Annotated in this window: 51 protein-coding genes, 1 tRNA gene and 2 pseudogenes (2 of these 54 only partly in view); 41 read left to right on the top strand and 13 right to left on the bottom strand. The window is 30.1% G+C overall.

Going from position 1 to position 57,671, the window contains the following annotated elements; all coding sequences use genetic code 11:
- Nucleotides 1-168 carry the 3' portion of a hypothetical protein gene (locus K4897_RS01920; RefSeq protein ID WP_019264198.1) on the top strand. The gene continues 51 nt to the left of window position 1, outside the view, so 168 of the gene's 219 nt are visible here — the last part of the coding sequence; its start codon lies beyond the left edge, outside the window; its stop codon occupies nt 166-168.
- Nucleotides 169-221: 53 nt separating this feature from the next.
- On the opposite strand, the pseudogene K4897_RS09145 reads toward K4897_RS01920, so the two are convergent.
- Nucleotides 222-962: pseudogene (locus tag K4897_RS09145) on the bottom strand (adhesin); the annotation flags it as partial.
- 414 nt (nt 963-1,376) lie between these two features.
- Nucleotides 1,377-2,906: pseudogene (locus K4897_RS09140) on the bottom strand (right-handed parallel beta-helix repeat-containing protein); the annotation flags it as partial.
- Nucleotides 2,907-3,613: 707 nt separating this feature from the next.
- On the opposite strand from K4897_RS09140, the gene K4897_RS01910 reads away from it, so the two are divergent.
- From K4897_RS01910 to K4897_RS01895, 4 genes are all read left to right on the top strand, one after another.
- A complete protein-coding gene (locus tag K4897_RS01910; RefSeq protein ID WP_250416389.1) occupies nt 3,614-5,440 on the top strand; it encodes a right-handed parallel beta-helix repeat-containing protein in 1,827 nt (608 codons plus the stop codon).
- Between the two features lie 247 nt (nt 5,441-5,687).
- Nucleotides 5,688-7,142: an ATP-binding protein gene (locus tag K4897_RS01905; protein ID WP_019264195.1), complete on the top strand. Its 1,455-nt coding sequence runs from the start codon at nt 5,688-5,690 to the stop codon at nt 7,140-7,142.
- Between the two features lie 325 nt (nt 7,143-7,467).
- Nucleotides 7,468-7,881, top strand: coding sequence for a secondary thiamine-phosphate synthase enzyme YjbQ (locus K4897_RS01900; protein ID WP_019264194.1), 414 nt, complete (start codon nt 7,468-7,470; stop codon nt 7,879-7,881).
- 2 nt (nt 7,882-7,883) lie between these two features.
- On the top strand, nt 7,884-8,066 hold the full coding sequence (locus tag K4897_RS01895; protein ID WP_019264193.1) for a hypothetical protein: 183 nt from the start codon (nt 7,884-7,886) through the stop codon (nt 8,064-8,066).
- Nucleotides 8,067-8,178: 112 nt separating this feature from the next.
- Here the strand turns inward: K4897_RS01895 and pheT are convergent, their stop codons facing one another.
- Nucleotides 8,179-9,840, bottom strand: coding sequence for a phenylalanine--tRNA ligase subunit beta (gene pheT / locus K4897_RS01890; protein ID WP_250416387.1), 1,662 nt, complete (start codon nt 9,838-9,840; stop codon nt 8,179-8,181).
- A 25-nt stretch (nt 9,841-9,865) separates the two neighbouring features.
- Nucleotides 9,866-10,225, bottom strand: coding sequence for a hypothetical protein (locus K4897_RS01885; protein ID WP_094516145.1), 360 nt, complete (start codon nt 10,223-10,225; stop codon nt 9,866-9,868).
- Nucleotides 10,226-10,697: 472 nt separating this feature from the next.
- Between K4897_RS01885 and K4897_RS01880 the strand changes: the two genes are divergently transcribed.
- From K4897_RS01880 to cysS, 9 genes are all read left to right on the top strand, one after another.
- A complete protein-coding gene (locus K4897_RS01880) occupies nt 10,698-13,415 on the top strand; it encodes a valine--tRNA ligase (RefSeq protein WP_094516144.1) in 2,718 nt (905 codons plus the stop codon).
- A gap of 103 nt (nt 13,416-13,518) precedes the next feature.
- A complete protein-coding gene (locus tag K4897_RS01875) occupies nt 13,519-14,238 on the top strand; it encodes a cyclopropane-fatty-acyl-phospholipid synthase family protein (RefSeq protein WP_094516143.1) in 720 nt (239 codons plus the stop codon).
- Between the two features lie 68 nt (nt 14,239-14,306).
- Complete coding sequence (aroA, locus tag K4897_RS01870; RefSeq protein ID WP_019264189.1) at nt 14,307-15,623, top strand: 3-phosphoshikimate 1-carboxyvinyltransferase; 1,317 nt, start codon at nt 14,307-14,309, stop codon at nt 15,621-15,623.
- An 8-nt stretch (nt 15,624-15,631) separates the two neighbouring features.
- Nucleotides 15,632-16,261, top strand: coding sequence for an endonuclease III (gene nth / locus K4897_RS01865; RefSeq protein ID WP_019264188.1), 630 nt, complete (start codon nt 15,632-15,634; stop codon nt 16,259-16,261).
- A 146-nt stretch (nt 16,262-16,407) separates the two neighbouring features.
- Nucleotides 16,408-17,355 carry a cysteine synthase A gene (gene cysK / locus K4897_RS01860; protein ID WP_019264187.1) on the top strand — a complete coding sequence of 316 codons (948 nt, stop codon included), beginning with the start codon at nt 16,408-16,410 and terminating at the stop codon, nt 17,353-17,355.
- A 90-nt stretch (nt 17,356-17,445) separates the two neighbouring features.
- A complete protein-coding gene (gene cysE / locus K4897_RS01855; RefSeq protein ID WP_019264186.1) occupies nt 17,446-18,159 on the top strand; it encodes a serine O-acetyltransferase in 714 nt (237 codons plus the stop codon).
- Between the two features lie 9 nt (nt 18,160-18,168).
- Entirely contained in the window at nt 18,169-18,555 is a 387-nt protein-coding gene (locus K4897_RS01850; RefSeq protein ID WP_019264185.1) for a transcriptional regulator, read from the top strand.
- A 50-nt stretch (nt 18,556-18,605) separates the two neighbouring features.
- Nucleotides 18,606-18,677: transfer RNA gene (locus tag K4897_RS01845), tRNA-Cys, on the top strand.
- A gap of 37 nt (nt 18,678-18,714) precedes the next feature.
- A complete protein-coding gene (cysS, locus tag K4897_RS01840; RefSeq protein WP_019266229.1) occupies nt 18,715-20,061 on the top strand; it encodes a cysteine--tRNA ligase in 1,347 nt (448 codons plus the stop codon).
- A 7-nt stretch (nt 20,062-20,068) separates the two neighbouring features.
- Here the strand turns inward: cysS and K4897_RS01835 are convergent, their stop codons facing one another.
- The gene (locus K4897_RS01835) at nt 20,069-20,593 is read right to left on the bottom strand and encodes a flavodoxin family protein (protein WP_011953792.1); all 525 of its coding nucleotides are present in this window, start codon (nt 20,591-20,593) and stop codon (nt 20,069-20,071) included.
- Between the two features lie 217 nt (nt 20,594-20,810).
- Between K4897_RS01835 and K4897_RS01830 the strand changes: the two genes are divergently transcribed.
- From K4897_RS01830 to nifU, 4 genes are all read left to right on the top strand, one after another.
- Nucleotides 20,811-27,005, top strand: a complete 6,195-nt coding sequence (locus K4897_RS01830; protein ID WP_250416382.1) for an Ig-like domain repeat protein — start codon at nt 20,811-20,813, stop codon at nt 27,003-27,005.
- Nucleotides 27,006-27,318: 313 nt separating this feature from the next.
- On the top strand, nt 27,319-28,617 hold the full coding sequence (locus tag K4897_RS01825) for an O-acetylhomoserine aminocarboxypropyltransferase/cysteine synthase family protein (RefSeq protein WP_019266227.1): 1,299 nt from the start codon (nt 27,319-27,321) through the stop codon (nt 28,615-28,617).
- 31 nt (nt 28,618-28,648) lie between these two features.
- Complete coding sequence (locus K4897_RS01820; protein ID WP_250416381.1) at nt 28,649-29,836, top strand: cysteine desulfurase family protein; 1,188 nt, start codon at nt 28,649-28,651, stop codon at nt 29,834-29,836.
- A gap of 15 nt (nt 29,837-29,851) precedes the next feature.
- Nucleotides 29,852-30,220, top strand: coding sequence for a Fe-S cluster assembly scaffold protein NifU (gene nifU / locus K4897_RS01815; RefSeq protein ID WP_250416379.1), 369 nt, complete (start codon nt 29,852-29,854; stop codon nt 30,218-30,220).
- 380 nt (nt 30,221-30,600) lie between these two features.
- Here the strand turns inward: nifU and K4897_RS01810 are convergent, their stop codons facing one another.
- Nucleotides 30,601-31,641 (bottom strand): hypothetical protein, encoded by a 1,041-nt coding sequence (locus tag K4897_RS01810; protein ID WP_250416377.1) that lies wholly within the window; start codon nt 31,639-31,641, stop codon nt 30,601-30,603.
- Nucleotides 31,642-31,996: 355 nt separating this feature from the next.
- Here K4897_RS01810 and K4897_RS01805 point away from each other — a divergent pair, with 355 nt between their 5' ends.
- The 4 genes from K4897_RS01805 (at nt 31,997) to K4897_RS01790 (ending at nt 35,889) form a co-directional block, all read left to right on the top strand.
- The gene (locus K4897_RS01805) at nt 31,997-32,764 is read left to right on the top strand and encodes a pseudomurein-binding repeat-containing protein (RefSeq protein WP_250416375.1); all 768 of its coding nucleotides are present in this window, start codon (nt 31,997-31,999) and stop codon (nt 32,762-32,764) included.
- 184 nt (nt 32,765-32,948) lie between these two features.
- Nucleotides 32,949-34,742, top strand: a complete 1,794-nt coding sequence (locus K4897_RS01800; protein ID WP_250416373.1) for a TOPRIM nucleotidyl transferase/hydrolase domain-containing protein — start codon at nt 32,949-32,951, stop codon at nt 34,740-34,742.
- 122 nt (nt 34,743-34,864) lie between these two features.
- A complete protein-coding gene (locus K4897_RS01795; protein ID WP_250416371.1) occupies nt 34,865-35,056 on the top strand; it encodes a hypothetical protein in 192 nt (63 codons plus the stop codon).
- 440 nt (nt 35,057-35,496) lie between these two features.
- Nucleotides 35,497-35,889 (top strand): desulfoferrodoxin family protein, encoded by a 393-nt coding sequence (locus K4897_RS01790; RefSeq protein ID WP_004034361.1) that lies wholly within the window; start codon nt 35,497-35,499, stop codon nt 35,887-35,889.
- An 88-nt stretch (nt 35,890-35,977) separates the two neighbouring features.
- Here the strand turns inward: K4897_RS01790 and K4897_RS01785 are convergent, their stop codons facing one another.
- A complete protein-coding gene (locus tag K4897_RS01785; RefSeq protein ID WP_250415666.1) occupies nt 35,978-37,474 on the bottom strand; it encodes a transposase in 1,497 nt (498 codons plus the stop codon).
- A gap of 484 nt (nt 37,475-37,958) precedes the next feature.
- Between K4897_RS01785 and K4897_RS01780 the strand changes: the two genes are divergently transcribed.
- From K4897_RS01780 to K4897_RS01760, 5 genes are read left to right on the top strand one after another with little or no spacing between them, the layout of a single operon-like run.
- Complete coding sequence (locus K4897_RS01780) at nt 37,959-38,408, top strand: hypothetical protein (RefSeq protein WP_019264176.1); 450 nt, start codon at nt 37,959-37,961, stop codon at nt 38,406-38,408.
- A 29-nt stretch (nt 38,409-38,437) separates the two neighbouring features.
- Nucleotides 38,438-40,696 (top strand): DHH family phosphoesterase, encoded by a 2,259-nt coding sequence (locus K4897_RS01775; RefSeq protein WP_019266223.1) that lies wholly within the window; start codon nt 38,438-38,440, stop codon nt 40,694-40,696.
- Nucleotides 40,697-41,206 carry a zinc ribbon domain-containing protein gene (locus K4897_RS01770; protein WP_019264174.1) on the top strand — a complete coding sequence of 170 codons (510 nt, stop codon included), beginning with the start codon at nt 40,697-40,699 and terminating at the stop codon, nt 41,204-41,206.
- A complete protein-coding gene (locus tag K4897_RS01765; RefSeq protein ID WP_019266222.1) occupies nt 41,206-42,108 on the top strand; it encodes a zinc ribbon domain-containing protein in 903 nt (300 codons plus the stop codon). Before K4897_RS01770 ends, K4897_RS01765 begins: the two co-directional genes overlap by 1 nt.
- A gap of 9 nt (nt 42,109-42,117) precedes the next feature.
- The gene (locus K4897_RS01760; protein WP_019268361.1) at nt 42,118-43,092 is read left to right on the top strand and encodes a zinc ribbon domain-containing protein; all 975 of its coding nucleotides are present in this window, start codon (nt 42,118-42,120) and stop codon (nt 43,090-43,092) included.
- Nucleotides 43,093-43,161: 69 nt separating this feature from the next.
- On the opposite strand, the gene K4897_RS01755 is transcribed toward K4897_RS01760, so the two are convergent.
- Nucleotides 43,162-43,449: a winged helix-turn-helix domain-containing protein gene (locus tag K4897_RS01755; protein ID WP_004034351.1), complete on the bottom strand. Its 288-nt coding sequence runs from the start codon at nt 43,447-43,449 to the stop codon at nt 43,162-43,164.
- 523 nt (nt 43,450-43,972) lie between these two features.
- On the opposite strand from K4897_RS01755, the gene K4897_RS01750 reads away from it, so the two are divergent.
- The 14 genes from K4897_RS01750 (at nt 43,973) to rrp42 (ending at nt 54,842) form a co-directional block, all read left to right on the top strand.
- The gene (locus K4897_RS01750) at nt 43,973-44,422 is read left to right on the top strand and encodes a MarR family winged helix-turn-helix transcriptional regulator (RefSeq protein ID WP_371921666.1); all 450 of its coding nucleotides are present in this window, start codon (nt 43,973-43,975) and stop codon (nt 44,420-44,422) included.
- A gap of 10 nt (nt 44,423-44,432) precedes the next feature.
- Complete coding sequence (locus K4897_RS01745) at nt 44,433-44,726, top strand: 2TM domain-containing protein (RefSeq protein ID WP_019264170.1); 294 nt, start codon at nt 44,433-44,435, stop codon at nt 44,724-44,726.
- 7 nt (nt 44,727-44,733) lie between these two features.
- Nucleotides 44,734-46,098, top strand: a complete 1,365-nt coding sequence (locus tag K4897_RS01740) for an MATE family efflux transporter (protein ID WP_019267548.1) — start codon at nt 44,734-44,736, stop codon at nt 46,096-46,098.
- A 507-nt stretch (nt 46,099-46,605) separates the two neighbouring features.
- Entirely contained in the window at nt 46,606-46,806 is a 201-nt protein-coding gene (locus tag K4897_RS01735; protein ID WP_250416368.1) for a hypothetical protein, read from the top strand.
- A 120-nt stretch (nt 46,807-46,926) separates the two neighbouring features.
- Nucleotides 46,927-47,535: a zinc ribbon domain-containing protein gene (locus K4897_RS01730; protein ID WP_019266216.1), complete on the top strand. Its 609-nt coding sequence runs from the start codon at nt 46,927-46,929 to the stop codon at nt 47,533-47,535.
- Nucleotides 47,536-47,544: 9 nt separating this feature from the next.
- On the top strand, nt 47,545-48,264 hold the full coding sequence (locus tag K4897_RS01725; RefSeq protein ID WP_019266215.1) for a zinc-ribbon domain-containing protein: 720 nt from the start codon (nt 47,545-47,547) through the stop codon (nt 48,262-48,264).
- A 221-nt stretch (nt 48,265-48,485) separates the two neighbouring features.
- Nucleotides 48,486-48,761, top strand: coding sequence for a hypothetical protein (locus tag K4897_RS01720; protein WP_019266214.1), 276 nt, complete (start codon nt 48,486-48,488; stop codon nt 48,759-48,761).
- Nucleotides 48,762-48,876: 115 nt separating this feature from the next.
- Nucleotides 48,877-49,581, top strand: a complete 705-nt coding sequence (gene rnp3, locus K4897_RS01715) for a ribonuclease P protein component 3 (RefSeq protein ID WP_019267192.1) — start codon at nt 48,877-48,879, stop codon at nt 49,579-49,581.
- Complete coding sequence (locus K4897_RS01710; protein WP_019266212.1) at nt 49,571-49,933, top strand: Rpp14/Pop5 family protein; 363 nt, start codon at nt 49,571-49,573, stop codon at nt 49,931-49,933. The genes rnp3 and K4897_RS01710 overlap by 11 nt, the downstream gene beginning before the upstream one ends.
- Nucleotides 49,934-50,926: 993 nt before the next feature.
- Nucleotides 50,927-51,667, top strand: a complete 741-nt coding sequence (gene psmA, locus K4897_RS01705; RefSeq protein WP_094516136.1) for an archaeal proteasome endopeptidase complex subunit alpha — start codon at nt 50,927-50,929, stop codon at nt 51,665-51,667.
- A 27-nt stretch (nt 51,668-51,694) separates the two neighbouring features.
- On the top strand, nt 51,695-52,396 hold the full coding sequence (locus tag K4897_RS01700) for a ribosome assembly factor SBDS (RefSeq protein WP_019266210.1): 702 nt from the start codon (nt 51,695-51,697) through the stop codon (nt 52,394-52,396).
- A 30-nt stretch (nt 52,397-52,426) separates the two neighbouring features.
- Entirely contained in the window at nt 52,427-53,323 is an 897-nt protein-coding gene (rrp4, locus tag K4897_RS01695) for an exosome complex RNA-binding protein Rrp4 (protein ID WP_250416365.1), read from the top strand.
- A gap of 24 nt (nt 53,324-53,347) precedes the next feature.
- Nucleotides 53,348-54,052: an exosome complex exonuclease Rrp41 gene (gene rrp41 / locus K4897_RS01690; RefSeq protein ID WP_019264163.1), complete on the top strand. Its 705-nt coding sequence runs from the start codon at nt 53,348-53,350 to the stop codon at nt 54,050-54,052.
- 1 nt (nt 54,053) lies between these two features.
- Entirely contained in the window at nt 54,054-54,842 is a 789-nt protein-coding gene (rrp42, locus tag K4897_RS01685; RefSeq protein WP_019264162.1) for an exosome complex protein Rrp42, read from the top strand.
- Here rrp42 and K4897_RS01680 read toward each other — a convergent pair.
- The 5 genes in view from K4897_RS01680 to K4897_RS01660 are tightly spaced (at most 23 nt apart) and all read right to left on the bottom strand, a layout consistent with a single transcriptional unit that may run on beyond the window.
- Nucleotides 54,839-55,453, bottom strand: a complete 615-nt coding sequence (locus tag K4897_RS01680) for a molybdenum cofactor guanylyltransferase (protein WP_250416363.1) — start codon at nt 55,451-55,453, stop codon at nt 54,839-54,841. The two genes, rrp42 and K4897_RS01680, sit on opposite strands and share 4 nt — an antisense overlap.
- Before the next feature lie 11 nt (nt 55,454-55,464).
- Nucleotides 55,465-56,220 carry a hypothetical protein gene (locus tag K4897_RS01675; protein WP_019264160.1) on the bottom strand — a complete coding sequence of 252 codons (756 nt, stop codon included), beginning with the start codon at nt 56,218-56,220 and terminating at the stop codon, nt 55,465-55,467.
- A gap of 23 nt (nt 56,221-56,243) precedes the next feature.
- Nucleotides 56,244-56,807 carry a precorrin-6Y C5,15-methyltransferase (decarboxylating) subunit CbiT gene (gene cbiT, locus K4897_RS01670; protein ID WP_019266208.1) on the bottom strand — a complete coding sequence of 188 codons (564 nt, stop codon included), beginning with the start codon at nt 56,805-56,807 and terminating at the stop codon, nt 56,244-56,246.
- On the bottom strand, nt 56,808-57,356 hold the full coding sequence (locus tag K4897_RS01665; RefSeq protein ID WP_019266207.1) for a UbiX family flavin prenyltransferase: 549 nt from the start codon (nt 57,354-57,356) through the stop codon (nt 56,808-56,810).
- Between the two features lie 9 nt (nt 57,357-57,365).
- Nucleotides 57,366-57,671 carry the 3' end of an HD domain-containing protein gene (locus tag K4897_RS01660; RefSeq protein WP_250416362.1) on the bottom strand. Its footprint extends 921 nt past the window's final position, so the window shows 306 of its 1,227 coding nt (coding positions 922-1,227); its start codon lies off the right edge, out of view — the gene reads right to left on this strand; its stop codon occupies nt 57,366-57,368.

Genomic DNA, 57,671 nt, shown 5'->3' with positions numbered 1-57,671 from the left:
ATAGCTATGCTTATGGGAATTTTAATTATAATTTATGCTCTTTTATGGATTTTAGCAGAATTAAAATTGATCCCAGTTGTTTTATTTGCAATATTTCCACAAATTGTTCTTCTTTTAATAGGAATATTCATTGTCTATATAGCTTATTCCAGAAGAAACAGTTACTGATTTTAAAATTATTTTTTGAAAAAAAGAAAAAATTAGAGGTTTTTAACCTCTTTTTAAGCTATTTTTATTGTGTTTCCAGTTTGGAAATCATTCCAGTAGGAAGTTATAATGTATTCACCACTCATTAATCTGATTCCTAAGCTTGCAATACCATCTTTATTAGTGACTTTGTGATAGAAGACACCATTTACATTAAATGATACATTCTGGTTAGCTAATGGCTTGCCTTGACCATCTAAAGTTTGTGCAGTGAAGTTACTGCCGTCTAAGTATTTCATATCTAAATCTTTAGTTACTAAAGTCGGTAATACAGTGACTTTGTTTCCAATATCCAAACCGTCAACCATAGTTGTAATAGTATAGTTTCCAGGTCTTAAAGCTATTCCTAAGCTTGCAACACCGTTTTTATCAGTGGTTTTTGTGTAGAAAACACCGTTTATGTTAAAGGTTACATTTTTATCTACTGCTAAAGAACCGTCTTTGTTATAAATTGTTGCTTGGAATTTAGATGCATTTAAGTAATATTTAGTTAAATCACTAGCTTCAACTAAAGATTTAACATCTATACTGAATCCTTGTTCATCACCATTAACAGGATTATATGCAGTTAAAATATAATGACCAGGTCTTAACATAATATTCATCTTAGCTGTTCCGTTAGCATCAGTTTGTTTAGTGTAGAATACACCATGGATATTAAATGTAACATTTGTATTAGCTAATATTTTTCCTTGGCCATTTACAAATGTAGCAAAGAATTGAGTTCCATTTTGATACATTTTAGTTATGTTATTTCCAGTTATAGTTGATAAAACAGTAATTTTGGTATCTACAGAGTTTGCTCCAAGTGTTTTATTTCCAGCATAAGCAACTGTTGCAGTATATACTCCAGGTCTTAAATAAATGTTCATTTCAACAACACCATTGTCATCAGTGGTTTTGTTGTAAGAAACACCATTTATAGTAACTGTAATATTGGTTTTAGCTAAGTTGTATCCGTTATTGTCTTTTAAATTAATATGTAATTTAGTTCCATTTTTATAATACATTGTAACATCATCAACGATAATAACTGCTTGTGGTTCTTTTGCAGAGTCATAGTAAGTTCCTTGTGCTTTGTCAGCATCTTGGTATTTATTATCTGCTTGAACAATGTAATATGGGAATGATGGAGGGAATGGTAATCTGTCTAAATTGTAATTATTATTACTGATAGTTACATTGTAGTATCCACCACCAACAATTATGCCTATTCTGCTTCCTGTTAATGTGTTGTTGAATATTGCTTCATTACCTGAACCGTATGCAGTTATGGAGCTTAAAGTACATTTAATAATAGTGTTATTGTATACTTTGTGTCCGGAAGAGTGCATAAGGTATATTCCTTCTTTTGAACCGATAACTGTGTTGTTGAATACAGTTACATTTGGTCCGGTTCCGTGTCTTACGTCAATACCGTGGTTTACAGCATTGGTAACTGTGTTATTTGCAATAATGCTGTTAGCTGATCCAAAGTTTATTAATCCAGTGGTGTATTGGTCATGGATGTTGTTATTTGTAATAACAGCATTTTTATTGTATTGTAAGAAAATACCCCATGAAGATCCTTTAACATCACAATTGGTAATTGTTATGTTTTTATTAGATTCTGAGTAAAGGGAAGTGGTTTTATATTCGTCAGTGGTTGTACTAACAGTATTTGGATTATATCCTGGAGCTTTTCCAATGATGTTTAAATCAGATACAACTGCATTATCAGTATTGAATAAATATAATACTGATAAGTAAACACAACCGTATCCTCCTTCATTGGTTTTTTTCCATACTTTTGAAGGAATATTGGTGTTATTAACTCCTTTTGTTTCATATCCGATTAATGTTGCGTTGTTTCCAAGTATTTTAATGTTTTTATCAACATAAATACAAATATTTTCATAAATTCCGTTTTTTTCAAATGATAAAGTGTCACCCTCTTTCATTGAATCAATCATTTTTTGAATATTTTCACTTGTGGTGCCGACAGGAACAGTATATGTAGTTCCTGTAGGTTTTAATATTCCACTATAATCAATTACAATGTCTTTAGGAGTTTCAATGTCAGTTTTATTGGTATATGCTGGAGAGTAAGTACTGATATCACTATAAGTTCCACTTACACTTTGTGGACTTTGATATGCAGAATCTGCAATTCCTACATAATATACAAAAGTAGGCGGGTAAGGTAAATTAGCTAATTTATAGGTATTTTCACCAATGGTGATATTTGAAAATCCGGAACCTAACAATACTCCCATTCTGGATTTGAACATTGTATTGTTGTATATATAAATATCAGAAGAACCATAACAGGTTATTGAACTGATGGTACAGTTGATAATGGTGTTGTTATATACATTGTGTCCTCCGGAATGCATAAGGTATATTCCTTCTTTTGAACCGATAACTGTGTTGTTGAATACAGTTACATTTGGTCCGCTTCCGTGTCTTACGTCAATACCATGATTTATAGCATTTGTAACTTTATTATTTTTTATTATACTTTTTGCAGATCCAAAGTTTAAAATACCAGTTGTTGATTGATTTTTAATGGTATTTTGATTTATTGTAGTATTTACACAAGTTTGTAAATAAATACCCCATGAAGATCCTATTATAGTATTATTAAGTATTTCTAAATTTTTAGCTTGATAGGCATAAAGTACAACATTAGAATAAGTTGTACTGTTTAAACCAACCATGGTTAATCCGTTAAGTTTTACATTTGCTGTTTTAAGAATATAAACAGTTGCAAAATTAGTTATTCCATATCCGCCAGTTTTTGTTGTGTTTTTAACAATGTCTGGAATATTTGTATTGTTAATTCCTGGTGTTTGATAACCAATTAATTGTGCACCATTACCGTTTACAGTAATATTTTTATCAATATATATGCAAATGTCTTTATATTCACCTTTTTCAAAATTCAATACATCTCCGTCATGCATACTGTTTATAGTATTTTGAATAGTTGTACTATTTGAACCAGTATGAACAGTATAATTGGAAGATGCTGTTACTTCCCCATAAACTGCATTATTTGTCATTGGACTTGAAACGCTGTCGTCAGAAGTTGCATTACTTATGTCTTCTGCAAAAACAGAGCCTGAAGATAAAATAACAATGAATGCTAAGAATATGGATAATATCAATCCTTTTTTATTCATTATTCTACCTCATTTAATGATATTAAATACGTTATGTATTTAATGGTATATCCTTTGTTTGGTGATATGATAAATATTTCGATTTGAATTTTAATTATATTTACTTTAAAAATGGTTATTTTTTCATTTAATCTGATTTATAGTGTTTTAAATTATTGAAAATATTTATATGCTTTGATTTTCATATACAATTTTAATCAATATAATTATTGATTTATAATGTATGTTGATGGTGGATTGACATGGTTGAAAAGAAATATAAAAAATTGTTAAATCTTTTTATCATATGTCTTTTAGGTTTAATCCTAGTTTCATCTGTCTACGGAGCTGATGAATTACAATACAGTAATGATGACATTGTTATGGGAACTACTATCTATGATGTTTCTTCCGACTTATCCAATGATGACATTCAATCAATGTTGGATAATGCTGGACAGGGAGATACCTTTAATTTTGTTAGCAAGGAATATAAGGGGATTTCATTAGTTGTTGACAAAAAAGTAAATATTGTCTCTAATGTTAACAGTACGGTTTATACATCTGGAGAGCTGTCCAATAAAGCTCAGGAGTTAAATATTGATAAAACTTTTGGATTTTATTTCACAAAAAATAGTGCAGGCAGTGTCTTATCCGGATTTAATATTGTAGCTGCATCATCAGATTATGGAGTTATTGTTGATAATTCGGACAATACTATTATTAGGGAAAATTCTATTGTTGATGCCGGAAATAATGTTTTGGTTAAAAACTCAAAGAATGTAACTTTATTTGGAAATGTTTTAAATAATGCCCAGGAAAACGGGCTTCAGCTTAAAAATGTTTCCAGTTGTTATGTAGCCAATAACACAATGATGTTCAATGGCAGATCAGGAATTGAGATTTATGATATTGATAATTCCAATATAACTTCAAATTATTGCTGCAATAATAGTTTTAACGGAATTTCATTATACGGCAAATCTTTTAACAATTCCTATACTCATAATTTCCTTAATTACAATACAAATGGTATTTATATAAATTGTCAGTCATGGGGAGATGAAATTAAAGCAAATACTCTTATCCACAATATTCAAAACCCCAACTGTGAATTAGGTGGTTTTGAATCTGGTAATGGTCTTTTATTTGGGGATTCATATCGTGCAGTAGCTAATAATGGAGTTTATGTGTCCTATAATTCATTTGCACATAATGAAAACTTTCAGGCTAAAAACAATCCTTTACAAAATATGATTACATTAGGTCCGAATTTTTTCAATTCTGACGACCCTGAAAATACATTTGTCTGTCCGTTATTGCTTGCAAAAATCCTAAGATTAAATGCAATATCTTTACCTAATGGTATAGGAATTCAAATGGTTGAAGGAGATACACCAGTAAAAGAAGCCGGAACTGTTTCAGTTCAGGTTGAAGTTGACGGTAATATGTATACTGCAACTTTGGAGAATGGTAAAGCAGTAATTAAAGCAGATCCTAATGTTGACCATCAGGTTGAAATTCAGGTTGGCGGAGAACATAATCAGGAAGTTAAAAAAATAAAACAGAAAGTAACTTCCTATAATAAAAAGGATGATTCCGGAAGTTCTGATTCTGGTAATAAAGATAACACAGGATCTGACGGCAAACCTTCTGATACTGATGGTGATAATTCAGGTGATAAAACTGGTGATAATTCTGGTTCTGGAGATGCTTCTGGTGGAAATACCAATTCTTCAGTAATTAGTGATGGTTCAACTTCTTCTGGCGACAGCGGTTCTGCAAATGTGAAAAACTCTGATGAATTTTCACAGTACCTTGGAACAAATAGTTCTGATTACTATCAGAAATATGAATCTTTAAGCGGTAAAGAGGCTATGGCTAACGGAGATCAGAGTTCAGCAAAATCTTCAAGCAGCAGTGATTCTCCAAGTGATGACGGTTCATCAAAAGAAGGAAAATCTTATGAGTTAGTATCTCCAAATAAAATAGCTAAAGCAATTCAGAACAGTTCTGGAGTTATTATTCTTGCAGTAATTGCTTTATTGGTTTTATTTGTAATAGGATATAAACGTAAAAATAAAATGTGATAAACATTTTTTTCATTTTTCTTTTTTTAATTTTTAAATACTTGTTTTATATAATATTTTCATAATTGGAAATATTAGGTTTAATTTGGATACAAATAAACTAAATGAAGATGTAAAGTTAAATTTTAAAACTATGGTGATTAAAAGGTTAGTTATATATAAATAACTATAACTGTTAAAAATAGTAGTATATATAAATAACTATGACTATATATGATAATAATTATTATTTTGAGGGGGCAAAACAATGAACGAATTGCAAAATAAATATATTAGAAATCAAATATTGTCAGTACCTATGAAATTAAATCAGGAGTTAACATACAAAGATAAAAAATTTAACAAACGTTCTGATTATGATAATATTATAAAATATATTGATAATTTTCTTGAAGGGGAAGATATAAATCGTTTTATTGTTTTACCTGGGGTGCGTGATGTTGGAAAAACAACTCTGCTATTTCAGGTATATGAATATCTTCTAAAAGAAAAAGGGATATCTCCTGAAAATATTTTGTATTTTTCCTGTGACCGATTAAAAAAAATAGGTAATGCTGATATTTTTAATGTTGTTAATTCCTATTTGGAAACATATCATAATTCAATAATTGAAACATTATCTAAACCGGTATTCCTTTTAATTGATGAAGCACAGTATGATAAAGAATGGGCGTTAAATGGAAAATTAATATTTGACGGCACTAAAAATATTTTTATGATTTTCAGTGGATCATCTGCACTAAAACTTTCTTATAATCCTGATGCTGCAAGGAGATTATTAAATATTCCAATTTACCCGTTAACATATTCAGAACATTTAAAATTAAAATATGGAAATTTTAAAAATGATATTTCAGAGTCATTAATTCAAATGATTTTTGACGGAAATGTGCAAAATATTGCCGATTTAGAAAGAAGAATAATTAATATATATTCAAGTTTTTCAAACTATGATATGTATGAATTGAAGAATTTCTTAGAATTTGGAGGTTTTCCATCTTCATTTTATCAAAATACTAATGATATAACTAAAAAAATTGTTGATATGGTGGATAAAGTTGTTACAACGGATATGGCCAATATTGAAGGTATAAATAATGATACACAATATCTTGCTTTTCAGATTTTGAATTTTTTTGCTTTTCAAAATCCTGGTGAAGTTTCAAAAGGTTCTCTTTCAAATCATTTTGATGCCAAGATTGCTTTAGTCACTAAAGTATTAAATATTCTTGAAAAAACACAATTAATATTTCATATTGAACCCTTTACTTCATCAGTAAAACGAACAACAAAACCTTATGAATATTTTTTTGCAACATCAAGTTTAAAACATAATCTTATATTAAATATAGGCAATGCTACCTTTGAGGATGAAACAGCATATATGGGAAAACTGCTTGAAACTTATGTAGCTTCAAGTTTCCATGATTTGGATAATAAAAATCACATAAATTATAAAATATACTATGATGACAGCAATAAAAAAAGTAGTGGGAAAAATGTTGACTTTATTGTTCAAAGAGGATTAGAAAAACCTATTCCAATTGAAGTAAGCTGTGGTAAAAAGGATAAAAGTCAAATTAAACGTGCTATTAGTACATATAATTCTCCTCACGGTATAATTATTTCAAATACCAAATCAAATATTGTCAAAGAGGACAATATTATTTATTTACCTCCTGAAACATTTGCGTTTATGTAATTGGGGGGAGAGTTTTTGAGTAATTACTGAATACGTCATATAATAACTTATATTTGCAAAAGTCTTTAATGAAAATAAATAGTAAGTTGATTGAATGGAGAAAAATACTTAAAATGATGATTAGAATGATATCTTTGTTTATTTCTTTATTTTTTTTAGCATTGATTTTTCAAAACCAAAATCTGAAAGATTTTTTCTGCTTTGAAAATAAATTACTAACTCAAGAATAAGTCTGCAAAGCCAAAAAATTAAAAAACTATTTAAGTTTCACTGTATTGATTTGTTTTTTAATTTTTAAATACTAGTTTCATATAATATTTTTATAATGCTAATTGAAAATATTGAGATTAATTTAGATACAAATAAGACTTTTGAAATTATTGACATAACATCTAAAATTAATGAAATAATAACTAATTCCAAGGTCAGCAATGGAATTGTAAATTTATTTTCTAAACATTCTACATCAGCTATTTGCGTAAATGAAAATGAGGAAGGCCTACTTGAAGATTTGGAATTTGCATTATCCAATATAATTTCTAATAAATTTAGTTATAAACATGATAATATTGATAATAATGCTAAAGCTCATTTAAAATCATTTTTACTTTCTTCTAGTGAGTCTGTTCCAATATATAACAATAAATTAAATTTAGGAACTTGGCAATCAGTATTTTTTATAGAATTAGATGGACCAAGACATAATAGGATAGTTAACATAACTTTAATTGGAGAATAACTATGAATAAATGGGTTTTATTTTTAATTGTAATTATAGCTGTTGGCGGTGTTTTGATAGCTGCTGAACAAATGCCACAACATGGTGAAGATTCACAAAACATTTCAGTTAACAATTCTTCTCAAAATAATCCTGATGTAAATTACTCTGAAATTGATGTTCAAATGAAAAAACTGTGGTATTAACGGGCTAATTATCTAAATTGCCTAATAATTGGAAAAATTGCTTTATGAAATTGATTTATCTTTAAATCCTCTGATAAAATAAAATTAAAAAAAGAGAAATTAGAAAATTGAATTATTCCTGTGGGTTAAATTCAATTTCAAATCCGATTACCGGATAATCTAGAGTAAAGTTAGTGATTACTTCAGGGGAGAATTCACCAAAGAAACCGGATACATTTCCATTAGCTGAAGTTCCTTTTACATCACTTACTCTTCCAGCTATAAAACTGGAATTGTCGCTGTCACTGATTTCCATGGAATAACCTAAGTTTTGAAGTAAGCTGGTTACAACAGATTTGATTTCAGTAAAGTTTGCACTTGAGTGGCAGATTAATCCAGCTAGTTTTTTAGAAGCTCTTACTTTGGTTTCTTGGGTTTCATCCATATATAAGACATCACCTATTTCGAATATCTTTTGAGGTAAATCTTCGTGTTTATTGTCTTCTAAGAATTCCATTAAACTGTTGATTAAGCTTGTACGAATCATGGTTCTGTCAATTGTAATCGGTCTTGCTACCTGAACATGGTCGATTTCTTTTTGTTTCATTTTAGTGAAGTGTGCATCTTCATTAGTAAGCATTAAACTCATAATTTCCTGAAATCCTAATCCGATCATAACTTCTCTCATAATTGATTCTGATCTGAACCAGTCATGTTCGTAAGCTATTGTTGAAATGTCTGGAAGTTTAGCTTCAACATCATTAATTCTGTATTGTACAGCAATGTTTTCAACAATATCCACTTCGTGAAGAATATCTATTCTGTAAGATGGAATATAAACTTTCAATTCATTGTCATTTAATATTTCTGAGTCAAAACGTGCTTGAGATAATAGCTGTTGTATATCTTCAGCATTTAAGTCAGTTCCGCCAATTAAACTGTTAGCTACATCAACATGGACATTTTTTACCTGAGGAGTTAAATCAGGAGTAGTTATGATTTTATCCTCGTATTTAATTTCCATACTTTTTATTTTTCCGCCGACTTCTGCAAATGAACTGCAGATAATGTTTAAACACTGATTAACTGCACGTTCATCAGTTCCAGTTACATCTACAATAATGTTTTTTACATTTTCATCAATTTTTGTAAGTTCTCCATTAATGATTGGAGGCATGGAAAGTACCTGATTATCCTTGTCTAAAATTAAAGGATATTTATCAAAATCTTCAAGAAGATGAGCATAGGCAACTCCTTTTTCATGCTGGGTTAATATTTCTTCAGGAGTCATTGGAGTATCTTTTTCAAGAGCAACAAATGCATTTTCAGCTTTAGGAGTAGCTATATAATGGAATGGCTGGGATACAACATCTGCATTGTGAATACCAATAGCTACTTTTTTCCTGTCCCTTCCGATTACCCAGTGAAGGTTTTCCTGAAAATCCATAATATATTTAAGTTTATCACCGGTAAAATCAACACCTTCGATTTTTGCAAAGGCAATGTAAGGTCTGATTTTAGCCACTTCAGCATCTACAATTACACTTTCATCTGATGGTGCAACTTCATATTTTGGAAGTCCGGTTTCCTGATTGATAAAGCCTTTAAAAGATCTGGCAACTCCTTCTACAGATAAATTGTCCGGACGATTCGGGAAAAATTCCACTTTAATTTCTTCATCATCAAAGTCTTCAATATCACTTGACATCATTGGTAAAGTGTTTATTAATTCGTCTTTTTCCATATCTATTCCTAAATCTTTTAAATCTTGATATTTGAATGTAATAACTGGCATTTAATATACTCCAATAAAATTATTTTTATAATCCATAAATAGCTATGAAGAATAATGATTCAATTACAAAATGTAATGACCTGTGTTCTAATTCATTCATATGACTGTTAATAAGTAATGTGTGGCTTACATCTATTACAAAATGAATAAATGCTGCTAATATTCCTATTTCTAAATTTAAAAATACTATTGACACAAAAATAAAGTGGAATCCTGCTTCCATTAATTCATGTATAATCCATGTTTTCCATGGAGCATTTACTGAATTGTTAATTATTCCTCCTAAAATAAGGTAGAACTTATTAAAGATTTTCCACACGATTTGGGTGTGGACTGTGTCGCTTATAGCTAGTACGATTGCAACATAAAACCATAATAATTCCATTTTTAACAGTCCTTTTATATTCTTTTATACATTTATTATTTAGTGTAGTTAATCATTATTAAAGTATCTGTTTTATTGATTTCGTCGAAATTTTCTAATTTTTTTACAGCAGAAATTGTATGGTGATTTATTTTAATCACAGTTTTATTTAATTTTAAATCTTATGATGCTGAATTTATTGAAAACATTGCATTGCCGGTGAAATTAAAATTCTTAGATTAAATTCTATTGGGATTCGGCTTTAGATGTATCAGTCAGATATATGGATATTTTTGTCGAAAAAAATTCAGCAGAGTAAATAAAAGTTAAATCTCATAACTTTAAAATAAAAAGAGACATTTAAAATATTAATTTTCAATATAATTCAATTCGCCAAAATTTCATGAGAACCTGCAGTTTTTCTTATATATTTTTAAATAAAGAAATACATATTTAATAATATTATTTTTATTTAATTATTTGGAGAAAAGATATGTCAAGTGAGAATATTCCTAAAGACTATGATTTTAAAAAAGAAAAGATTTGGGAGCAAAAATGGGAAGATGAGGAGCTTTATAAATTCCTCGGTGATGGAACTAAACCTAGATATATAATTGATACTCCACCACCATATCCAACTGGTTCTATTCATTTAGGGCATGTGTTAAATTGGGTTTACATTGATATGAATGCAAGATACAGGAGATTAAAAGGCTTGGACGTTTTATTTACTCAGGGATGGGATTGTCATGGTCTTCCTACTGAAGTTAAAGTTGAAGAAACTCATGGAATTAAGAAAAATGATGTTTCAAGAGCTAAATTCAGAGAGTATTGTATTGAGTTAACTACTCAAAACATAGCTAAAATGAAAAATCAAATGCAATCTTTAGGTTTTTCACAGGATTGGAGCCGTGAATTTATTACTATGACTCCGGAATACATGAAAAGGACACAATATTCCTTTTTAAAAATGTATGATGAAGGATTAATTTATCAGGGTATTCATCCGGTTAACTGGTGTCCTCGTTGTGAAACAGCTATTGCTTTTGCAGAAGTAGAGTATAGTGATAATGAAACCTTTTTAAACTATGTCAATTTCCCGCCAGCTATGGAAGATTCTTATGATGATATAGCCAGTTCTAAAGTTTCAGGTAAAGAGGCCAATCCTAAAGATGAGGGTGTTATGATTGCAACTACCCGTCCTGAGTTAATGTCTGCTTGTGTAGCTGTTGTAGTTCATCCTGATGATGAAAGATATGCTCATTTAGTTGATAAATATGTTGAAGTACCTTTATCTCATCAGAAAGTAAAAATTTATCCTGATGAAGAAGTAGATCCTGAATTTGGTACTGGTGCAGTAATGGTTTGTACTTTCGGGGATAAAACAGATGTGGCCTGGGTAAATAAACATAATCTGGAAATTATTGATGCTATTGATGAAAAAGGCAGATTGACTGCAGCTGCCGGAAGATATGAAGGAATGGATTTGGCTACCTGTAAAGCTAAAACTATTGAAGACTTGAAAGAAGAAGGATACCTTTTAAAACAGGAAAAAGTTGACCAGAATGTTGGTCAGTGCTGGAGATGTAAAACTCCTATTGAAATTTTAGTTAAAAAACAATGGTTTGTAGCTGTAAATAAATTAATCGAGCAAACTAAAGATGCAGCAGAAGAAATGAACTGGGTTCCTGAACATATGAAAAGCCGTATGATTAACTGGGCAGATTCTATGGAATGGGACTGGTGTATTTCAAGACAAAGGTTATTTGCAACTCCTATACCTGTTTGGTTCTGTAAAGATTGTGGAAAAGTAATGCTTCCTGATGTTGAAGACTTGCCAGTTGATCCGACTCATGATAAACCTAAAAAAGCATGCAGCTGTGGATGTGAGGAATTTATTGGAGAAGAGGATGTTTTAGATACCTGGATGGACAGTTCTATTTCACCGCTTTCAATTGCAGGATGGCCTAACGAAGGTTATGAAAACAATTTCCCAGCTAATATCCGTCCGCAAGGACATGACATTATCAGAACATGGGCATTTTACACAACACTTCGTTGTCTTGCTTTAACAGGTAAAAAACCATTTGATGATATTGTAATCAATGGTATGGTATTTGGTGAAGACGGATACAAAATGAGTAAGTCCAGAGGAAATGTAATTGCTCCTGATGAAGTAATTGAGCAATACGGTGCAGATGCTTTAAGAACATGGGCAGCTAACAGTGTACCTGGTTCAGATGTAATATTTGACTGGAAGGACATTAAACATGGTTACAGATTCTTAAGAAAATTCTGGAATGCATTCAGATTCATCAGTATGCAGATATTTGATGAAGAGGTAAGCTACGATGAAATAAAAGGTAACTTTGATCCTCTTGATTTATGGATTTTATCTAAGTTAAATAACCTTAATAAAGTTGTAGATAATGCATTTGCAAATTATGACTTTGCAACTACAATTACATCAATTGAAAAATTCATCTGGCATGATTTCTGTGATGAATACATTGAAGCAGTAAAATACAGATTATACAATGATGATGTAAGTGATTCATCAAGAAAAGCAGCTAAATACACTTTAAGAAATGTTATTGAAACTTCATTGAAATTATTGTCTCCAATTGTACCATTCTTTGCAGAAGAAGTTTACCAATACTTTGGTGACGGCGAGTCTATTCATAAAACCTCCTGGCCGGAAGTTAATGAGGATTTAGTAAGTGAAGATTACGAAAACAAAGGTAATATCACTGTAGATTTAATTGATGAAGTAAGAAGATTCAAATCCAGTTCAAAAATACCTCTTAACGCTCAATTGTCTGAAGTTAATGTTTATACTAATGATGAGAATTTAGTTGAAATATTCGATGAATTTTCACAGGATATTGAAGGAACTCTTAAAATTGATGATTTATCTATTAAAACAGGAAAACCTGAAGTTCATGAAAAAATCATTGAAGTTGAACCTGACATGTCTCAAATCGGACCGATGTTTAAAAAAGATGCCGGAAAAATCATCGGTTACTTAAAATCCACTGATATTGAAAAAATAGCTGATGAATTAGAAGAATCTGGCGAATTAGCTATTGGAGATATTGTTGTGGGTAAAGATTTATTAAACATCTCAAAAGAAATTGTAGGAGCTTCCGGTAAAAAAGTAGATATCCTGCAGTCTGAAAATTTAGATGTTATTGTTGAAGTAATGAGATAATTTTACTTCAATTCTTATTTTTTTTAACAGTAAACTTTTTATTCTTCTTTTATCTAAAATTAATTTGTTTTTATTAAATTAACAATTTTTTTAAGTGATTACATTGAATTATGAGAAATCAATAAAGTATGATAAAAATTTAGTTGAAAATAAAATTATGGGTCCGAATCCTTTAAAACTAGTTGAAGAATTATTAGTAAATCATAATATTTCAGATTCTGCTACTGTGATGGATTTAGGAAGCGGAAATGGTTTAACTTCAGTATTTCTTGTAAAAGAATATGGCTTTAAAGTTTTCCCTACTGATTTGTGGAGTGACCCTACAGAAAACAAGAAATTTTTTGATAAAATGGGGCTTTCAGGTGATGAAATAATTCCTATCAAAGCGGATGCTAATGATCTGCCATTTGCTCATGAATTTTTTGATGCAATAATTTGTGCAGATTCCTATAATTACTTTGGAAGAGATTCAAGCTTTTTAGATGAAAAAATAATTCCGTTTATCAAACCTGGAGGTTATGTGTATATTGCAGTTCCTGGTATGAAAAAAGACTGTCATGATAATTTGCCTGATGAATTATTGCTTTCCTGGAATGAAGAACAGCTAGATTATATTCATGATATGGATTATTGGGAAGATATAATTGATAAATCTGATAAATCAAGGATTATTTCAATTAAACAGATGAAAGGAAATGAAGAACTTTGGCAGGATTGGATTAACTGTAACAATGAATATGCTGCAGGTGATAAAAAAGCTATTGATGCAGGAGCCTGCAAATATTTGAATTTTATAGCTATTGTACTTCAAAGAAAAGAGTAATTTTTTATTTAACTTAATTAATCAGATAAATATAATAATTATTATAAGGTAAATAAGAATTGATAACAATGAATCTTAAAGTTAAAAATATTTCCAATATTGGAGGTGAGGTTAAAGCACCACCTTCTAAAAGTTATTCTCATAGAGCAGTTATATTGGCATCTTTAGCTAATGGAACATCTAAAATTTATGATATACTTTTTTCACAGGATGTTTTATCATCTATTAATGTTTGCAGGGCTTTAGGAGCAAATATTACTAAAAAAGATGATTATCTGGAAATAACTGGAACCAATGGTAAATTGCATAATTCATCAGAAGTTCCTATTGATTTAGGTAATTCAGGAACTACTTTAAGATTAATGACCAGTATAGCTAGTTTAGCTGACAATGAAGTTATTTTAACGGGAGATGAATCTTTACAGACAAGACCTATGGAAATTTTAACCGAATCATTAGCTTCATTAGGTGTAAATGCAACTTCCATCAACGGCAATGGAAAAGCACCTATTTTAATTAAACCAGGTTATGTGGGTGGTGAAACTAGTATTTTAGGTAATGTCAGTTCCCAATTTATTTCATCAATTCTAATTTCTGCCCCTTTGTCTGAAAAGGGTGTTGATTTATTTGTACTTCCTGAATTCAAGTCACGTCCTTATGTAAATATGACCTGTGATATAATGGCTAAATTTGGTGTTAAAATTAAAAATGAATTTTATATACGCCATGATGACTGTGATAAGGAATTTAAAAACTGTCGCATTGATGAATTTAACATAGCTAAACAGGAATATAAATCCTGTGATTATATAGTTGAAGGGGATTATTCATCAGCGTCTTATTTGCTGGCAGCTGTAGCTATTTATGGTGGGAAAGCTAAAATATTAAATTTATTTAAAGATTCTAAACAGGGAGATAAATTAATATTGGATATTTTAAGACAGATGGGTGCAAAAATAGAAATATCTGATGATTATGTTGAAATTTCATCTGAGGGTAATTTAAAAGGAATCGATGTTAATTTATCAAATGCTCCTGATTTATTAATTACAGTAGCTATTTTAGCAGCTCTGGCTAATGGAACTACTAACATTACTGGTGTTAAACATGCCAGAGTTAAAGAAACAGATAGAATAGATACTACATGCAGAGAACTTGAGAAATTAGGATGTAATTTAAAAGAATTTGAAGACGGCATGTCTATTGAAGGCGGAATCCATTCAGGTACTGTTGATTCACATAAAGATCATAGATTGGCTATGGCATTTTCTTTAGTTGGTCTGAAACATGATATAGAAATTACGAATGGGGAAGTTTTTGATGTGTCTTTTCCTAATTTTATTGAAGCTATGGCAGAAATTGGAGTTGAACTGGAGTTAATTTAGGAAGTGGTTTGGTGTTGGAACTAACAAAAACTGATAAGGTTATTAAAATTGTTGATGAGTTAAATAAGTTATATAAAATTAGAAAATTTCTAAATAATGATCCATACAAGGTTTTAGTCAGAACAATTTTATCTCAAAGAACCAGAGATGAAAACACAGATCAGGCTACTAAAAACTTATTTGGCAAATATAAAGACATTTATGAAGTTGTGGATGCTCCAACTGAGGATGTTGAAGAGTTAATCAGATGTTCCGGATTTTACCGTGTAAAAGCAGCTAGAATTAAGGAAGTTTCAAGGATTTTAATTGATCAGTATGGGGGAGAAGTTCCAGATAATTTAAAAGAGCTGGTTGAGCTTCCTGGGGTGGGCCGTAAAACCGCTAACTGTGTTCTGGTTTATGCATTTGAACTTCCAGCTATTCCTGTTGATACTCATGTTCATAGAATTTCCAATAGGATTGGTTTGGTAAATACCAAAACACCTGAACAGACAGAAGTGGAATTAGCTAAAATAGCTCCTAAGGAATTATGGATTAAATTAAATGATTTAATGGTTCAGTTTGGCCAGACTATCTGTAAACCGATGAGTCCCCAATGTGAAATGTGTCCAATATCAGATATTTGTGATTACTGCTGATTTTCCGAAACATTTATAAATAAAAACATTGTTATATAACATTAGTTATAAACAATAACTATTGTTATATTAGGTATTCCAAAATATAACAATTAATGATAACCCTTTATAATATACCTTAAATAGATTAATTAGGAGAAATAATTATGGTAAATGTCCCAGAATTAAAAAGAGGAGTTTTAAATAGTGTTATTGATGCTATTGGAAATACTCCTATTGTAAAATTAAATAATATAACTGAAGATTTAGATGCAGAAGTAGATGTAAAAATGGAATCTTTCAATCCAACTGGAAGTGTAAAAGACCGTGTTGCAGTTGCAATGATTGAAGATGCTGAAGAAAAAGGTTTGCTTAAAGAAGGTTCTGTAATTATTGAACCAACTAGTGGAAACACCGGTATTGGATTAGGTTTTGCTGCAGCTGCTAAAGGTTACAGATTAATTTTAACCATGCCTGAAACCATGTCTATTGAAAGAAGGAAATTGTTAGGTATCTTTGGAGCAGAATTAGTATTAACTCCAGGTTCAGAAGGTATGGGTGGAGCTATAGCTAAAGCTGATGAATTGGAAAAAGAAATTCCAAATGGTATTGTTTTACATCAATTTGATAATGAAGCTAATACAAGAATTCATTCTAAAACTACTGCTAAAGAAATTTTAAGAGATACTGAAGGTAAAATTGATGCTGTAGTTGCTGGTGTAGGAACTGGAGGAACTATTACAGGTATTGGAAAAGTATTAAAAGAGGAAAATCCTGATGTTCAAATTATAGCTGTTGAACCTGAGTCTTCTCAAACCTTAGGAAAAGGAGTTAAAGGATCTCATAAAATCCAAGGTATTGGTGCAGGTTTTGTTCCGTCTATTTATGATTCTGATATTATTGATGAGATTATTCCTGTTAAAGATGAAGATGCAGGTAACACCTTACTTGATTTAGCTAAAAAAGAAGGAATCTTTGCAGGAATTTCATCTGGAGCAGCAACATGGGCTGCAATTCAAGTAGCTAAAAGGGATGAAAATAAAGGTAAAAGAATATTGGCTATTTTACCTGATGACGGTTCAAGATATTTATCTGTTGACTGGTTATTTGAATAAATTTATATATTATGTATTATAGAAAATGTATATACTATATGTTATATTTTTATAGATATACATATTCTAAATACAATTTGGGGTTTGTTAATGCTTGGTAGATTAAAGAGTGAAATCAAGACAATAAAGGAGAAGGATCCGGCAGCACGCAGTACTCTAGAGATATTTTTATGTTATCCTGGTTTTTATGCTATTATTATGCATAGAGTCAGCCATTATCTATGGAATCACTCTTTAAAGTTATTGGCTAGAATGAATTCAAATTTAGCCAGATTTTTAACAGGTATTGAAATCCATCCCGGTGCAACTATAGGTCAGCGTGTTTTTATTGACCATGGAATGGGTGTTGTTGTTGGAGAAACTGCAATTGTTGGTGATGATGTACTTATTTATCAGGGAGTAATTCTTGGAGGAACAAGCACACAAAAAACTAAAAGACACCCAACTATAGAAAAAGGAGCAATTATTGGTGCTGGAGCTAAAGTAATGGGTAATATTACTGTTGGCCAATATTCTAAAATAGGAACTGGTGCTGTTGTTTTAAAAGATGTTCCTCCGGATTCCACATGTGTCGGAGTTCCCGGAAGAATTGTTAGAAGTAAAAATGCAGAAAATATTGAAATTCACCATAAAACTGTTGATTTAGATCATAATAAGCTTCCAGATCCAGTAGCTGATGCAATTAATACTCTTACAAAGCATCTTAAAGAAAATGATAAACACATTAAGATATTATATGAAAAAAATTCAATTTGTTTAGCTGAAGATGATGAAGACGAATTGGATGATTTATTGAAAAAATAGGAGATTAACATGAAACCGCCTTGTGAAATTGTTGTATGGTATGTAATACCTGCAATTAGATCAGAATTAGCTAAAGATTTATTGGCTTTAGGTATGAAACAAAAGGATGTTTCTGAACTTATGGATATAACTCAACCTGCTGTATCTCAGTATATTACTGATAAAAGAGGTAGTGGTGTTGTTTTAAGTTCAAATGTAAAAGAAATGGTTAATGAATTAGCTATTCAATTACATAATGGTGAAGCTAAAAAAACAGAAATAATTGGTAGAACATGTTCTATTTGCAAACATATTGAAATTGGGGATGTTTTAAAACAATTAAACATTGATAAAAATGATCTTGATGAAGATTGTCAAGGTTGTTTAGGTTCTGAAGTTACAGAATGTAAATCGTAAACTATATATGTAATAATAGTCAAACTATTAATTACTGTTTTATTTTTTATGGCAAGCTGACCGAGCGGCTTAGGTGCGTGGCTGCAGACCATGATACTGGGGTTCAAATCCCTAGCTTGCCTTCATTATTAATTATATTGCTTTTTTTGAGGTATTTTTATGGAAATTTATTCTACTTTAACTCGTAGTAAAGAAAGTTTTGAAACCATGAATGATAATAGAATTAATTTATTTGTTTGTGGACCTACTGTTTATGATGATGCTCATATTGGCCATGGAAGAACTTACATTTCTTTTGATACAATAAAAAGATACTGGGAATATAAAGGTTATACAGTATTTTATATTCAGAACATTACTGATGTTGATGATAAGATAATTAAAAGATCAAAAGAAACTGGAATTCCTGCAGGTGATATAGCTAAGAAGTTTGAAAAAAGATATATTGAAGACATGGCTAAATTAAATGTCACAGGAGTTAATTTATTTGCAAGAGCTACTGACCACATGGGCGAAATAATTGATCAGATTCAAAGATTAATTGATAAAGGTTTTGCTTATGAAACTGAAGACGGAGTCTATTTTGGAATAGACAATTTTAAGGAATTTGGAAAATTATCAAATAGAAACATTGAAGAATTGGAATCCCATAGGGAAATAGCTAAAACTACTAAGAAAAATCCGATTGATTTTGCATTATGGAAAAAAAGAGAAAATGTAGATGAACCTGTATGGAACTCTCCATGGGGTGAAGGAAGACCTGGATGGCATATTGAAGATACAGCTATTACTGAATACTACTTCGGACCGCAATATGATGTTCATGGAGGTGGGCTTGACTTAATATTCCCTCATCATGAAGCAGAAATCACCCAAATGGAAGCAGTTAGCGGAAAAAGTCCTATGGTAAATTACTGGTTACACACCGGATTTTTAAATGTTTCAGGAGAAAAAATGTCCAAATCTTTAAATAATTTCATTACGATTCGTGAATTACTTAAAGAATATGATGCTGATGTATTCAGGTTCTTTGTATTGTCTACTCATTACAGAAGTCCAATTGACTTTTCAAAAGAGTCACTTCATCAGTCTGAAAAAAGTTTAGATAAAATTAAAAAATATTATGAATCATTAGAATGTGAAATCATAGAAAATGCCACTTCTGATTATGCTCCATTAAAAATTGCTAAAGAAGAATTCTTTAAAAGTATGGATGATGATTTCAACACTCCAAAAGCTATTGCAGCTATTTTCGGATTAATAAATGATTCCAAAAGTGAAATTGATTCTTTAGCTGATGAAGATGTTTCAGCTATTCGTGAATTTTTAGATGATGTTGGTTTTATTTTAGGTATTGATTTTGTTTTAAAAGATACAGGATCTTCTGATGAATTATTAACTTTAATTTCAGATGTTAGACAAGAATTAAGAAACAACAAACAATATGAATTGTCTGATAAAATAAGAAATCAGCTAACTGATTTAGGTTATGAAATAAGTGATTAGAGGAGATTTATAATTTATCTCCTATTTTTTCTATTTGTGCAATAGCTTCTTCTAATCCGTCACCTTTTCCAGCAGCTCCTTTTGCAACAATGGTATCGATTATTTCCATACCCATGTATCCAAATGGTATAACTTTCATTGAATCAATGTAGGCTGCAAATGCATCGCTTGGTTGAGCCTGGGTAAATATTTCTATTACTTTTGTACCTTCTAAGCTTTTATTTGGATTTTGTGAAACTTGATAGAATCTGTCAATTAATGTTTTTGCTTGTCCGCTCATTTGACCATAGTAAATTGGGCTTGAGAAAATAAATAAATCTGCTTCAAGCATTTCATCAATGATTTTTCTTGCATCATCATCTTTTACACAGTCGCCTTTTTGACAGGCTTGACAGGCTTTACAAAAACCAATATCTAATTCATTAAGATAGTAAATGCTTTTTTCACCGTCAATTTTTTCCAATACTTTGTTTACTAAAATATCACAGTTTCCGTCTTTTCTAGGACTTCCTACGATTGCTACAGTTTTCATAATTTTACACTCTCCTATACTTGTAAATTTATGTTTGTGTTATATTTAAATTATTGTTTTTTGCAACATTTTTCCTTAATTTGCTCAAAATATTTTGACAAATCATAAATATGCTTGTATTATAAATATATTGATTAAACTTAAGAATTATTTTATTTCAATAAAAAACTTTAAGTTTCAATGTATATTAATTTAAAATGAAGTTAACGGGGATATGATGATTAAAAAAAGATTTATTTTAGTTATCATGATTATTTTAACATTTTCCATGTCATTAGTTAATGCTAATGAAGATTTAAATAATGTTGGATATAATGATGGCTTGCAAGTTAATTCCACATATTCTGAGGATGTTTTAACTGCTCCTGAGGATGTTGGAACATTTAGTGATTTGAATTCGAATATTCAGGCAAATCCGAACATAAGTTTGGATAAGGATTATAAATATGATTCTTCAAGTGATGGTTCTTTATCATCAGGTATCATAATTGATAAAGATACAACTGTTGATGGTGCATCACACATAATAAATGGAAGCAATTCCAAAGATGTAAGGCTGTTTGCTGTTAATAAAGGTACTTTAACTTTAAAAAACATTATAATAACTGATTTGAATTATAATGCAGATGATAAAGGAATAATTTATCAAAATGGAGGTAATCTTGTACTGGATAATGTTACTTTTCAAAATTCAGGATATAAAAGTTTAATATGGGCTGATGGAGGTTCATTAACTGTAACCAATTCTTATTTTATCAATAATACTGCAACTAACATATTCAGAGTCAGCGGATATAATTCTGTTTTTATAAACAGTAATGTAATAATGAATAACAATATTTCCAATGCATTACTTGAAAATGGATTGAATGTAAACACTATTGACAATAATGTTTTTATAAACAATATCAATCATGTAAATATTGAATATATTAAAAGCTGTAGGGATAATTACTGGGGTACAAATGCAGCTACCTATGGTTCTGTTGGAATATTGTATAAATGTGATTTTACAATAGCTAAATTAAGTATTGTCGGTAATAATACTATTTCTGGAGATTCTGCTTATCAGATTGTATTTAATAATACAAAACTGCCTGTATTTAATCTTAATGCAATTATCGATGAAAAATATGCTACCTTGAATCAGAACAGTATAACTGTCAAAAAAGGAGCTGCAGAAGTTAGTGTTAGCCCTAAAGCTAATGGTGTTGCAACGTTAAGTGTTGGTAAAAATTTAATTAAAGATTCCAATACTAAAAATATTAAAATTAATCTTGACGGAAGTATTGATGAGTTATGGGTAGCAACTACAGGTAGTGATACTAACGACGGCAGTAAAGACAAACCATTAGCCAGCATAACTAAAGCTATTGAAATAGCAAAATCAGGTTATACTATTCATATAATGGATGGGGAGTATTCTCAAAAAGTTTTAGAAATCAATAAAACGCTGTCATTTATTGGTGAAGGAAATAATGTTATTATAAGAGGAACTGGAAACCGTGCATTTTCATGTACTGAAGACGGATGCAATTTGGAATTTATAAACATTACTTTTGCAAATTTAATATCTGAAGAAACAAGATCTGCAGCATTATATATTGAAGGTGATGGTTTTCTTAAAGTAATTAATTGTACTTTTAAAGATATTGGAGCCAGATATGGTGCTATGGACATAGGAACTACTGCAAATGCAGAAATTAAAAACTGTACTTTTGAAAATGTAGTAGGAACTGCTTCCAGATCAGCTATTATTCATGTTTCTGGAAGCGGGGAGTATATTTTTGACGGATTAACTATTTCAAATTCCAAATTAGCTGATAATGTTGTAGAAAATGATAAGTATGCATATTTAAGGGGGATATTTTATATTGATGATTCAAATGCAGTTGTAACTTTAAATAATACTGTTATTAGAGGTTCATCAGGTCCAATGCAGGCAGTAATAGAAACAAGAGGAAAACTAACTATTTTCAATACTGTAATTGTGAATAATACTGTTGGTATGACTTCTACTGGTTTTGGTCAGTATCTTATTTACGGATCAAGTGCAAATGCTAATATTAATATTAAAAACACGGTAATTTCAAACAATACTGCTGGAGACAGCTCTGAGAGTGAAATTTTCCAGCTTACAAATGGAAATGCTCTTGATGTATCTTATTCCAGCATTGTTGATAATAAAGTTAACAAAATATTCAATGTTAAATCAGGAAATGCTGCAATTGCTCTGGATTATAACTGGTGGGGAAATAATACTGTTTCCAATGATAAAATCAGTAAATGGATCATAATGACCACACCAGATAATATAACTGCTCAAAAAGGTAAAACAATTGATGTGGGAGTATATTTCAATCATTATACAGATGCAAGTGGTAAAATTTATGATTTGGCTGTAAATGTTCCAATAACTGTTAAATTCAGTACAATCAATGGAACTTTGTTAAGCAATGTTGCATATAGTGTTAATGGAATAGCTAGTGTTCCATATACTGTAAATAATAATGATACAATTACTGTAAAATCAGGTAACCAGATAGCTACTATTAAGATTATTTCCAAAGTCATTGATGCGATTTGGGTGTCAGCTGATGGTAATGATGCAAATGACGGCAGTAAAAACTTTCCGGTAGCTACAATAGCTAAAGCAATTGAACTGGCTAAAAATTCATCTACAATATATGTTATGGAAGGAACTTATTCTCAAAGTCAGATAACAATAAATAAGGAAGTATCTATTACAGGTTTAGGTAAAGTTATTTTGACCAATAATGCATTTGTCTGCAAAGCAGATAATGTGGAATTTAATAACATTGTATTTTCACAAAATGACGGATCTGCAGTTTTAAAAGTATATGGCAATAATATTAAAATATATAACTGTACATTTGACAGTGTTAATACTGATTTGGGAGTATTGTATCTTTCTTCAGGTTCTGTTGATATTGTTAACACTCTAATAAACAATGTAAACAGCAGATATTTAATTTCAATTTCTAAAAATACTATTTTAAAAATGTCAAATTCTGTTGTTGACGGAAATAACCTTGAAAACAGTATTTTTTATCTTGGAGACGGATCTTCTTTAAATGTGGATTATTGTATTATCACTAACAACAGATTTGTTAATTATACAAGTGTGGAAGAAGACGGCAAATCCGAAATTTCTCTTGATTATAACTGGTGGGGAACCAACACACCTGCAGGAAAGGATATTAAAAATTGGGTAATAATGAATGCTCCTGAAAGTATTTCCGGTGAAAAAGGTGAAACTATAAATGTCAATGTTGATTTCAACCATTATATAGGTGTTGGTGGTAAAATTCATACATTAACAAAACATATTCCGGAAACAACAATTGATTTTGATGGAAATATTCTAAATACTGTCAACGGATTAGTTACTTTTTCATATACTATAGAAAACAGCAATAAAATTGTTGTAAAGTCTGCCAATCAAAGTTCAGTCATTGATGTCATTATAAAAGAAGTTAAAAGAGATGTCTGGGTATCTAAGGAAGGAAATGATGAAAACAATGGTAGCCAAACCAGTCCTGTAGCTACAATCAAAAAAGCTTTAGAATTAGTAAGTGACGGATATTCAATTTACATAGCGCCGGGAACTTATCTGGAATATGGATTGGAAATAACTAAGTCTGTAAATATAATTGGTTCAGGCAAAGTCATTATTGATGCTGATAATAATGGCAAAATAATTTCTACAACAAATAAATCTGCAGTTATTAATTTAGCTAATTTGGAATTAACCAAAGCAAAAAGCAACTTTGGATGTGCAGTTTATAATTTAGGAGCTGATTTTACACTAAATAATATAAGCATTTATGATAATGAAATAACTGATGCTTTAGCTAATACTATGAGTGCTATTTACAATACTGGAGTAATGACAATCAAAAACTCTAAAATAATTCATAATATTGGGCATGGATTAATATACAACAGCAATAATCTTGCATTGATTAATTCAACTGTATCAGGCAATGATATCGCTTCAGGCACTTCATCATATGGAATTGTTTATTCAACGGGAGGTACTGTAAAAATAGTTGATTCTGATTTTGACAATAATATTGCAAGATTGGGAACTGTTTATATTTCCAGTGGAAACCTTATAGTTGAAAACTCTATTTTTGAATCTAACAGAGTTACTGTAGGAAATGGAGGAGCTATTACTTTATGGTCTTTAAGTTCTAAAGTAAACATAACTAATGCCACATTTAGAGATAATATGGCTGCTAAGGATGGTGGAGCTATTTTGGCTAGAGGTGATGTAAACATATTAAATTCCATATTTGAAGACAATGCTGCAGGTAATGGATATTATGGAAATGCAATTTATAATTATGGTAATTTAAACATTCATTATTCAGTATTATTGGAAAATGCTTCCTCCAATTATGTAATTTATAATTGCGGATACAATCCTTCTGCTAATGCACAATACAACTGGTGGGGAACTAATAATGATCCTTCAAAAGTGGTTGGTGCAGGTAAATGGGATGAAGATACTCCATGTGAGGATGTAGATGTTTCAAATTGGATTATTATGAGTGTAACTCCAAACATTATTGAAAATATCACAGGAAATCAAGTTATAAAAGCAACATTTGATAAATATCAAGGCAACGATGGAAAACTTTATGATTTAACTAAAACTCTTCCTGAATTTAATGTTAAATTCAGTGCGATTAATGGCACATTATCAGATAATCTGGCTAAAGTTATTAATAATGCAGCTAGTGTTAATTACACAATATCTGACAATGATACAATTACTGTAGAATCTGGTAATGAAATATTTAATATTAAAGTTATTGTAGCTAAAGAAAACTCAATTATTTTAATCAACGTTAATGATATTGTTGTAGGTGAAAATGCTACAATTGATGTATTTGTCAATAAAAATGCAACAGGTAATGTGGTTGTTAGTGTTAACAATAAAAATACTACGGTTAATATTAAAGATGGTAAAGCCAGTTTAATTGTAAGTGACTTGCCTGTCGGCAAATATGACATTGTAGTTAAATATAGTGGAGATGCTAATTATGGAGCTAGTACAAACATAACCTCATTTAATGTAGGCAAAATAGCTAAATATGACATTGATGTTGATATTTCCAGGGTTCAAAGTGGAGAAAATGCTACAATAACTGTAAGTCTGCCAAAAGATGCAACAGGAAATGTTACAATAATCATTGGAAATAAAAAGTATAATGCAACTGTAGTTAATGGAACTGCTAAAATTACCACTGATGTATTGGATAATGGTACTTATAATGTTGTTGTATCTTATTCTGGAGATAATAACTATGTTAATTATACTAAACAGCTTAACATGACTGTAGATATTAATAAAAATGTTAACTTAAAAGCAAATGACATTGTTATGTTTTATAAAGATGGAAGCAGATTTACAGCAGTTTTAACTGATTATAAAGGTAATCCGATAGCTAATGAAACTTTAATATTTGTAATTAATGGTGTAAATTATACTAAAATTACTGATAATAAAGGAACTGCTTCAATGGCACTTAAGTTAATGCCTGGAGTATATGAAGGTTTAGTACTGTTTAATGGAACTTCAAATTACAACAATATCTCTGTTAAATGTAATATAACAATTAAATCTACTGTTATTGGCCAGGATATTGTTAAAATGTTTAGAAATGCAACTCAGTATTCTGCACTATTCCTGGACAGCAACGGTAAGGCTTTAGTTAACGCTACTGTTAAGTTTAACATTAACGGTGTTTTCTATACTAAAAATACTAATGGTGAAGGTATAGCTACTTTAAACATCCAATTGCTTCCTAAAGAATATATTATAACCAACTATAATCTTGTTACTGGTGAGGAAAACTCAAATAAAGTTACAGTTAAATCTTTACTTGTTGATAACTCTGATTTGGTTAAATATTACTTAAATGAATCCGGTTATACTCTTAAGGTTATTGGTAAAGACGGTAAAGTTGCAGCTAATCAGGAAATAACCTTCAACATCAACGGAGTCTTTTACCACAGAGTATCTGACGACAATGGAGTTGTCAGTTTGGGTATTAAGTTACGTCCGGGCACCTACATTGTAACTGCTGAATACGAAGGCTGCAGAGTCTCCAACAGCATTACAGTATTGCCAACTTTAATTACTAAAGAGCTTGACATGAAATACTTAGACGGCAGTAATTTCACTGCAAAAACACTTGACGGTCAAGGTAAAGCATTAGCTAACCAAAATGTATCATTTAACGTAAATGGTGTATTCTACCATAAAACAACAGATGAAAACGGTATAGCTAACTTAAATATCCGTTTAAATCCAGGTAAATATATCATCACATCTATCTGGAACGAATATCAGGTTGGAAACAATATTACAATTGCTTAAAAAAGAGGATTCCAAATTCTCTTTTTCTTTTTTTAATAAAAACCTTTATATATTTTAAATGTCTATTGTTATATGATATTATAACACACATTATAATTTCATTTATTTTTCGTAAGCCCTATTTTTAGGTTTACCCAAACATTTATATATGTTAAATAACTATTGTTATATATCACTATAACATGTGATATATTTATATTGAAAATCATAACGCACATCATATTTAGTTTAGAAGGGATATAAAATATGGGATTTTTAAGAATATGGGTTGTAGTGTAATAATATTAAATTTAAAAGAATTATAGGTGATTATATGGTAGAAAAAAGACAATACAAATCATCCACATTAGGTGTACGTGCAGGTCAAGAACCTGATCCGGTTACTGGAGCATGTGCTGTACCGATTTATCAAACAAGTTCATATGTATTTAAAGATGCTGCAGAAGCAGCAAGGAGGTTTGGATTACAGGAATTTGGTCAAATTTACTCCAGATTAACTAATCCAACAACTGAAGTATTTGAAAAAAGGATAGCTGCTATTGAAGGAGGTAATTCTGGATTAGGTACTTCAAGCGGTCTTGCAGCAATTACTTATGCAATTTTAAACATTACCTCTCCAGGTGATGAAATTGTATCTGCAGATAATCTTTACGGCGGAACTTACCAGTTATTTGATTACACCTTCAAAGATTTGGCAAGGAATGTTAAATTTGTGGATTCAACTGATTTACAGGCATTTGAAGATGCGATTACTGATAAAACCAAAGCTGTTTACTGTGAATCTATCGGTAATCCAAAATTAGATGTACCTGATTTCGAAGCTTTAGCTGAAATTGCTCATAGTCATGATATTCCATTAATTGTAGATAATACAATTGGTGTAGGTTTAGTAAGACCTTTGGAACATGGTGCTGATGTTATTGCAGCTTCTGCAACTAAATATGTTGGAGGTCATGGAACTTCTATTGGAGGATACATTGTAGATTCAGGTAAATTTAACTGGGGTAATGGTAAATTCCCACAATTCACAGAACCTGATCCAAGTTATCATGGATTAGTATTCTGGGATGCATTTGGGGATGTTCCAGAACTTGGAAATATAGCTTTTACCTTAAGGGCTAGAGCAAGATTATTACGTGACTTGGGATCAACTCAGGCACCAGTTAACAGTTTCTTGTTTTTACAAGGGCTTGAAAGTTTGGATGTGAGAGTAAAAAGACATTCTGAAAATGCTTTAAAAGTAGCTAAATTCTTAGAATCACATCCTAAAGTTAAATGGGTAAGTTATCCTGGTTTAGAATCTCATCCTTCACATGAAACTGCTAAAAAATACTTAAATGGTTATTATGCAGGTATTTTAGGTGTTGGTATTGAAGGCGGAGAGGAAGCAGGTAAGGAATTTATCAATAACTTGGAATTATTCTCTCTTCTTGCAAATATTGGTGATGCAAAAAGTTTAGCAATACATCCTGCAAGTACTACTCACCAACAACTTTCAGAAGAAGAACAATTAGCTACTGGTGTTACACCGGACTTTGTAAGGTTGTCTATTGGTCTTGAAGATGCAGATGACTTGATTGATGATCTTTCACGTGCTTTAGATAAAATTTAAATTTTAATAAAAAATAAAAGGAGATTATAAGATGTATTTGGATAATTCAGCAACTACTGCAGTTAGTGAAGAAGTACTAAAAGAAATGGAGCCTTATTTCAGAGAATCCTATGGAAATCCGTCTACTTTGTACTCTGTTGGTCGTGAAGCTAAAAAGGGTTTAGATGAAGCAAGACAAAGAGTAGCTGATGCTATTAATGCAGATCCTAAAGAAATAATATTTACCAGTGGCGGATCAGAATCTGATAATTTAGCTATTAAAGGTATAGCTTTAAAATTAAGAGGTAAGGGAAACCATATTATTACTTCTGAAATTGAACATCCTGCAGTTAAAGAAACACTCCATTTCCTTGAAACTTTAGATTTCAAAGTAACTTACCTGCCGGTTTATGAAAACGGTATTGTAAAAGTAGAGGATGTTAAAGATGCTATTACTCCCGAAACAATCTTAATTACCATTATGCATGGTAATAATGAAATTGGTACTCTTCAGCCAATTGCTGAGATTGGTAAATTAGCAAGAGAACGTAAAATTCTTTTCCACACTGATGCAGTCCAGACATTCGGTAAAGTTAAAGTGGATGTTGAAGAATTAAATGTTGATTTATTATCCTTATCATCTCATAAAATCCATGGTCCAAAAGGTGTTGGAGCATTATATATTAAAAAAGGTGTTAGAATAACTCCTCTTATTCATGGTGGTGGCCAGGAAAGAGGAATCAGGTCAGGTACTGAAAATGTTCCAGGTATTGTTGGATTCGGTAAAGCATGTGAAATAGCTAATAATAATCTGGAAGAAAATTATGCAAGATTAGTTAAAACAAGAGATGAAATTATTGAAAAAGTATTGGATGCAGTTCCTAAATCTTATCTTAATGGTGATAGGAATGAAAGACTGCCTAATGTCATTAATTTCAGATTCTCATCTATTGAAGGAGAATCATTAATTCTCCTTTTAGATGCAAAAGGATATCAGGCATCAACAGGGTCAGCCTGTTCATCTAAAACTTTAGAAGCATCTCCTGTATTAAAAGCTCTTAATCTTGATGATGTTGATGTACATGGTTCCTTAAGAATATCTTTAGGTTCTCAAACTCACTTCGATGATGTTGACGGTTTAGTAGAAGCAATTAAAGAGTCAGTAGCTACTTTAAGGAAAATGTCTCCTTTATGGAATTCTGATGAAAAATATGAAGAAATGATGGGTCAAAGTAAATAAATTAAGGTGTTAAATATGTACAGTGAAAAAGTTATGGATCATTTTGCAAATCCAAGAAATTCAGGAGAAATGGAAAATCCTGACGGAGTAGGAACAGTAGGAAACCCAACCTGCGGGGATTTGATGACTATCTATATTAAAGTTAAGGATGATGTTATCACCGATATTTCATTCCAAACCTTCGGTTGCGGAGCAGCTATTGCTACAAGCAGTATGATTACTGAAATAGCTATTGGCAAAACATTGGAGGAAGCATTAAAAATTAGTCGTAATGGCGTGGCAGAAGAATTGGACGGTCTTCCACCAGTTAAAATGCACTGTTCCAATTTGGCTGCAGATGCACTTAAGGCAGCTATTGACAACTATTATGAAAAGTCTAATTAAATCTGTTCAAGGTTTATGATTATTAATTTTCTGCTTGGTTGTTAATATGAATCATCATTATATCACTTTAAATATCAGTTGCTTATACTGCATCTCTCATAACATTTCTATAATAATGTTTGAATGGGATGTTTAATTAAATTTGTGGATACGGTCTCATATTCATTAAATTAAAAGTTGGTTATAGATTATTTATAAATTTTTGGGGGCGTATAAAAAAATAAGGATTTCCATAAACTGCAAGAAAAGGTGATGAAAATAAAATAACAATTTGTTAATTGTGGTTGTTAATGTTAATGAATCCGTAGTAAAAATATATTATATATTTTATATAAATAATATAATAAAAAATATAATAAATATATGTTTGCAAGACTCTTTCAAAAACTTTGTTGATTTTCAAAATCCTTTTTGCGATTGTCATTCCAAATTAGATCTCTGCGATATATTCGTTTTAAAACGCCTCGTTTGGTCTTGAATATTCGTTTTCTGGATTTTGGCATTGTTTTTTGAAAGGCATTTTCAATTTTGTTACTTGTTTTTTCAATTCGTTTATCTTTTAAGTGGTGAATGAAGCTTTTATATCTTGGAAAGATTGATTTTCTAATTATTTTATAAATAACTGGATGAAAATCATCTTTACTATTAATTAATGAGTGTACTTCCTTTTTGAATTCATTATAATCATTTAAATCGAATAAATCTTTGATCATTTTCAGTTGTTTGTGACATTCTTGATATTCTTCGTCAGAAATATGATTTCTGTCTTTAAAAGTTTTTAATTGTTTATTTAAACTTTTTTTAGTATGAAAAATACATAATTGATGTTTAAAACCTAATTTTGCGATAATTGATGCATATTTTTTATCCAAATCTGTTGTGATTGCGATTTTATTTTTATTTGCTGTTGATTCTCTTAAAAACTTCTCAACAGTGTTTTCATCTTCAGTATCGTAAACTGCATCGGCTACAATACAATTTGAAATAGAATCTAGTAATGTGTGTCGATATTTCCATTCTCCGTTGATTTTTATCCATTCTACATCGAAGACATAATAGCCCGAGCAACGCCATAAATCAAATTCTAAAATGTTTTCATTAACAAATAACCAATTTTCAATTGTTTGATGTGAAACAGTGATTCCAAAGAATTTTTTAAATGATTTACAAACATTTTTCAGGCTTCCCAGATAATCTGAAATTAAATGTTCTGATTCACTCTTCAATTCATTCGTAAAATTACTGTTTATATCAACAAGACTTGTTAAATCAGTTTGAAATGTTTTACTACATCGTTTACAAATATAACGCTGAACCTTCACCTTAGTTTTACCTATTTCTTTAAATACTAATGTTCTTTTTGTAAAACCATATTTTACAACATGGCGAGTTCCACAATATGGACATCGAGCTAAACTCATTTTAAAATAAGGAACATCCTTCTTAAAACTTAAATCAAAAGATTTTAGAGCCTTTTGACAGGATTTAAAAATTTTCACAAAACGAGGATCTGAAAGGACTAATCCATCATTGAAATCGCAAAATATATATTGTTTAACATCTAAAATAGTATTTGGAGTATTTGTTTTTTGGTTAGGCATAATAAAAACTTTTACTCCACCTATTTATTAAATTTAACTATTTTTAAGCAAAATTAAAAATTACAAACTAATTTTCATTAAAAAATTTCAAATCAACAAAGTTTTTGAAAGAGTCTAATATAAATTATACTATATGTTAGAGAATAGTATTAGTTGGACAAGCTTTTGCCAGGCGATGAATTCAATAGCATACTGGCTTGTTCAAAACCAAAAGAAATACAAAAAACGTGACCATTACCAGATATTAACATTAAAAGGTAATTGCAAAGACATAGAAAAGAAAGCTAAGAAACTAGGAAATGATAAGCTAGTGGCAATGTATACAATGGCAGCTATTAAAGACAACAACTCATTGGATTTCCTTCCAAACTATGTAACCTTAAAAAACAAGGAACAAATTGATAAAGCTGAATATGTGGACATGGCAATTAGAACTGAAAGCTATATCAGGGCCAACGGAAGACTTCCTGCAATTGTATATCGCAAGTCAACATTACCTGACTATAACGATTCAACAATGAAGTTATTTATAAAGACTTATACTTTTAAAGGTAATAGTATTGATGAAGCTTTAGCAGCAATAGCTAAGAAGAAATTGTACAGCAAATACTTTGATTCACAAAAAACAGATAAGAAAACAATAACAGATGCTAAAGAGGGTAAAGGTTCTAATTGTGTGGACTGGGGACAAGTATATTACAGAATAGCTAAAAGCTTAGGCTATGATGTTCAGTTTGTTCACGTTAAATGCAGAGTCTCAGGAACAGGTCATATAAGATTAAGGTTAAGACATAAGAAAAATACTTCAGGAAAGTGGATTAACTGTGATCCTGCAGCAGTAGCTGATACAACTTCAGGCAATGTAAGATCAATTTGGTGTGAAGATGGAAATGTTATTGCTTATGATCCATCATGGATATTTACAGATTTGTACAGCAGTTAACATTCAATGTTAACTCTTTAATTTTTTCATTTTTCATACATAAACTTATTTAATATTATTAAATAAATTTTTAATTAATAATTGATTGATTTATTGAAGGAAATTTGATATATCTTTCTTAGTTATAGATTTGATGTGATTTTAAGAAAATAATTTAATTAGATTATTTGGAGGAGTGAGAATAATGGATTCAAAATTTTTAAGATATTACTTTGAAAAGAGATTATATTTAGAAAACCCTCCTTTAAAAATGAAGGACTTCATAAAATTTTGCAATAATAGAGGAATTAATATTAAAAAAAGTAAATTGGAAGAATTTGAAAAAAGAGGTCTTTTTTATCCTATATTTAGATTTAAGGCAGTGTATAATGAAGTTAGTAATGTTTATATGGCCCCTAGTTTTGATGATTATGTTAATGAGGATTTCATGAAATTATATGATGATTACATTCATATTCCAAAAGATAAAGACTTTCTGGAATTTGATAACTTCTATGATAAAGATATTGGAATTTGTAAAATATATTCATATTACTCATCTTTTCAGATTTATTCGTTAGTGTTTTTATTAAATAATGATAAATTAATAAAAGATCCAATTCCAGCTATGGATAAATTTATTGATATATTAATTGCAACTCAAATATATGCTCCATATGGTAGATCTAATATGAGAAATTATTCTCTTAAAACAAATTATGAGGATTTTCATAAAAGATTAGATGAATTTGATTTGGAAGACACTTTAAAGATTATTGATGCAGATGAAGATGAGTTATATTCGGTTTATGCTAAAATATGCAATGAATTAGATAAATATTTGGGCAGTGACTATGCAATACAATTGTGGAAAAGTGTTGATTGGAAGAAAAAAGACAAATGTATTGGTTATACAAGATTGGGAATTGAATATTTGCAGTGGGCAATGATGCTTAAAAGATGCATAGAAGATTATCTTGGTAGAGAAATATTTGATGTGGATGAAGTTCAGGGGGATTGGGAAAAAGTGAAAAATGTCATTCCTTCTGATGAGAAGGGTGCTACTCTAAGAGGATATCGAAATGAAGTTTTTACCAATAAAAATACTGGTGAATATGAGTTTAATTTGAAACGAAGAAAATCATACTATTTAGCTAATTCTTTAACTTTGGATTATCATCCCAAAATTCTATTATTTGTAGAAGGAAAAACTGAAGAAATTATGATTCCAAAGTTTTTTGAATTCTATGGTTTTAATCATAAAAATTTAGGGATAGAAATTATTGACATTGGAGGAATTCTAAATTTTTATAGTTCTAAAACTTTTGTTAATGCTCCAAACAATAAACCTTTTAAAGCGGTTGTTAATAACTTTTTTAACTTAATTAATTTTAATTTAAAGTTATGGCAAGCTATTCCATGTTTTATAGGGGATAGAGAAAACGATATTATCAACAAATTAATTTCAGGTAAAATGTTTGATACTAAAGATTTATTAAATCAAATTGATTTATCGGATATGGATGATTCAGATAGAGATTTTGTTGCAAATGATGATTTAAATGATAATTTAGTAACTGGTTGGAGTTGGATTTGGGATAATGATTTTGAAATAGATAATTTTAAACCAACTGAGATTCAAAGAGCAATAAATGATGTTTGTGGGACAAATATTTCGCTTGAAGATGTTGAAAACATTTATGATTCCTGTAAAAATAATGAGAAAAAAGGAATAAAAGATATTGATCCTAAAGTTAAAAATCATAAAATTGAGATAAATAAAAAAGCATTTGAATATATGAAAGAAGACATTGAAAAATCTTTGAATATTTCGATAAATGATAGAAAAATATTTTCTATTCTCGATGAATTAATTGATATGTCTATTTTAAATCATTCTCCAGTAAATACATCTCATGCTTTAAGAAACCAAAAAGAATTAAGTTTATGTATTTTAAAAGATTATAATATATTCAAAAGGGATGAGGATGGAATTTAAGTATATTGTAGTAAGTTCATATAGTTGATGATGCAGTCATAAGTGAAAGTAGATGATGATAAATTTATATAAATGTAATAATAAAATATTATATTAATTATTATATATGGGTTGTAATAGCTATGGCCAATGTTAATAATACATCATCCTACATGGATGAAACTAAAAAGCAAATTATAAAAGAGTCTAATTATACCTATAGGGATGCTCTTGAAGTTTCTGCATATCTTATTGAAGTCGGAAAGTTCGAAAGATTTTACAAAGAAATGCAGATTCATGACTTGCAAAAGGAACTTGATGAAATGCCGGAATAAAAACTTCAAAAAATAAATCTCGGGTAATAACTCTTAAGAAAAAACTTATTTTGTATCGTGTAAGTAATAATTTTATTATTGCTTATATATTTTTTTTATAATAAACTTTTATATATAATACATAATAAATTAATATATTATGTTGCCAGAAAAACCAACATCAGCGCAAGAGTGGAAATAACACTCAAACAAATAGTCGATGAATCAATCTTCAACCATAAAGATGCCTACGAGCTTGGAGCAAAACTGATAGCTATCGCCGATGCAGAAAAAACAATAGAACTAAGATTTATAAATGGAAAAATTGACGGTAACCTCTTTTCTGATATGTGTTTGTTCAAAAAGTAGAATGCAATTCAAATAGTAGTGTGAAAATAATCAATAGTGTTATATACTTTAAAATATAAACTTTCTTTAAATTATTATGAGGAGATGTTTGTATGGTAGAATATGGAAAAATATTCAAATGTGAAGACTGCGGAAGCATAGTTGAAGTTTTAGTAGATGCACACGAAGAAAAAGCTTGCTGTGACTCTTCTAAAAATATAATCGAACCTCAAACTGAAGGAGATAAAGCTCCTAAACATGTTCCGGTTATATCAGTTGATGGGAACGAAGTTACAGTTGCTGTTGGTGAAGTTCAACATCCGATGGACGATGACCATTTCATCCAATTTGTTGAATTAATCGTTGGTGATGAAAGATATATCAAACATTTCAAACCAGGTGATGTTCCAAAAGCTACATTTACTGTTGATGCAGATTTACTTGCTGCAAACGAAGCAATTGCAAGGGAATTCTGTAACTTACACGGCCTTTGGGCCAGCCAATAAATTTTAAGATGCTTTTCTTAAAATTTATTTCTTTTTTTTTTACTGGGTGTCCGCCAAAATTGAATTTTGGCTGACTTGTTGATTTTTTTTAAAATATTGTTACATCAAGTTTTAATTGGTTTTTAATGGATGTGCTTTCGCAGAAATCTTCTAAATCTTCTGTTGTGTTTTTTATTTCTTGTTTTATGTTGTGTAGTCGTATTAAATTATATGCTAATGCATCTAAGTTTATTCTTTCTTCTGTTTTTACCATTCCGATGACTACTTCTTTTTCTATTTGGAATTGTTCTTTGAATATTCCAAATGGTCCTTCAACGCTTGATCTTTTGCTATATTCGTCTTTATATTCCTGTTTTTCCATTTTTTCGTTCATTGCTTTTTGCATTTCTGATCCGTATTCTGTGATGGTTTTGTGTGTTTGTTTGCCTGTTAAGCATTTGTTTCGTGCTTTGCAGTTTTTACAGGCTTCATAATTGTTGTAGAGTCTTTTTATTTTGTCTGGTTTTTCTGGATCTTTGTGTGGTTCGATGTATTTTGCGAAAAAGTGCATATATTGATTTTTTGGGCATTTGAATGCATCTAATTCATAATCATATTCAAAATGGTCTTTATGGTATGGATTTGGATTTAATTTTCCTATTTTTTCTTTACTTTGCTTTCTATTTGGTATTAAACCATCTATTTTTTTATCTGCTAAGTATGATAGTGATATTTGGTTTAAGTATATTGTATCGGCACTTATATACTTTGGTGTGGTGTTAATGTTTCTTATTGCTCTTTCTGCGATTATTGGTAGTTCGTAGTGGTCTGTCGGGTTTTGTGTGACGTTTATTGCACAGATTAATTTGGTATCATAATCGACTGCAGATTGGATATTATAAGCAACCATGAAGTTTCCTTTCTTTCCTTTCATAAATCTTGCTTCTATATCATTTACTGGAATTTTATCCTGTCCTGTGAATGTAAATTGTGTTTTTATTCCATATAATAGTTCTAATTTATCTTCATCATCTATGTCTTTCTTTTCCAATAATCTTTGAGCAGGTTTGTGAAGTTTTTCAAGACATTCAGGGTCAATAGGTCGTCCTTCGTAGTAATCGATCAATATTTGAGTTTCTTTTTTTGTAATGGTGTTGTTGTTGGAATTGTATGCTTTTTTGATGGTTCCATCAATGGCAACGTGATTAAATTCAGTGAATCCTTCATCAAAGGCCTTTTTTAATGTCATTTGCAGCAATACTTCAAAATAATGGCCATATTCTCTTCGATATCTTTGGATTGATCTTTCAGAAGGTCTAATATCATCGCACACGTATTTAAATATATCATGGTATCGCGCCATATCTGCAATTATTGATGTTCTATCAATATGTTGGATTTTGGCATAAATAAGCAATTTTAACATGGAATCCACTGGAAGGGAGTCTCTTCCTTTCTTTTTCTTGGGTTCTTTGATATTTAAAAGTGGAAAAACTTCTTCAACAAATTCAACAACAAAACGAGAAATATGATTCTCCGGAACATTCCAATCAAGAGTATTAATGCCCAATTTTGCCTGATTCCTATCAAACTTTCTTTTAACCATAAATAACAACACCAAAACAACTTATATCTAATATAAAATATGTACAACAAAGTATATAAACTTAACTGTCTTAAAACCATTAAAAATCAAAAATAAGAATAAAATAAAACTAAACAATAATTTAAAAAATAATTAAACCAAATAAAATAAAATAAACAAAAATTAATTGAAATATATTAAAAATAATAAAAATTAAGCCCAAAAATTTTTTTGACGAAAAATCAAAAATCAATTTTGGCGGACACCCTACTGTGGAATAGGATATTTTCATAGATGAGCAGCTTATTTGACAGCTATTATTATTTTGTTTAATTAATGTTTAATGTTATGAAAAATATGGTATTAATTATGCACACATATTCTGATTAAATAGCGAATTTTATATTAATATTTTATAAAAAAAATTTTAAGTACTTGTTTTTATAAAAATTATATTGTGTCAGATTATAAGAAAACATTAATTTTTATTTTTCTTTTAGTTATAATGGCTATTGCTATTGTTTATGTTGGATTTTCTATGAATTCTCTTGATAATTCAATGGCTGAAATTAGTGATAATATAGCTAATGGTGATAAAGAGTATAATGATGCAGTAAATTTAATAAATAATAAAAATTATGATGATGCATTAGAAAAAGCACTTTATGCAAGCGATAATTTTAATAAAAGTTCAAGGGATTTGTTAGTTATACAAAATAGTAGTGATAATTTTAAAGAGGTCCATAAAGAATATATAGTTACTATTATTGATGAAGTAGAATTAAAGCAAGATGCTGCATCTAATTTGGTTCATGCTATTTATTATTTTAAAAATAATGATAATTCTACAGGAAGTAGTTATGGTAATAAGGCAAATAGCTTAATGGATGAAGCTATTCAGTATCAAGATGCAAGAAATAAGTTAGTTAATGATAATCCAAATTTATTCAGATAAAATTTTTACTTTAAAATGAGGTTTTTAAATTGAAAAAAAAGTGTCCAAAATGTAGGGGAACAGGTTCTGTAGTTGTAGATTATAAAGACTGTGATAGCTGTGGCGGAACTGGTTACCAAGATTCCTTTGATGTAGGAAATCATTTTAAAGGAGTTAATAGTAATGCAAAAGCTAAATTTGATTTAGGGGCTGATCAGGATATTCCATGTGAAGTTTGTCATGGAAAAGGTCAAATTGAAGTTTTTGAAGAATGCCCTAATTGTCATGGTAGTGGTCAGATTAATGTATGTAATGACTGTGGAAAACCAATTAGCGAAAAATATGATTTATGTAGAGATTGCCACACTAAAAGGAAGGAAGATAGAATGAAACGTGATAAAATACGGGAGAGAGAAAATGAAGTTAAAGATGTTTATGTCTTAGATGCATTATGTCAAATGAGGGATATGGACAGAGACAGACTTTATAAAGGTAGAGTTACCCGTGTTGAAAAATATGGTGCTTTTGTAACATTAAATAATAATGTCTGGGGACTTATGAGAGGAGATATATCTAATTATAAAGTTGGAGATGATGTTATTGTATTTATAACAGCCATTAAATCAAGGGAAAGAAAAATTGATTTGGCTCCAGCATATGTTAAAAATTATAATATTATAAAACAGACAAAAAGCATTCCTAGAACTATCATATCTGATTTGGAAGAAAAAATGGGTAAATTGGTTCGTGTTGACGGTGAAGTCCTACAGGTTCAGCAAACTTCCGGTCCGACTATTTTTACAATTACTGATGAATCAAATATTACTTGGGTAGCTGCTTTTGATGAAGCAGGAGTCAGAGCATATCCTGATATTGATGTTGGAGATGCTGTAGAAGTTTTAGGTGAAGTTAATCAGCATGGTGGCAAACCTCAAATTGAATCTCAGTCTATTTCCAAATTGGAAGGTGAGAAAAAAGCCAAACTTCAGGATTTGATTGAAGATGCATTAAATAAAAGGGCAGAACCTGATGATGTTGATTTCCTGGTTAAAAGTGATGTTTTAAACAGATTGAAACCTAAAATGAGGGAAGCAGCTCAAAAGATTAGGAGAGCTATTTTAGATGGCAGATCTATTTTATTAAGACATCATAACGATGCAGATGGTATCTGTTCTGGAGTAGCTATGGAAAAAGCTATTGTTCCTCTTGTTGAACAGGTAAATCCAAGTAATGATGCCCAATATTATTATTTCAAAAGGTCTCCAAGTAAAGCTCCGTTTTATGAATTGGAAGATGTAGTTAAGGATTTGTCTTTTGCTCTTGAAGACAAAGAAAGACATGGCCAAAAATTGCCGTTAATTGTTTTACTGGATAATGGTTCTACAGAAGAGGATATTGTAGCTTTAATGCAGGCTAAAATTTATGATGTGGAAGTTGTAGTAATTGATCATCACTCTCCTGGAGAATTGCTTACTAAAGAGGAAAAAGATGGGGAAATTATTGGGGGAACTGTTGTTGTTGATGAATATGTTGATACTCATGTAAATCCTTATCTGGTTGGGGGAGATTCTCAGCTAACTGCAGGAGCACTGGCTACTGAAGTGGCACATATTATAAATCCTGAAATTAAAGATTTAATCAAACATCTTCCGGCTATTGCAGCTTTAGGAGATCATGCTGAATGTGGTGAAGTTTATCAGTATCTTGAATTGGCAGCAGAAAAAGGATTTACTAAAGAACATTTAGCTAAAATAGCTGAATGTGTTGACTTTGAAGCTTATTTCCTTAGGTTTATGAATGGTAGAGGAATTATGGATACTATTTTAGCTGTTGATAATATTGATAAGCATGAAAAAATGATTGATGCATTGTATAAAGAATATTTAAAACGTGTTGATACTCAACTTAAAGCAGCTATTCCTAATATTGAGAAAGCTCATTTTGAGAATGGTATTTACTTCAATATGATTGATGTTGAAAAATATGCTCATAAATTTACATTCCCTGCTCCTGGAAAAACCTGCGGTTTTGTTCATGATAGTGTTGTTCAGGAATTAGGTGAGGATAAACCAATTATAACTTTAGGACATGGTCCTGATTTTGGTGTAATAAGAGCTACGGATGCTGTTAATGAAAAATTTGGATTCAGTGTCAATAATATTGTTCCTAAACTAGCTGAAATGATACCTTCAGCAGGTATTGATGGAGGAGGCCATGAATGTGCCGGTTCTATAAAATACATTGAAGGTTTAGGGGAAGAAGTTTTAGATGGTTTTGTTAATGAAATAAGAAACATGAGTGAACTTTAAATGAAATATTGTCCTAAATGCGGTTTTGAAAATGCTAATTATGCCAAATTTTGTGTAAAATGCGGCAATTCTTTTGTTGACATGGACATTAATACAATTAAAAAACATAATTCAATTATGAATTCCATGTATTCAAAAGAAACAAGCGAAATTTCACAAAAGAAAAAGGTTAATAATACATTTAATGAATCACATTTTAAAGATAATGTGCATACTAAACCAACTTTTAAATTCAAATTGTTTCATATATTTGATGAGAGAAAAAATAAATACAGGATTAGCAAATTAAGAGTAATTTTAGCAATGGAAGCTGTTTTCTTTTTTACAGTTTCTGTTTATATTTCCTTATTTGTAGATTCTGAATTTTTTTTAAGTGAATTTGCGGTTAATCCTGTTGTTGCGATTTTGCTGTTGATATGTGTAAGTATAGTTATAGCAGGATTATTTGTAATTCCTACGGGGATTATAGGGTGGATTTTAAGAAGAATTTATCTTTATTTGACTAAATGATGATGTGTATGGGTTTACAAAATTATTGTGGCAATTGTGGCAAAAGATTATCCCTTAATGAAGAATACTGCAGGAATTGTGGAGCTAGAACAGCATTTACGGATAATGAAGATGATTATATGTTTACACTTCCAATTTATGACATCGGATTTTTTGATTTGGATATAGATTTTTCACCTTATATTGAAAGCACCAGAAAAGATTTTAAATATGAAATCTGTTCCTGCGGATATTTAAATTTTAAAGAAAATGATTACTGTTATCATTGTGGTGTTAAAAGAACACATAGTAAATTAAGAAGAATTTTTAAATCTGAACCAAAACCTACCTTTTCATTTACAACCGTTACCTGTGAATGCGGACATGTTAATTCTAAAGAAAACTTGTTTTGTGAAATGTGTGGGAAAAAATTAGTTGAAGATGAAGAAACTCCATTAAGAGATCTTTACAGTAATTTCGAATTTGAATGTGATTATCCTATTTTTTGTTTTTGCGGACAGGAAAATGATGAATTCAGTCAGTTTTGCAGTAACTGTGGATTTCCGTTAGATAATTTTGAAAAAACTAATGGAAATATTCAAAAATTATGTTTTTGCTCTACATTAAATGATGTTACTGCTGATTTCTGTGTTGACTGTGGAATTGACTTAAAAAATGAAAACAAAGCTTTAATTTGTGTTTGTGGAACTAAAAATCCAATATCTGCCAAATTTTGTAGCAGCTGCGACAGACAATTGAATCCAAAACGTTTTGTTAAATCTAAATTGGTTTGTAGTTGTGGAAAAATTGTAGATTATGATGTTGAATTTTGCCCTAATTGCGGTAAAAACATTAAAAAAGCCATGAATCGTAAAATTAAATTGTCAAATGCTGGAAAGTCTATAAGAAATGTTTTCAGATAAGGTGTAGTTATGAAAGAATGTGATGTATGTGGAACTCCTAATCTTAAAGCAAATAATTATTGCACTCACTGTGGAAATAGAATAGCTATGGATAATATCTGTCCATTTTGCGGGGAATTAAATTCAGATGATAGTAGCTATTGCAGTAATTGCAATAAGCAAATTCGTCCGGTATCTATTGATAGCTTTGAAAAGCTGTTTACTGATTATAATAAATTATTATTAGCTAAAGCTGAAATTTCTGATGAAGATTATAATAAATTATTATCAAATATTTTTAAGAAATTAAAATTTTCAAAGATTGTAGGTCATAATCCTAAAGAAAAAATATTAAGTATAGCAGAAGTATTTGCCGAATGTAGACCAAAGGCCAGAGGTGAAGAACTCGGATTCGAATTTGGTCATGTTTTGTATTATGATGACCGTTTGGATGATTCATTTCAGATAGCTACTATTATTCATGAATTGACTCATTTTTTATTGTTTGACATAATTGAAAGTTTGCTTTGTGATGTGTTTCAAGTAAAGCAGTCTTCTACATTAGAAGGTTTTGTCTGGTATTGTTTGTCTAATGATTTGGCTTTAATGAATGAATATTGTGCTCATACTGTTGAAGGAAGGTTTATTCCTCATGGATATCAAAATTATGCTTCTTTTGAGAATTTGCTTGAAGAAACAACTTTTGATGATGAAAAAATTGGGATTTTGATGGTGCTGGGCAATACTTTTGCCGAGGAAATAATTGGTCAGCTGGAAGATTATATAGATTATGATTTAAGGGAAGCTATTAAACTGCAATATAAAAAAGATTTAAAAAATCCGGATTATAAGTCTATAGGTTACGAGTCTATGGACTCTGTGAAAATGGATGTTAAAAATCAGATTATATTTAATTATTTATTTGATAGCTTTGATGAAGCTTCAGATGTTAATAATCGTGAAAATTTGGAATTTTTAAAGGAAGGTATTAAAAACAGGGTTTAAATTATTTTTTTTAAAGAAACATAAGAAAAGAAAAATGTAATTGTTAAAGGAAGTATGAAAAGTGCAGTTTCAGTTTTCTTCCTCTTTTTCATTTATAGATTCCAATACTTCTTTACCTGTATCAGTTAATCTGTACAATCTTCCTTTTCTAGCTTCTTCATTTATACATTCTACGATTTCTTTACTTTTAAGTTCACTTAAAACTTTAGAAATATGGTTTGTTCTAATACCGCTGTCTTTTGCAATGTTTGTTGGTATTTTAACATTATTTCCAATAGATTTTAAGGTTTTTTCTCTGTACTTTGAAATTTCAACATATGAAGTTAATTTCAAAAGTTCGTCATCTTTTTGTGACATGTTAGTATACTCTATATCTCATAATATAAAATGTTTTGTACTATTATATGTTCTTCCTATGGTCATCTTTAACACAATTAATATTATCTTTTTCCATTTTTTTATAATTTTGTTTAGTTTATTTAAATTTTGTTATATGTTCATTTGCTATTTTATTGTAGTTTATATATAATGTTTATTTTAGCTTTTTTGAAAGGAATGTTGATTATATCAACATTCAACTGTTTATTTTGAAACAATTTTTATAAGTTTGGTTATTTTTTTGGAAGTTGTACAATTTTTTTCAAAATTTTTTCAGGCATTTGTTGATTTGATTTTGGGGGGGGGGGTAAAAAGCTTTGAAATATTTTAATTGAACTTTTTAACATTTGTTTAATCTAAAAAAACGATTGCATAAACAACTGTTTTCTTAAAAACATTTATATGTTTAACTGTACAATTAAAATATATCTATTTTAAAATAATGTGGGTAGAAATGAACAGTAATAAAGAAAAATAGATATTTTTTAAATGATGTGTTAATATGGGTATGGGTAAAGAAAAGGATATATTTGATGATATGTCTTTAATTTTATTGATGTACAATATATCTCAGAATGGAATTAAGTTTGCAAGGTCAAAATCAAAGGAACTGACTAATCTTCGTGATAGTTATTATCTGCTTAAAATTTATTATTCTGAAATTGAATTGTCACAGGAGGATCTCTGTGATATATTTTGTCAAAGTAAAGGAACTGTAGCTAAAACTCTTAGAAAATTAGAAGACAAAGGTTATATTGAAAGAATAATAAATAAGGATAATAGACGAAAATATATCTTAAAATTAACTAAAAAAGGAGAGGAAGTAATCCCTGTTTTAAAAAGAGAGGTGGATTACTGGCATAATTCAGTAGGACTTGCTAAAATAAGTGATGAATCTATGGCTGTAATACGGGATGTATCTAGAAAGAGTTACAATTTAGTAAATGACTGAGGTTTAAATAATGGATGAAGAGATACTTTATAAAAAAGCTAAAAGCCTTGTTAATAAAAAAGTAAAATTTTACAGATACTTATACGGTTATATTATTGTAAATGTATGTTTATTTTTTATTAATCTTTCAGAAATTCATGGAAATTGGACTAATTTACACCAGTGGTGGTTTTTATGGGTAACTGTTCTTTGGGGTGTCTGGTTAATATTTCATTATATTAAAGTATTTGTTCTTCATGACAGATTTGACGATGATTGGATGGAAGAGAAAATTCAAAAAGAAATGGATAAAATGAGGAAATAGGGTAATTATGGGTAATAAAAATGTTGAAGTAATGAGAGGTAATCCTGAAACAGCTGTTAAGAAATTGGCGATTCCAATTATGATTTCTATGCTTTTAACAGCATCCTATAATATTATTGACGGGATATGGATAGCAGGACTTGGTCAGGAAGCTATTGCAGGCATTGGTTTTATAACTCCAATTTTTATGATATTAAATGGGGTAAGTGTAGGACTTGGAAGTGGTGCAACAAGCAGCATAAGTCGTTTTATTGGAGCTAAAAATCATGAGAAAGCCAGTCAGTCAGCAGCACATTCTTTGCTGATTTTTTTAGTAGCTTCCATAGTTTTAACAATTGCATTATTGATTATTCAGGAACCTTTGCTTAAATTATACGGAGCAAGTGGCGAGTCATTAGCTCAGGGAATTAAATACGGAACTCCTTTATTTTTAGGTTTATTTGCTTTTATATTTGCAAATGGTGCAAGCGGTATCCTTCGTGGAGAAGGAGATATGAAAAGAGCAATGTATGCTGTTGTTGTTTCCGTAATATTAAATGCAATTTTAGATCCGATATGTATTTACATTTTAGGATGGGGATCAGCAGGAGCAGCTATTGCAACAATTTTAAGTTCAGTCTGTTCAGCTGTTGTTATATTGTACTGGATTTTAGTTAAAAAGGACACATATGTAGATGTTAATTTAGGTGAATTTAAATTTGATTCCAGCATAGCTAAAGATATTTTAAAAGTAGGTATTCCTGCATCAATGGATATGCTTGTAATGTCCATTGCAATGTCTTTGTATATGATATTTATTTCTTCAATTGCTGGAGAATTTGGAATAGCATCATTTACATCAGGTCAAAGATTATACTTGTTTGCAATAATGCCACTTACAGCTATTGGAACAGCAGTTACAGCAGTTGTAGGCAGTTCATTTGGAGCTAAAAACGGAGAGTATATTTCAAGGGCGCATAAATTCGGTGCAAAATTTGGAATAATATTTGGAACATGTGTAACTATTGTTTTAGTAGTTTTTGCAACTCAATTAGCCACTATATTTGCATATACTGCTGAAACTGCACATTTGGTTCCGGAAATAACCAGATATTTACAAATAGCCTGTCTTTGTCTACCTTTAACCGGTGCAGGAATGGCTTCAAGTTTCTTTTATCAGGGAATTGGAAAAGGAACAATCAGTTTATCATGGACAATTATAAGGGAAGTTCTTTTTACTGTCGGAGCTACATTTTTCTTTGGAATTTACTTAGACTGGGGATTAATTGGTATTTGGGCAGGATTGGCTATCGGACGTGCTGCTGCCAGTATCTTAAATTACTTCTATGCCAGATACACTATTAAGGGAATTAGAGAAACACTCGGAAACTAATTTCTTTAATCTTTTTTTATTTTTACTTTTTATAATTTTATTTAAAGCTGTGCACTGGTTTTAAAAAGAAATATTTAATATTTTAATTGGAATATAAAGTGTAAATACAATATAATAACAATTCTGTTTTTTTGTAATGTTAAAAAGTGTTTTTACGATGGAAATTTAATAAAAATGTGTAATTAATGCAGTTTTGTCCAAGCTGTGGCATAAAATTAGATGATGATGTGGTTTTGATATTGAAAATAATAAATCTCCAATAATTAAATCATCAGATAATGAGAGTTTAGGAAATAATAAGCTTGTTATCAGCGGATTTATTGATGTAGCCATTTTTATTTTAGTAATTTGAATATTCAGCTTAAATTTCGCTGATATAACAATGGGTGGAGTTAGTTTCAATATTCCTGCAGATTCTGAAGAAAATATTGATTTGCGAAGGGACGGTGAGCCAATGCCTTATGGCGGGATTCACATGCTAGTTTTTATCAGGACGGGGATGAAAATATGGTTGGTTTGGGTGTAAGTTCAGGTACTGATTATTCATATATTGATTTAACTCCTTTTTTGAATCTCAAAATGCAGCTAAAAAGAATATTGGTGGAAAAGAAAGAGGGTTATGGAGAGAATGGATTAATTAGGATACAAATGGCCAAAGCCAATACGGATATCTGTTTTCATATTTGGACTGTGAAAATATGGTTGTAATATATGCTTCTGAAGAGCATCTTATTGGGGAAGTTATTGCATAAGATAAAAATCATATAATTAAATTAATATGTATCTTGTGTTAAAAATAATAATGATTAACTAAATTTTTTTGATATTATGAAATGTGAAAATTGTGGATTTGAAAATAATGGAAAGGCTAAGTTTTGTACTCGGTGTGGTGCATCTTTAGCCCAAAAAAATGAAGTCCAAACTCAACAAAAAGATGGAAATAATACAAAATATTTGATTGTTGGTTTAACTGCACTTATTATAGTTCTTATATGTGCAATTGGTTATTTTGCAATAAATTTAAATGACGGAGGTGCAGATCAAGCAAGTGACTATTCTTCTGATAGTTCAGCTAGTTCCACATCTTCTGTTAATGAATCTAGTTCTACTTCAAGTTCCGAATCTAGTTCAAGTGAATCCGGTGAATGGAAATTAATCGGTTCATATTCAGGTTCCGGTTCAGGTTCTCAGGCTGTTAGTGTTCCAGCGGGTAAAATAATGGTTAAAATTACAGCATATCCTATTAAAAATTATGCTACTAATCATTTGTATGTTTCTGGTTCTAATGGTCAGTCAGCAGGTGTTGATTGGGGTTCTAGAAGTGCAGTTGCAAGCAGATATGATTCTCTTACATATGAATCATCATCTTCAGAAACTTTCAATATTGATTATTATGAAACTGTAAGCTGGTCTGTTGAATTCTATAAATATGAATGAGGAGTTTTAATGTTTTGTCCTAAATGTGGAAAAGATTTACCTGACAATTCAAAATTTTGCAAATATTGTGGCAGTCAGATTAAAAATAAAGGAACTTTAAGTCATGCTCCAACATCTGCTGGAGATGATGAGAATGGTAAAAATATAATTATAATAGGTTTAGTTGCATTAATCGTTGTTTTGATTATTGTTTTTGCAGCTATCGGTACTGGAATGTTTAGCGGTTCTAATGAAGAGATTTCTTCAGATGCTTCTTCATCATCTTCTTCTGTAAGTGGTGATTCTGGAGTTCAGTCATTGTCTTTAAGCAGTTTTCCAGTTTCTGAAGCACCTGGGTTAGCACAGGCTATTAAAAATAATGGCGGCAATTTCCCGGTTAATTATAAGTCATTATCTTTATCTAAAGCACAGTGTCTGTATATTTTAACAAAATCAGTGGCTTTAATTGGTCAGGGAGATAGCGGAGCAACAATTTCTGTTGGAAATCCGTCTTATGCACCTCATCCTAGCGGTCGTGATTATTCAAATTCAATAGCTCAGGCTAATTATGTGGATATGTCTAACAGGTTCGCTTCCTGGATTGATAGAAACGGTCAGGTACCAAACTATGTCGGAATTTATACTGGTGGTGTTCCGGATATTTCACCATCTAAAATGTTGGATATTGAAATAGCTATTTTACTTCAATATGGAAGTACCGGTACCTTGCCGGCATCGGTTTCTGTTTAAGTGATTACTATAATCACTTATTTTTTTTATTTATTTGTTCATTTTTTAAGCTGTTTATCAATGATTATTTCATCTTTTTCTAAAATTATAAAAGTATTTATATATTCTAATTATAGATAATATAATAATCATCAATTTTTAAGTAATAATTTGATGAATGTATTAATTTATTCTGGTTTTTTTGAATAAAAGAATAAATATTTTAAAATTATGTGTTGGATATGAATATTAGATATGGTAATATTTTTATTTTCTTGCTTGTTTTGGCTATGATAGGAACTTTAGTAACTGGAAGTAATGTAAATTTCTTCCCATTTACTTATTTCATGTTTTTATTATTCTTTTTAATCTCAGCAGATTATTTTTATATTATTTTCCAGTATTATAAGCAAAAAAATATTAATAAATCTATAAAATTTGGAGTTCTTATAAATATTGTATTTATGATTCTGGTTGTCTATGCAATATTTAATTCTCCTCCATTAATTTTTTCTTAGTTTTTTTGTAGCTTCACTCTACAAAAATTTTTTTTCTTTTTTGAATACTTTTTCCATAATATTAATAATAAATAAAATTTAATATTTAATATAGCGATTCAATAGGATTTTTAAAATGTTTTTTGATTTAAATGTTAAAGGAAATAGCTATGATAATAATTTAAAATTAGCTATGGAAGCTTCAAAGTATGGCTGGAATCATATTAATTTTTCTTATAATCAAAATAAATTTATGGGAGCTTTGGAGTTTAAAGAGGATTTGCAGGATAATTTGGATATTAATGTAAATTATACTTTGGAAATAGATTCCAATAATGTTAATGATATTAGAAAAATAGCTAGAAAGTTTAGGGATAAATCATCTTGTATTAGTGTAATCGGTGGCGATTTAAAAGTAAATCGGGCTGTTTTGGAAAATATTCAATTGGATGTTTTATCAAGGCCTTATTTAAAAAGATATGATAGTGGCATTAATCAGGTTTTAGCTAAAGAAGCTTTGAAAAATAATGTAGCTATTGAAATTTGCTTTATAGATATTTTGAAATCTTATTTAACACATAGAGCTAAAACAATAGCTAATATTAAGGACATAATTTCATTACATAGAAAATTTGACTTTCCATTAATTTTATCTTCAAGAGCAGAGTCTGTTTTTGATATTAAGACAACTAAGGATTTCGCTTCAGTGTTTCTTTCAATTGGACTAACTCAAAGGGAAATTGATAAATCATTCATAACAGCTAAAAACATTTTGGAATTTAATAAAAACAGAAAAAACATGATTTTAAAAGGAGTTAGGGAGGTTAATGATGAAGCTTAAGGTTCTTCCCCCTACACTTAGGAAAAATAACCGCTATCTGGCATTAGATGTTAAAGTTAAAAGTGTTATTTCTAAAGATGATCTGGTTAATATTGTTTGGAACGGATGTATTCGCTTTTTTGGTGAAAACGGAACAGGCAATTTTAGTTTATGGGTTATGAAGTTTTATGAGCTTGAAAAAACAGATGAGTATAATCATTATCAGGCCATTCTTCGCTGCCAGAGGGAGTATGTTGATGAAGTAAGATCTTCTCTTGCTTTAATTTATAAATATAATGGAAAAGATATTTCAGTTTCCACTATCGGTTTATCCGGAACTATCAAGGCCTGTCAGAAATTTATTGAAAAATAAAAAGGAAAAATTACGCAAAACTTCAGCTCGTGGGCGTAAAAAATCAAAAACTTTTATATTCATCTATCAATTATTTTAATCGTTTATCTTATTAGATTAATAATATGTAATATGATTAAAATTACATCTAAAATTATTGTTATATGATTTAACACATGATTCACCTCTTGGAGAGGTGAAACTTAAATTTAACTTTATCATTTTACATCATCCGTTTATTTTTGATAAAGTTTATAATTTTTTTATTACTTTTATTATTATGTAAACTGTGAAAAAAATTATTTTAAAAAAAAGTTGTTATGAGTCTAAAAACGTTTGTAAGCTATTGGAAAGTTTACAAACAAAACCACGAGATTCAGACTCTTTTTTTATCAAAAACACGGAAGTGAAAATTGATAGTTTCTGTTTTAAACAGATTATAGAAGAATATATGGATTATATATTCTACAATTAACATTATTGTTATTTTAAGTATATATACTTATGGATTGTCCTTTGATTAGTTTTTATTTGGACATTAAATCTTTAATATTGATTTTAAATGTGAATATTGCTTTAATTATGAAATAATTATCATATTTCCGTATATTTGGTTATATGTCTAAAATTGTTTATGTATTTATTTAAAAAGGTTACAAACAAAACCACGAGATTTAGACTCTTTTTTATCAAAAACACTGAAAGTGAAAATTGATAAAAAATTTCTTTTAAATACTGAATTATTAAGTGGCTTTTTTCTTAATTTTTTGCTGTTTGGTTATGGAAAAGTTTTTAATAACTTTTAGTTATTTTAAAATAGAAAACTTTATTAATAATATACACATATAAATATGAATTGAATTTATGGAAAAAAGATTTAAAAAACTATATCATTACAGATATGTAATGAAATACCATTTCATGGAGAATTTGGTTTATTTTTAAAATAATTGTATTTTTATAGTAGTTGAACTTAAATTTATTATAATATTAAAAAATGTGAGGTATTAATTTATGCAACCTTTACAAAATGCTGGTTATGACAGGGCAATTACTGTATTTAGCCCAGATGGAAGACTTTTCCAAGTAGAATATGCAAGAGAAGCTGTTAAAAGAGGAACCACTTCAATAGGAATTAAATGTTCTGAAGGTATTGTTTTAGCAGTTGATAAAAGAACTACTTCCAATTTAGTTGAAGCTACATCTATTGAAAAAATATTTAAAATAGATGAACATATTGGAGCAGCAACTTCAGGTCTTGTTGCTGATGCAAGAGCTTTAGTTGAAAGAGCAAGAGTAGAAGCTCAAATAAACAAAATCACCTACAGTGAACCTATTAGGGTAGATAGCTTATCTAAAAAATTATGTGATATGTTACAGATGTATACTCAAAACGGTGGAGTAAGGCCATTTGGTTCTGCTTTAATCATTGGTGGAGTATATGACGGTAGCTGCAAATTATTTGAAACGGACCCTAGTGGAGCATTAATTGAATATAAAGCAACTGCTATTGGATCAGGCAGATCTGCAGCTATGGATATCTTTGAAGATCAATATAAAGATGACATGAATTTAAATGATGCTATTAAGTTAGCATTAACAGCAATCAATGAAGCAACTGAACATGAAACTACTGCAAACAATGTTGAAATTGCTGTTATTAAATGTGATGAAGAAGTATACACTAAACTTTCTCAGGAAGAAGTACAAACTTTCATTGATGAAGTAGTATCTAAAGAAGAAAGTGAAGAATAAATAATTTAATTAGTTGGGGGTTTTTCAATGGTAAATGTAGATGATGCAATAATAGCTAAATATGAATATTGTGGGGAACATTTTGAAATATTAGTGGATCCGGATTTAGCAGCGGAATTTAGAAATCCTGATGGGAAGGATGTAGCTATTGAAGACCTTCTAGCTGTTGAAGAAATTTTTAAGGATTCTAAAAAAGGAGATAAAGCTTCTGAAGAAGCTATGCTTAAAATATTTGAAACTACAGATCCGATTGAAGTTTCTAAAGTTATACTTGAAAAAGGACATGTTCAATTAACTGCTGAACAAAAAAGACAAATGCAGGCTGATAAAAGAAGACTTGTTATTAATAAAATCTCTAGGGAAGCTATTAATCCTCAATCAGGTCTTCCTCACCCTGCACAAAGGATTGAAAATGCTGTTAATGAAGCTAAAGTTAAATTTGATCCTTTCATATCAGTTGATCAACAGGTACAAACAGCCCTAAAAGCTATTAAACCACTTATTCCAATCAGGTTTGAAAAAGTTAAAGTAGCTGTTCGACTTCCAGGTTCTTCAGCAGGAGGAGCATACTCTGCAATTCATCATTTTGGTGAAATTCTTAATGAGGAATGGCAACAGGATGGTTCCTGGATTGGTATTGTTGAGATGCCTGGTGGCCTTCAAGATGATTTCGCCGCTAAAATGGCTGAAATTTCAAGTGGTGAAGCAGAAACAAAAACTATCAAATAATTAAATTAATTTTCAACTTATGGGATTTTTATGATATATGTGGAAAATAAAGATTTAGTTATTCCTGGTGAAGTATTGACAGATGATGAATACTACTCAGGAAGAGGTACCTTTAAAGAGGATGGTAAAATTTGTTCTTCTTTAATGGGACTAGTTTCTTTAAGGAATAAAAAAATTAGAGTTATTCCTCTTAAAAGTAAATATGTTCCTAAAAAAGGAGATGTAGTTATTGGTAAAATTAAAGATGTCAGGTTCTCTATGTGGGATGTAGATATCAATTCACCATATTCCGGAATTTTACCTGCTTTTGAAGTGTTTGGAAGAGAGAAAAAAGAACTCAATAAAGTATTTGATGTTGGGGATGTTCTATTTTTAAGAGTTGTTGATGTTGACGAAGTTAAAAAAGTCAAACTTGGATTAAAAGGTAGGGGAATGGGTAAATTCAGAGGAGGAATAATTGTAGATATTACTCCAACTAAAGTTCCTAGACTGATTGGTAAAAAAGGTTCTATGATCAACATGATTAAGGATAAAACCAATTGTAAAATAATTGTTGGTCAAAATGGCCTTGTTTGGGTCAAAGGTGATGAAGATATGGAACAGCTTACTAAAGAAATTATCCATATGATTGAAGCCGAGGCTCATACTTCCGGTTTAACAAATAAAGTTAAAAATAAACTATATTTAGCTATTGATGGTGAATTGCCACAGGAAGACGATTATAGTGATGATTATGAAGAATTGGAAAAACCTAAACTTCAAAATTTCAAAGAAGAATTAGAACAGGAAGAAAAAGAGGAACAATCAAAAAAAGACAGTACTGATTTTTATAAAGTAATTGAAGAATTAAAAAAGAAAAATAAAAAGGATAAACATTTATCCTACGGCAATAATTCTGGCAATTCTTATATATTAAATAACAGATAATTCTTTGATGATTATGAGGTTGATATGATGTCTGAAATGATAAGAGAGGATGGCAGAAAGTATAATGAATTACGTCCTATAAAAATTGAAGCAGGTGTTCTTGAACGTGCAGACGGATCTGCTTATTTGGAAGTTGGCGGAAATAAAATTTTAGTAGCAGTGTACGGACCTAGAGAATCATATATCAGAAGATTGCTTGAACCAAATACGGGTGTAATAAGATGCAGGTATAATATGGCTCCTTTTTCTGTTGATGATAGGAAAAGACCTGGACCAGACAGAAGATCTTCTGAAATTTCCAAAATTACTGCTGATGCATTAAGACCAGCTTTAATGCTGGAAAATTATCCTAGGTCTATGGTGGATATTTACATTGAAGTAATTGAAGCTGAAGGAGGAACACGTTGTGCTGGAATTACTGCAGCTTCTGTTGCACTTGTTGATGCCGGAATTCCTATGAAAGATATTGTTGTAGGATGTGCTGCAGGTAAAGTAAATGATGAAGTTGTTCTGGATTTATCTGAAGTTGAAGATAAGGAAGGACAGGCTGATGTTCCTATAGCTATGATGCCAAGAACTGGTGAAATTACTTTATTACAAAGTGATGGTGATTTATCTCAAGAGGAATTTGAAAAAGCAATTGATTTAGCTATGGAAGGATGCAGGAAAGTAAATGAAATCCAAAAAGAAGCTTTAATGAAAAAATATTCTGCTGAGATGAGTGATTAATATGGTTGAAATTGTACCTGAAATTACAAAGGAAAGTATAATTAATCTTGCTGTCAATGATAAAAGGGAAGATGGCAGGGAACTTGATGAATATAGGGATATTTCTATTGAAACCGATGTAATATCCAAAGCTGAAGGTTCTGCAAGAGTTAAAATAGGAGATACTCAGGTTATTGTCGGTATCAAACCGCAAATTGGTGCACCATTTCCGGATACTCCTGATTTAGGAGTTTTAATGACTAACTGTGAAATGCTGCCAATGGCTGACCCTACTTTTGAACCCGGACCACCAAGTGAAGATTCAATTGAACTTGCACGTGTTGTTGACAGGGGAATTCGTGAAAGTGAACTTGTTGATTTGGATAAGTTATGTGTTGAAGAAGGCAAACATGTTTGGATGTTATTTATAGACTTGCATATTATAGATAACTGCGGAAATCTTTTTGATGCCTGTGAACTTGCTGTAATGGCAGCTTTAAAAAGCACTAAATTACCATCTGCAAGTGTTGCTGATGATGAAGTCGTATTTGACTATGAAAACACTATAGATTTACCTATCAATAATGAAGTAGCTATGTGTACTTTTGTTAAAATAGGAGATAAATTGATTTTGGACCCTACTTTAAATGAAGAAAAAGTAGCTGATGCTCGTTTAAATGTAGGTGTTACTAAAGATGCTAAAATTTGTGCTATGCAGAAAGGCGGAATTTTACCGTTAACAAAAGAAGACATATTTTACTGTGTTGATAAAGCAATTTCAAAAACAAAAGAATTAGTTGAATATCTTTAAATGTCTGTTGGACGATTAAGATTTCTAAATTCTTTTTTTAATAATTTTTTATTGTCTATTAATATAAATTTCGTATCTATTTTTTCTATCAGTCCCTTAATATGCAGTATATCATTGGATACTAACTTTTCAATTTCAGGAATGATATTTTTACTGTAAATTGAATGGAGAGGTTCACTTGTTTTTATTTTATTTTCATTGTCATGATACGGAACAATGGCCTGATACCTTGAGTCCAATTCATTAAAAATATTTTCAATTAAATTTTCTGTTACATAGGGGCTGTCACAAGGCAGTATTAAGGCATAATTGGAAGTAATGTGCTTCAGCCCGGTCAATATTCCGGACATCGGCCCAATATTTTTTATTTCATCTTCAGCAAAGGTTACTGTAAAATTATAATCTTCCTTTTTGATGAAATTTTTATATTTGTCAATACGGTCTTTATTGTTTAAAACAATTATCACTTCATTTATTTCATTATTTAAAGTTGAAAGGACATGATTAATCATAGGTTTGTCCTGAATAATCATAGATCCTTTGTCCTGACCCATTCTTCTGCTTTGCCCGCCACATAAAATGATGCAGGAATGATGTTTTTTACTATTCATAATGCATTTTCCTAATCTTTTATATAGACATCAGCATCTTCATCAAATGGATTTGTACGGATAATTAATGAAATCATATATGGGTAATGGGTATTAAGGTATTTTAAGTAATAGAGCCATTCATATATTAATTTTGAATAAATCCTTTTGATATCTCCATTTAAATGATTGAAATCAGTATCTGTAATCTGATTCAAATCAGGTCTGTGTTCTAATTCTTCATCAAGGTGCAATATTGAAATCAATAATCCTGAAAACTCCTCTTTTTCAAATAACTGTGGATTGTTGATTAAGTTAATTAAAAATTCTCTTTTGGATTTCAGTAATGTTCTAAGATTTATTAAGAATTCTGCTCTTTTGTCACCTTCAATATCTACATTAAAGTCAATATTTGCATTTTTTAATTTTTTCAGCTGTTTGTCGTATTCTTCATCATCCCAATTAGGAATAGCTTTTAAATAACTGGTGCTAGCTTTAAATTCATTTGCACTGCTGAATTCTTCTATTAATTCATTACCTATTTCAGTAAAGAAAGTGCTGATAAGCATATCCAATTTTTCATAAATAGCTTCTTTTTCTTTTCTGCTCATTATATCTTCAAGTATAAATGCAACAATAATAATGTCTATAGGAATAAATCCGATGTGGAGCCAGACATATGAAACAATACTGTGCGTGTCTTTTAGGACAAGGTAATTGGTTCCAAAAATAACAATAGCTGCAATAATCATCAATATTGAAAATTTTATTTTCCATTCTCTTTTCATTTTATAATCTCCAAAAAATTTTTTTATCTTTTACTTGCACTAATGACAGCTATTGGATTTTCACTTATCATCATAACCCCGCGATCAAGAACTCTCCCCTTTGAAATATTAATTTCCATGATTTTAGGATTGTAATTCAGCTTCTTTAATTTGTTTATAGCTTCTATTTTAGTGTCAACAAGAATAGCTGTAATGATTATTCTTCCTTTTGAATTTAATTTGGAATCTATAATTTCCAAAATATCTTCAAGTTCCCTGCCGCTGCCTCCAACAACAGCTATATCTATATTGTCAATATTTTTTAGTGCATTGCTTCCGGAATCATTTATTAACTCTACATTATCTCCTAAATTAAATTTTTCAAGATTTTGTTTGGTAACGCTAATTGCTTCCGGATTTGTATCAATGGATGTTACTTTTTTTGCTCTTTGGGCAAATTCGCAGGTAATTCCTCCAGTTCCACAGCCGACATCTACCACATTGTCATCAGATGTTACAGCTGATTTATATAATATGATTGCTCTTATGGCTTCTTTGGTAGGGCCGGGAACATCACAAGTTTTAATAAAGTCCATATCATTTAACATTTATTCCCACCTTTTATAGATGTTATTTTCAATATTCAGTGAATCCAGGATTTTACCTACAATAAAATTAATCTGATCATCAATGGTATCACTGTCAGAGTAAAATCCAGGCATTGCAGGTAAAATCACAGCTCCTTCTTTTGATAAATTCAGCATATTTTCGAGGTGTATGCTTCTGAGAGGTGTTTCACGAGGAACAATAACTGTTTTTCTTCTTTCTTTTAAGCTTACGTCAGCTACTCGTGTAATGGTGTTAGATGCATATCCGTTAGCTATTGATGATAATGTTTTCATGGAACATGGTACAATAGCCAGTCCGTCAAATTTAAATGATCCGCTGTTGATTGATGCAGTCAAATCGTCAAATTCATAATAATTGTCTGCTAAACTGATTATCTCTTCAATTGATTCTTTTACTTCATGATTTATTACAGTTTTAGCAGCATCACTTATAATTAAGCTGTTTTCAATATTTAGTTCATTTAGAGCTTTAAGTAATTTAATTCCATAAATTACTCCGCTAGCTCCTGTAATTCCAACTACTATCATATTATTCTCCTAAAATAGTTTGATTTGGTCATAATGAATGCCATGGAATTTATCCTTATTGATTTCAGGTAAATCCAGGTAGTTTTCTAATTTAAGTTTTTCAAATTTGGCTTTATCCTCTTTTGGTACATAAACACTGATATCCGGAATGTTGAATCTTGCTTTACTTAGTGCTCCAACAATATTTGAAATTTTAGTTAAAGGATATAATTTTCCGTCAACACTTACCTGTGTTTTCATTTCATCAAAACGGGGATATTCAGCTATATTGATAGTTATATAATCTTTATCCATATCAAAATCATAAGCTATTTC

Origin of the sequence: Methanobrevibacter sp. TLL-48-HuF1, from assembly GCF_023617305.1 — an archaeon.
Taxonomy (GTDB): domain Archaea; phylum Methanobacteriota; class Methanobacteria; order Methanobacteriales; family Methanobacteriaceae; genus Methanocatella; species Methanocatella intestini.
The sequence above is the reverse complement of the archived record's forward strand: the minus strand, read 5'-3'. Positions and strand labels throughout refer to the sequence as shown.

Coding starts and splice junctions, on each gene's coding strand:
- K4897_RS01910 (WP_250416389.1), top strand. CDS start 3,614: ATGGTTGAAAAGAAATATAAAAAATTGTTAAATCTTTTTATCATATGT.
- K4897_RS01905 (WP_019264195.1), top strand. CDS start 5,688: ATGAACGAATTGCAAAATAAATATATTAGAAATCAAATATTGTCAGTA.
- K4897_RS01900 (WP_019264194.1), top strand. CDS start 7,468: ATGCTAATTGAAAATATTGAGATTAATTTAGATACAAATAAGACTTTT.
- K4897_RS01895 (WP_019264193.1), top strand. CDS start 7,884: ATGAATAAATGGGTTTTATTTTTAATTGTAATTATAGCTGTTGGCGGT.
- pheT (WP_250416387.1), bottom strand. CDS start 9,840: ATGCCAGTTATTACATTCAAATATCAAGATTTAAAAGATTTAGGAATA.
- K4897_RS01885 (WP_094516145.1), bottom strand. CDS start 10,225: ATGGAATTATTATGGTTTTATGTTGCAATCGTACTAGCTATAAGCGAC.
- K4897_RS01880 (WP_094516144.1), top strand. CDS start 10,698: ATGTCAAGTGAGAATATTCCTAAAGACTATGATTTTAAAAAAGAAAAG.
- aroA (WP_019264189.1), top strand. CDS start 14,307: ATGAATCTTAAAGTTAAAAATATTTCCAATATTGGAGGTGAGGTTAAA.
- cysK (WP_019264187.1), top strand. CDS start 16,408: ATGGTAAATGTCCCAGAATTAAAAAGAGGAGTTTTAAATAGTGTTATT.
- cysE (WP_019264186.1), top strand. CDS start 17,446: ATGCTTGGTAGATTAAAGAGTGAAATCAAGACAATAAAGGAGAAGGAT.
- K4897_RS01850 (WP_019264185.1), top strand. CDS start 18,169: ATGAAACCGCCTTGTGAAATTGTTGTATGGTATGTAATACCTGCAATT.
- cysS (WP_019266229.1), top strand. CDS start 18,715: ATGGAAATTTATTCTACTTTAACTCGTAGTAAAGAAAGTTTTGAAACC.
- K4897_RS01835 (WP_011953792.1), bottom strand. CDS start 20,593: ATGAAAACTGTAGCAATCGTAGGAAGTCCTAGAAAAGACGGAAACTGT.
- K4897_RS01830 (WP_250416382.1), top strand. CDS start 20,811: ATGATTAAAAAAAGATTTATTTTAGTTATCATGATTATTTTAACATTT.
- K4897_RS01825 (WP_019266227.1), top strand. CDS start 27,319: ATGGTAGAAAAAAGACAATACAAATCATCCACATTAGGTGTACGTGCA.
- K4897_RS01820 (WP_250416381.1), top strand. CDS start 28,649: ATGTATTTGGATAATTCAGCAACTACTGCAGTTAGTGAAGAAGTACTA.
- nifU (WP_250416379.1), top strand. CDS start 29,852: ATGTACAGTGAAAAAGTTATGGATCATTTTGCAAATCCAAGAAATTCA.
- K4897_RS01810 (WP_250416377.1), bottom strand. CDS start 31,641: ATGAGTTTAGCTCGATGTCCATATTGTGGAACTCGCCATGTTGTAAAA.
- K4897_RS01805 (WP_250416375.1), top strand. CDS start 31,997: ATGAATTCAATAGCATACTGGCTTGTTCAAAACCAAAAGAAATACAAA.
- K4897_RS01800 (WP_250416373.1), top strand. CDS start 32,949: ATGGATTCAAAATTTTTAAGATATTACTTTGAAAAGAGATTATATTTA.
- K4897_RS01795 (WP_250416371.1), top strand. CDS start 34,865: ATGGCCAATGTTAATAATACATCATCCTACATGGATGAAACTAAAAAG.
- K4897_RS01790 (WP_004034361.1), top strand. CDS start 35,497: ATGGTAGAATATGGAAAAATATTCAAATGTGAAGACTGCGGAAGCATA.
- K4897_RS01785 (WP_250415666.1), bottom strand. CDS start 37,474: ATGGTTAAAAGAAAGTTTGATAGGAATCAGGCAAAATTGGGCATTAAT.
- K4897_RS01780 (WP_019264176.1), top strand. CDS start 37,959: ATGGCTATTGCTATTGTTTATGTTGGATTTTCTATGAATTCTCTTGAT.
- K4897_RS01770 (WP_019264174.1), top strand. CDS start 40,697: ATGAAATATTGTCCTAAATGCGGTTTTGAAAATGCTAATTATGCCAAA.
- K4897_RS01765 (WP_019266222.1), top strand. CDS start 41,206: ATGATGTGTATGGGTTTACAAAATTATTGTGGCAATTGTGGCAAAAGA.
- K4897_RS01760 (WP_019268361.1), top strand. CDS start 42,118: ATGAAAGAATGTGATGTATGTGGAACTCCTAATCTTAAAGCAAATAAT.
- K4897_RS01755 (WP_004034351.1), bottom strand. CDS start 43,449: ATGTCACAAAAAGATGACGAACTTTTGAAATTAACTTCATATGTTGAA.
- K4897_RS01750 (WP_371921666.1), top strand. CDS start 43,973: ATGGGTATGGGTAAAGAAAAGGATATATTTGATGATATGTCTTTAATT.
- K4897_RS01745 (WP_019264170.1), top strand. CDS start 44,433: ATGGATGAAGAGATACTTTATAAAAAAGCTAAAAGCCTTGTTAATAAA.
- K4897_RS01740 (WP_019267548.1), top strand. CDS start 44,734: ATGGGTAATAAAAATGTTGAAGTAATGAGAGGTAATCCTGAAACAGCT.
- K4897_RS01735 (WP_250416368.1), top strand. CDS start 46,606: ATGGTTGGTTTGGGTGTAAGTTCAGGTACTGATTATTCATATATTGAT.
- K4897_RS01730 (WP_019266216.1), top strand. CDS start 46,927: ATGAAATGTGAAAATTGTGGATTTGAAAATAATGGAAAGGCTAAGTTT.
- K4897_RS01725 (WP_019266215.1), top strand. CDS start 47,545: ATGTTTTGTCCTAAATGTGGAAAAGATTTACCTGACAATTCAAAATTT.
- K4897_RS01720 (WP_019266214.1), top strand. CDS start 48,486: ATGAATATTAGATATGGTAATATTTTTATTTTCTTGCTTGTTTTGGCT.
- rnp3 (WP_019267192.1), top strand. CDS start 48,877: ATGTTTTTTGATTTAAATGTTAAAGGAAATAGCTATGATAATAATTTA.
- K4897_RS01710 (WP_019266212.1), top strand. CDS start 49,571: ATGAAGCTTAAGGTTCTTCCCCCTACACTTAGGAAAAATAACCGCTAT.
- psmA (WP_094516136.1), top strand. CDS start 50,927: ATGCAACCTTTACAAAATGCTGGTTATGACAGGGCAATTACTGTATTT.
- K4897_RS01700 (WP_019266210.1), top strand. CDS start 51,695: ATGGTAAATGTAGATGATGCAATAATAGCTAAATATGAATATTGTGGG.
- rrp4 (WP_250416365.1), top strand. CDS start 52,427: ATGATATATGTGGAAAATAAAGATTTAGTTATTCCTGGTGAAGTATTG.
- rrp41 (WP_019264163.1), top strand. CDS start 53,348: ATGATGTCTGAAATGATAAGAGAGGATGGCAGAAAGTATAATGAATTA.
- rrp42 (WP_019264162.1), top strand. CDS start 54,054: ATGGTTGAAATTGTACCTGAAATTACAAAGGAAAGTATAATTAATCTT.
- K4897_RS01680 (WP_250416363.1), bottom strand. CDS start 55,453: ATGAATAGTAAAAAACATCATTCCTGCATCATTTTATGTGGCGGGCAA.
- K4897_RS01675 (WP_019264160.1), bottom strand. CDS start 56,220: ATGAAAAGAGAATGGAAAATAAAATTTTCAATATTGATGATTATTGCA.
- cbiT (WP_019266208.1), bottom strand. CDS start 56,807: ATGTTAAATGATATGGACTTTATTAAAACTTGTGATGTTCCCGGCCCT.
- K4897_RS01665 (WP_019266207.1), bottom strand. CDS start 57,356: ATGATAGTAGTTGGAATTACAGGAGCTAGCGGAGTAATTTATGGAATT.